Raw genomic sequence first — 55459 nt, 5'->3', positions numbered from 1 at the left:
TGATGTCCCTCAAAAACAAATCTGAGGATTAATACCGGCAGTTTCATCCTTGAAATTTAAACGATGGCTAATCTTAAAAACATCCAGACCGAAATTGATGCCTGCTATCTGTATAGCGTTCTTGCCCAGCATGAAGAAGATAAGAATGTAGCGGCTATTTTCCGCCAGATGAGCGAAATTGAGCACGGGCACGCAGTGGCATTGATGACAAAAAACCAGATGGACACCTCCCGTCTGCCGCCGCCTTCAGCCAGGGCCAGGATATTGAATACGATTGGCAAGTTATTTGGCTACGACTATGTGCTTGGCGTATTGCTGGACACAGAAAAAGGAATTTCAAGCTCAGTAGTCAACGCCAGAAAGAAAACCAGACTAGCCAGTTCGATTTCAGATACGGCTCACGTAGCCATCCTGAAAAACATCCTGGAGGGGCAGCCAAAGATCTCGGGAAGCACCCTGACCCGATTTGAAAAACGACACAGGTCGGTAGGGGGTAACGCCCTGAGGGCGGCGGTCTTAGGTGGCAATGACGGGCTGGTCTCCAATTTCAGCCTTGTGATGGGTATCGCAGGTGCTGTCAGCGGTCCTAAGGAAATCCTGCTGACCGGTCTGGCCGGGATGCTGGCGGGTGCGCTGTCGATGGCTTTGGGCGAATGGATTTCCGTTAAAAGCTCCCAGGAGCTGAATGAAAATCAGATGCAACTGGAGATGGACGAGCTGGAAGCCAATCCGGAAGGAGAAGAAAAGGAAATTGCCCTCATTTATCAATCCAAAGGTATCGCAGCGGGGCAGGCCCGTACCATGGCAGCAGAAATCATGCATCAAAAAGACCATGCGCTGGCCATTCTGGTAAAAGAAGAACTTGGGATCAATGTGGAAGACCTGAAAGGGTCCGCCATGGAGGCAGCGATCACTTCCTTCCTCCTGTTTGCTGTCGGCGCCATCATACCCGTCTCTCCGTTTTTCTTTCTGACCGGCACCCGGGCTATCGTGGGCAGTACCGTCGTCAGCGGCTTAGGCTTATTTCTGATCGGTGCGGCAATTACCCTGTTCACTGGTAAAAGCGTCTGGTATTCGGGGCTCCGGCAGGTTGTTTTCGGGCTGGCTGCAGCGGCAATCACATTTGGGATCGGGAGATTAATCGGCGTTTCCGTGGGCGCATAAACATGTTCTTTCGCTTTAACGCAAAGCAGTAGACCCGATTAAATTTCAGTTAAAAGTCAAAAATTTCATCTGCAAAAAAATATAATCTATCTGATACAATAAACCTCGGATATGATCTTTTTCAGTTTTGAAAACAAAGCAAGAGCAAATACAATAAATTGATATTGAGTGAATTAAATTTACACATTCGATATTGTCGGCCACTAACCCCCGTAGCTACACTTCTTTTCTTATTTGCACAAAAGCAGTATTTAGATTAATTAAAAACCTCGCCGGACCAGCAGGCTCCCAAGTCACTTTAAGACGACAAAACGCATGCAACATCGGGATATGCATATTCGTATAGCCTATCAGAGTATTTAACGTTCCACTAATGATGATGACACGTCTCGATTTTTTAAAATCCATTGGGTTCAAGGGTCCTGCCCTGATGGCGCTGCTGACTTCCTGCGTGCATGAGGAAGATACGTTTGTGGAAGCATTGAGTCTTCAGAACCAAACATCAGAAACCCCGGTAACAGACACTACTTCCCTGGGCGGAAGTACCGATGTATCAGTGAAGTTGAACTCCGCGGCAGCGATCTCCACGGAGGCGCTCAATGCCATTACAGGTGTTAAACTAAAAATAGACCTTACGCTTTCAGCCAGTGCGGCATTACTTAAAGTCGGCGGCTACCTGATCAAAAACGGTATTGTTGTAGCCCAATCTGCTTCGGGGGTGATCGTAGCGGCTACACAGACTTGCAGCCACGAACCGCGCAATAAGGTGATTTTTAACAAAACAGAATTTTACTGCACTCAGCATGGTGCCCGGTTCAGCCTCACCGGCGCAGGCCTGAACACATTTGGAAGCGCTGGTCTGACCATTTACAAAACGGCAACCGATGGAAATACGGTTGTTGTATACTAACCAATAATCAATATGAAAACGATCCTCGCATCCCTGCTTATTCTATTTGTGACATTGCCATTGAACTGGAAACTGAATTTCGCCGATGCCCGGGCAGAAGCCGAAGCCTCAAACAAAATGATTCTGCTCAGCTTTTCCGGTTCCGACTGGTGCGGACCTTGTATCAAGCTCACCAAAGACGTTTTCGGCTCGCCTGAATTCACAGACTACGCTGCTGAAAACCTGGTACTCGTACGGGCAGATTTTCCAAGACAAAAGAAAAACCAGCTTGACAAAAATCAGGTTGCCATGAATGAAAAACTCGCAGAACAATACAATCAAAAGGGCGTATTTCCTCTGACGGTTTTAATAAGCCCGAAAGGTAAGGTGATCAAAGAGTGGGAAGGCTACCAACCGTCGGTAGAGGCGTTCATTGCCGACATCCGCTCACATTCCGTCAGATAATATGGGAGAGATACTTGCAAAACGTTCCCTCAGACTGATGGGGAATCGTTTCGATATCAGCGCAGTAGCGGATAGCCATGAGGCAGCAGAACAGTTTATAGACCTGGGTGTGGCCGAAATTCAGCGCATCGAGAAACTGTTGACTACCTTCAGCGACGACAGCCAGACCAACCAGATCAATCAGCAGGCAGGGATCGCCCCTGTTGTCGTAGACCGCGAGGTTTTTGATCTGATCGCCCGTTCGGTACGGATTTCCGCTTTGACCCAGGGCGCTTTCGACATTACTTACGGCTCCATCGACAAATCGCTTTGGAATTTCGATCTGACAATGACATCGCTGCCGTCCGCGGCCGTGGCAAAGCGGATGGTCCGGCTGATCAATTACAAAAACATTGTTCTGAATCCGTCGGAGGGTTCTGTATACCTCAAAGAAAAAGGTATGCGGATTGGTTTTGGCGGCATCGGCAAGGGTTACGCGGCCGAAATGGCTAAAAAAACCATGCGTGCGGCTGGTGCTTTATCCGGCGTCGTCAATGCATCAGGTGACCTCACCACCTGGGGCAAGCAACCCGGCAATTTGGACTGGACCGTCGGAATTGCAGACCCGGACGCGAAAAATTTGCCGTTTTCTTACCTCAAAATCAGTGATATGGCGATCGCTACGTCGGGCAATTATGAAAAATTTGTCACCATTGGCGGCCGCCGTTACTCGCATACCATCAATCCTAAAACCGGCCTGCCGGTATCAGGAATAAAAAGCGTCACCATCTTTTCGCCCAACGCCGAACTATCCGACGCGCTTGCTACGCCTGTAACCGTACTGGGAATCAGGACCGGCTTGGATTTGATCAATCAGATGAAGGATATAGCATGCATTGTCATCGACGATCAGAACAAGCTGTACACTTCCAAAAACATAAAGATCCGCTAAACGTATGTACAAGATCGTAATCAAAAAATTTGCGCTGCTGAGTGCCGTCCTGGCATTGCTATCCGCCTGCGTGACAGTAAAGGAATATCAGAAAAACCGCATCAACGATTCCGAAATGGAACTCTCGGCCCGGAAATCCGAAAAGTTCGAACAGAGTTTTTACCTATACCGGGAAGGCGCTTCCGGAGCAAACGGAGGCAAAAGCGGCGGAGGCTGTGGCTGTAATTAATCTTGTTTTCAGAACCCAATGAAGAAAATTACCTATACCGTGGCAGCGCTGCTATGCCTTTTCGGCTCAGCGCAAGCACAATCCGCTGACAGTTCCGAAATCGGATATCAGCCTAAAAAGCTCAAAATAGAGGAAATTAATTTTGTTTCCGGGTATTACAATCAGAACGGGAACAACTCTGCGATCACGGGCGGCATCGGCACAGAGAAACTGTACGATTTTGCAAATTCGCTGGAAATCCGCCTCAGCAAAACGGATAAACGAAACCGTGTACACACGATCTCGGGAGAAGTGAACATTGATTACTATTCGTCAGCCTCACAGGACAATATCGATCCGCTCACCATTTCTTCGGCTTCAAGAACCGATACCCACATCTACCCAAGCCTATCCTGGAACATGAAGAACGATGCCAACCATACAACCAAAGGCGCCATGTTTTCCTATTCCACAGAATATGACTACAAATCCTACGGCTTTGGTATCAATTTTTCCAAATCCTCCAAAGACAACAACCGGGAGATCACCCTCAAGGCGGGGACGTTCCAGGATACTTATACAGCGATTCTGCCTTCGGAGCTGCGTCCAAACGGGTATAGTTCCGGCGCGGAGGGGGATAAGTCCAACCTTTATTACAAGCCCCGCAATACTTACAACGGCTCCGTGGCCCTTTCCCAGATCGTCAACAAAAGTCTGCAATTGATGGTTATCGTGGAACCGACCTATCAGGAAGGTTTACTAAGCACACCCTTTCACCGGACTTACTTTACAGACGGCAGCGAAAAAGTGGAAAAACTGCCCGGGACCCGCTTCAAGATCCCAGTCGGGCTCAGGGGAAGCTATTTCATTGGCGACCGGGTCGTCTTACGGGGATTTTACCGTTTCTATGCCGACAACTGGGGAATGACCGCCCATACCGTCTCTTTGGAAGCGCCTGTCAAGATCACTCCATTTTTGTCATTAAGCCCGTTTTACAGGTTCAACAGCCAGAGCGGCGTCAGGTACTTTGCTCCGTACATGGGGCACGATACAAACGCGGCTTATTACACCAGCGACTACGACCTGTCTTCATTCCAAAGTCATTTCGGCGGTATGGGTATCCGCCTTTCGCCGCCTGGCGGTATCATGGGTATCCGGCATTTTGCATCATTGGAAGTGCGATACGGCCACTTTTACAGGAATGCAGGCACGGGTATGCAATCGGATATGTTAACGCTGGCCGTGAAGCTTAAATAATGATGGCAGACCAACCGGGTCAGTCCTCAGGCAGTCGTCAAAAAAAATTACATCGCAATATTGCGATTATCAAAATTGATGTTATGTTTGCATCATGGGACTTACCAAAACTGAGATATTCACAGACAAGCAAAACCGGATCGCCGATTTAGCGAAGGCCTTTGCACACCCGGCACGGGTGGCTATTCTGCAGTTGCTCGTTGCCCGCAAAGCTTGTGTCTGCGGTGATATTGTGGATGAACTGGATCTGGCACAGGCGACCGTTTCCCAGCATTTAAAAGAACTGAAACGGATCGGTATCATTCACGGGGAAATCAACCCGCCGAGGGTCTGCTATTGTATCAATCCGCAAGTCTGGGATGAAGCCAGGCTGGTATTTGGCAATCTTTTGGAATCATTTGCTGTCGCCGGCTGCTGTAACTGAACAGCTATTTTTTTGAGTAACTTAATCGCAATATTACAATACAAAAAACCAAAGAACTTGGAAACTGCTGAACAAATCAAAGAGACAGTGCGCCGGAAATACGGCGCCATTGCAGAACAACCTGCCACCGGCATAGCTGAAACAGTCGGTTGCTGCGGGCCTACCTCCTGCTGCGGTCCTGAAACCGAATCAAATGTACCCATGATGATGGCACCGGACTACCAAGATGTAAAGGGCTATGTGGCCGATGCGGACCTGGGCCTGGGCTGCGGCCTGCCGACGCAATTTGCCCAAATCAAACCCGGTGATACCGTAATAGATCTCGGCTCAGGTGCTGGCAACGACTGCTTTGTTGCCCGTTCAGAAACGGGTGAAAACGGCCGGGTGATCGGCCTGGACATGACGCCGGCCATGATCGACCGGGCACGAAAAAACACAAAGGCGCGCGGTTATAAGAATGTGGAATTTGTGTACGGTGACATCGAGGAAATACCTTTGGCCGATGATCTGGCCGATGTTGTAGTGAGCAATTGCGTCATGAACCTGGTCCCTGACAAGCAGAAGGCTTTTCAAGAAACTTTCAGAGTACTGAAACCCGGGGGGCATTTCAGCATTTCCGACATCGTACTGGTCGGTGAACTGCCGGAAGGTTTGCAAAACGATGCTGAAATGTACGTGGGCTGCGTGTCAAGGGCTATTCAAAAGGACGACTATTTGCAAGTGATACGGAATTGCGGCTTCACCCGTATTCAGGTACAAAAAGAACGGGAAATCAATATCCCTGATTCCGTATTGCAAAACTATCTGACGCCCGATGAAATTGCGGATCACAGAGAAGGAAGCCGTGGCATTTACAGCATCACGGTTTTTGCTGAAAAACCAGCTGCGTGCTGCGGACCAAATTGCTGTAACTAATCCATTGCTTGCTATGAAACGAATTTTGGTTTTATGTACCGGCAATTCTGCCCGTTCACAAATGGCCCACGGCTATCTGCAGGCTTTTGCAGGAGACAAAGCGGAAGTTTACAGCGCAGGGGTTGCACCCCGCGGCGTCAATCCCCTATCGGTAAAGGTAATGGCAGAAGATGGTGTCGACATATCTCATCACACCTCCAATCATGTAGATGAGTACACAACCATTCCTCTTGATTACGTGATCACGGTATGCGACCACGCGCACGAACAATGCCCGGTTTTCCCGTCATCTGTCACACGGATCCACCAAAGTTTCCCTGATCCTGGGCATCAGCCAGGGATCGACGCAATCACCTCATTCCGCCAGGTACGCGACCAGATCAAAACATTTTCTCAGGCATTTGTAATGTCCCTGTGGCCAGATCAGCAACAAATTGCGCTCAGGCCAGCGCAGCCCGACGACCGGGAAGCCATCATGGATCTATTGACAGAAGCAGCCCTGGTAACAGAAGACTTGCCGGAAAACCTGGCCGATTTTGTGATTGCCGTGGCGGGAAGACAGATGATGGGTGTAGCGGGCCTTGAAAGATTTGGCCAGGTAGGACTATTACGTTCCCTGGCGGTTCGAAGCACCTGTCAATCCCGCGGCATTGCCAGGCAGATGGTACAGGAAATACTACGGTCCGCGAATGCGGCTGCCGTACGCGAGCTCTACCTGATTACGACAACCGCCGAAGGATACTTCGAGCGCTTTGGATTTAGCGCCATCAGTCGCGACAAGACCCCTGCTCCAATTCAAAATACCCGGCAATTAAGTACACTTTGCCCCTCTTCGGCACTTGTCATGCGGCTGGAATTATAAGCGCGGGTGCACGAATGCCCTGTCGGCAACCAATAAGATTGCTCTTCTTTCTGACAACCTGCATTATCCCTTTGGCCCCGTCCTTGCGAGTCAATCGGGCAATGCTCGTTTGCGTCATGATGTTTCATGGCCTGATTTCGGCAGACCCTCAATCAAACTTGTCTTACCCGATATGTCTTTAATTACATCATCCAGTTCGCTGGCTGCTATTTGAAGAAATTCCAGCAATTTCTCCCGTTCGTCAGCGAAAATTTCCCAGCTCTGAAGCATGCCTGTAATAGCCATAATCCGTGCCAACGGTGCGCGGACGATGTGTGACTGCATGAAGGCGATCTCCCTGAGTTTTACGTTTTGCTGCTCAATAGCCTTAACATAATTGTATCTCTCCGTCATATCATTCGCGATAATGACTTTTGCGAGCTTTCCTTTATATTGGATCAGGTTGGTTTGAATATCCACCTGGATCATTTCGCCATTCTTCCTGAGATGTCTGAAAATACCTTGTCTGACGTTTTCGTGTGCAATGTTGCCTTTAGCCAATGCTTCCTGCAAATGTGGCAGATCCTCCTTCGGTCTGATATCCCTGATCGTCATGAGCAGAAACTCCTCTTTGCTATATCCATAATTTTCAATGGCCGCCTGGTTAACATCCAGGAAACCCAGTGTTTCTAGATCAAAAACCCACATAGGCAGCGGGCTGTGCTGAAAAAGCGAACTGTAATTGCGTTCCGACTCCTCCAGGGCGGAACTGATGCTTTTGCGCTCGGTGATGTCTTTGAAATAGACAGACAAGCCATTGGATGAAGGATAGGCACTGATGTCATACCATTTACCCAACGGAGGATAAAAGTCTTCAAAGTGAACGGCCTGATTGGTTTCTACCGCCTCATGGTATTTTTTGTGGGACTCCGAGCCTACCGCGTCTGAAAAAACGTCCCAAAGGTTGCTCCCGTGCATTTGTTGCTTACTCTTTCCGAGCACGGTTTCCGCAACATTGTTCCAGTAACTCACCGTCCAGTTCCTGTCGACTGCAAAAAATGCGTCCCCGATACTTTCCAGTATGGTATTTTTTTCCTCCAAAGCGTGCGAAGCGGCCAGTTCCGCTTTTTTGCGCACGTCAATATCCTGAAAACTGCCACGTATCCGCACACATCGATTGTTTTCGAATTCCGGCTCGCCAATCACTCTTACCCACCTTACATTCTGCCTGGCCGTCACAATTTGCGCTTCGAAATCGAACGACGCCCCTTCGTCAATCGCCAGACCGATTTTTCGGGCAATCAGAATCCTGTCCTTTTCCTCTTTATAGAAGTCGATACCCGTGCGCATATCCGGATGGAAATCCGCTTCCACTTCATGGATTTTACAAGTAATAGGGGACCAGAAAATAGTGTCTTTTACCAGGTCCACCACCCAGCCGCCAATCCCAGCGAGCGTAGTCACCTTGTCCAGTAAGTTCTCCAGTTCACGGCGCTCTGTAATATCCCTCTCGACAGATATCCAGTGAGTATACCAACCCGTTTCATCCGCAACCGGCGTCACGGTCAGGTTCGCCCAGAATTCCTCCCCATTTTTTTTATAGTTAATCACCGTGATCTCACAGTGCTCCCAGTTGAGCAGGCATTCTTTCAGCCTATCAAGCTCCTTCCGGTCCGTTTTTTGCCCTTGCAGAATTCTTGGCGTTTTACCTATTACTTCTGTGGAAGCATAACCTGTCATTTCGGTAAAGGCCTCATTCACATATATGATACGTGGTCCTGGCTCGTCCAGGGGCCCGGCTTCGGTGATGATGATCGCGTCCCTGCTGTTGGTAATAACCGATTCCAGAAGTCTCAGATGACGCTCTTCCTGTTTGAGCTTCTCCTCGCCTAATTTACGTTGGGTAATATCGAACCTGATAGAAACATACTGATAGGGTTTTCCTTTGTCATTGAGAAAAGGAACAATGGTGGTGTCGACCCAATAATAGCTTCCGTCTTTGGCCTTGTTCCTAAACTCTCCTTTCCAGACCGTTCCGCTCGCAATGGTAGTCCAGAGCGAACGGATATATGCTTTATCGTGAAAAGATGAATTGATGATCCGATGGTCCTGGCCTACAAGTTCGCTTGCCTGGTACCCGGATATAAGACAAAAATTCTCATTCACGTATTTGATAATGCCTTTCTGGTCGGTCACTGCAACCAGGGCGGATTCGTCCAGCGCATATTTGTAGGCATAAAGCTCATTATTTGTCTGATCCAGCAGGTAGTTAGATCTCCTCATCTCGGAAATGTCCTGGTAATGACATACGATTGCCTCCACGTCAGGATCTTCAAGCATGTTTGTAAATGAGGCTTCAATCCAGATATAGTTCCCGCCTGGCCTGATTGTCCGGAAAACGCAGGATTTTGATAAACCTTCCAGCTTCGATATATCCTGGAGAGACTGGATAACCCCTTCCAGATCGTCTGCATGTACGTGGTCTCTCAATCGGCTGCCTAGACGCTCCTGATCAGTCCAGCCTGTAATACGCCGGGCATTGGGACTGCGGTATATAATTTCAAAAGAAGCATTGAGAAGCGAAATGACTTCAAAGCTGCTCTCGAGGATTTTAGTGATGCGACTGTCATCGAGTAAAAGTTTTAAATGCATTTGAAAAGCAGATCATCATAAAACTAACTTTAAGAATGTATGGGGTTATCCTACTCGAATCTCAATAATAATTTGGCTAATAATACCTAAAATATTCAACAATCAAAAAAATAATTAAAGCCTTGAAAATCAGGAATAAAACGCCGATAACGCCTGTTAATCACTAAAAGTGACATAACCGGTTCCATAAAACATGATCAAAGTCATAAAATTCTCTGGTTCTTAAAGTTACCTTACTTGGTTTTAGGTTACCCTTCCAGGCAACCTGGAAAATAAAGTTGACAAGGCACACAACCCTCTTATCCGATCTGAAAAGTACTGCCCCGAACTGAATGCCAAATGCATTCAAATATCATCGTCCAAGGCCCCATCATGCCGAGAAGCAGGTAAGGATTTATCAGGCATGTTTTAAACTTTTACTTAATCCCGCCCAAAGTCAGGTTTTGCCAGATCTGGCAAAACCTGACGCAGATCATGTCCTGACCCGTACCGTGTCAGGTTTTTTTAAGCCGGGACTGACTTATTTTGACCCACGATAAGATCATCATCATGCGGAAAAAACTTCTGATACATAGCGTATTAATGTTTGCGGTGTTGTTTAATGAATGTGTAAAAGCACAGGATTTGGACGAATGGAAAACATTCTTGTTCAGGAAGGGGCTGGGCGAAACCACCGGATTAAAAGACAGCACAGAAATCAGCAGTCTTGCATACCGGATTGCTTACGGCGAATTGGAACGTAAACAATCCTGGCTACTTACCGAAAAGATCGATTCCGTGAGGATTAACGCGGCAGCACAACGGATCATGGAGAAACCAGGTTCCTGGCGGCCCGAGTTCGAATCGCTCGAACCTGTGCTGGAACCTTATCAAACGTTAAGAAAGTTGGTTGATTCGCTGACCGCAGCAGGGGCCGATTCGCTGATTGAATGGGAAAAAGTCAATTACTCTTTCAACCAATACCGATTGGTTAACCGTTTGCCAGATCAGATGATCGTGCTGGTGAATGTCCCCTCTGCTACGCTCAGGGTGATTGACCATGCCGGCAAAGACCTTTTAGCATGCGCGGTCATTGTCGGAAGCCCCGGCACTCCGACACCTGTTTTTGCGGCCTATCTGACCAGGATCATCACTTATCCCTATTGGAACGTGCCCAGGTCCATTGCGGTGAAAGAGTTCTTACCAAAAATAAAAAAGAACCCTGCAGGTTACCTCGACGCCATGAAAATGCAGGTCATTTCCCGGGAAGGCAAATTAGTCTCGCCGGAAAACGTAGACTGGAAGAGCTTATCGTCCCGGAATTTTCCATACCGGCTCAGACAATCTACAGGATGCGACAATGCGCTGGGTGTTGTCAAATTTGATCTGGACAGCCCTTACGATGTGTACCTCCACGACACAAACCACCGTGAGCTATTCGAAAAAAAATACCGTTTCCTGAGCCACGGCTGTATCCGGGTTGCAGAACCCGTGAAGCTGGCCAACCTGCTGATGCAACAACAGTTGCTTCCTGAAACGTTTACCAATGAGCGTTACCATAATATCCCTTCGCAGTTTTTTTCATTACCGGCTAAAATTCCTGTGGTAATTACCTATGCCTTAGCCGGGGTCGAAAACGGGCTCGCCCTTTACCCCGACATTTATAAGAAAATGCGCCTTTCATATCCGTAACCTTTAGTCTGTTCAAAATGGAAACAATCAGCACGAGTTCGTTCATCTTCTGGGCAGCCTACACGGCTAGCAACCTGGTGGCATTGTCGCTTATCTGGGGCAGCACTAAATACCCAGGGACTACCAGGGCCTCCTTTTTTATCATATTCATCGGAGCAGCGGCGGCCAATACATACATCGCCCTCGATTCGCCCTGGGCTTACCAGGACTACGCCGACACGGCCATTCCGTTATACGAACGATTCATCCTGGGTGCTTTCGAGGCGATTGTCCAGCCCATGGTACTGACCATCGCTGTCGCACAGGTGCTTATTGCACTCTCCATGCTGTTTAAAGGCAAACTGCTGATCGCCGGGTGCTGGGCCGGTATCATTTTCTGTATCAGTATAGCGCCCCTGGGATTGTATGCTGCCTTTCCTTCTACGCTTTTGATGGCGATAGCGCTATTCCGCCTTCAAAGGAGTGAAGTTGCTTCTCTTTCAATTAAAAAGGAGCGGAAAACAGGCAGGATAGCCACTTCAGATTTAACATAAAACACAATGCAAGACCTATCAAGGATCAAAAATACAGCGTTGGCCCAAAGGGCTATATCTGCCACTGAAGCCGCCAAATACATCCGGAACGGCATGGTGGTTGCTTCAAGCGGTTTTACAAAATCCGGGGACAGCAAGGCGGTGCTTCTGGCGTTGTCCGAAAGGGCCGAATTCGATCCCTTAAAAATAACCCTGATTACCGGCGCATCGCTCGGCCAGGAAACCGACGCACGGCTGGCCACGGCAGGTGCCATTGCATTGCGGCTGCCCTTCCAGTCCGACCCGGTAATGCGCACCTTTATCAATGAAGGCCAGCTCATGTATATCGATGAAAACCTGGGCGAAACAGCCATGCACCTCAAGAACGGCGTTTTTCCGGCGATCGACATCGCCATCATCGAAGCGGCATCAATTCGGCAGGACGGCAGCATTGTGCCTACCACCTCTGTTGGCAATTCTGCTGTCATCGCAACGCTGGCTAAGAAGGTTATCATCGAGATCAACACTTCCATTCCTGTCGGTATCGAAGGTATACATGACATTTTCCAGGTTGGAAATTATCCGGCAAAGACCATCATACCGATTACCTCAGCGGGCCAGCGCATTGGCACAACATCCATTCCCTGCGATCCTGACAAAATCATCGGCATCGTTTTCACAGATCTCAAAGACAGTCCGGCTGATGTTGTCCCCATCGACAAAACCACAGAAAAGATCGCGGGTCACATACTCGATTTCCTAAAAAATGAAGTCAAAAAGGGCAGGTTGACCAATTCCTTGCTGCCCTTGCAGGCTGGAATAGGCAAAGTTGCCAATGCCGTCTTGCATGGGTTTGCAGAAAGTACTTTCGGACATCTCACCATGTACTCCGAGGTTTTGCAGGACAGCACTTTTGACTTAATAGACGCCGGTAAGCTGGATTTTGCTTCGGGCTCATCGATCACTGTCTCCGAAGCGTGCTACCACAGGTTATTCAGCAATTGGGACAAGTATAAAGACAAAATCGTCCTCAGGCCGCAGGATATCACCAATGCCGCAGAAGTCATCAGCAGGCTGGGCGTGATCGCCATCAACACGGCGCTGGAATGTGACATCTATGGAAATATCAATTCCTCCCACATTGCCGGGACCCATATCATGAACGGCATCGGCGGGTCGGCGGATTTTGCCCAAAACAGCTACATGAGCATTTTCGTGACCGAATCTGTTTGCAAGGGCAATACGATCTCCCGCATTGTGCCAATGGTTTCGCACGTGGACCATTCAGAACATGACGTCGATATTATCGTCACCGAGCAGGGACTGGCCGACCTGCGCGGCCTTGCGCCGCGCCAGAAAGCAGCCGCGGTCATCGCAAACTGCGCTCACCCCGAGTACCGGGAAATGCTCGCCGGATATTATCAAGAAGCGTGCAAGAGGGGCGGCCAGACACCTCACGTCATCGAAAAAGCTTTCGACTGGTACAAAAACCTCCGGGAAACCGGGTCTATGAAAAGCACACGTCATTTTCAGGAATCTTAACAACGCCGCAAGTCCGATCACACTAAAAGAAAGACTTATGAAAACGCTGTTTACCGCCTTCATCCCTTTGGCATTTCTGGTCTTTTCATGCACTGACCACGAAACGCCTCACCCTGAGCTGTCGTTCAGGACCTTGCCGTTTGAGCATATCTACGAAGGTACAATTTTCAAAATACAGGTTGACGACAAGGGTGAGATACCGGTAAAAGAATATGGGATTGTCTACACGGCCTACTTTCGAGGCGTTGGAAATCATAATCTTGAACCGACCATTAACGACAACAAAATAACTTTTGACAACCCTTTGGAGTTGGGCATCAATCAGTTCCTTTACACAAAGGATTTTATAAGCGGAAGAACATTCTTCTATTACCGTGCCTACGCAATCCTGAGTGACGACTCCGTGATTTATGGCAACCGCATCAGTTTTACTGTCTAAATAAACAACGATCTCAATAAAACCAAGATGAAAAACATACTATTGGCCCTCAATCCTTACAAGCCCTGTATGCCCTGCATGCAATTTGGCTGCTACCTGGCGCAGCTCACCCAATCCAGGCTTACGATTGTATTCGTGGAAAAACACAGTGCGGATGCCCAGCCGTCGCTCAAATTAAAATACGGCATGCCCTACGTGGAGACGATTGTCGCCAGCGACCTGCCTGGGTATGCAGCGTATGAAGAAACACGCTCGGTATACATAGAAACATTCAGGAAAACCTGCGAGGACAAAGGGGTGCGGTACAGCATACACCCGGACTTAGATTCTCCTCTCGAGGGACTCGTTACAGAGAGCAGGTTCGCTGATTTGCTGATACTTGACAGAAACATCAGTTTAGAAGACCAATCAGCCGATGTACCTTCCAAGTTTGTCAAAAACGTGCTTGCCGGAGCAGAATGCCCTGTGGTGGTAGCCCCCATGTCCTTCGACGGCGTCGACGAGTTATTGTTTGCTTATGAGGACAGCCGCTCTTCGGCCTTCGCCATCAAGCAGTTCAGCTACCTTTTCCCGGAACTGGATGACGTGAAGGTGACGATGCTGCATGTGCAAAAACATCCGGACGAAAACGAGTTCCAACGGGAAAAACTATCACAATGGGTCAGTGCTCATTACAGTTACCCTGTCTTTAAAATCATGACCGGCGACCCAGGTAAAGAACTATATAAATATTTGAACGAGAAAAAAAGGACGTTGGTGATCATGGGCGCATTTGGCCGTGATGCGTTATCCAGATTACTGTTTCCCAGCACGGCCGACCCGCTACTGGAAAGCCTGTACCTGCCCTTCTTCTTCGCCCACCCTTAAATAAAACATACATGAAAAAGATCATTGCCGCCATCGACGGCCTCAAATATGCGGAAAGCACCGTCCAATATGCCATTCAGATTGCCCGCGAAACCCAGTCGCACCTGGTCGGCATATTTCTTGAAGATTTCAGCTACCATAGTTATTCCATTTACGAATTAGCGCCCCGCCTCGAACCTTGGGAACAGCAGCTCCGGAAGCTCAATGAGCAAGATCTCGTTTCGAGGGTAGAATCGGTGGAAAAATTTACCGCGCTTTGCGAAAAGGCCGAAATTGAATTCACCATTCACCACGACCGGAATTTTGCCTTGCCCGAATTATTGCATGAAACGGTATATGCCGACCTGCTGGTCATTGGCAAAAATGAAACGCTCTCCCCTTTACCGCAAATACCGCCTACCGGGTTCCTCCGCGACCTGCTTGGCGACATCCAGTGCCCGGTACTGGTGGTGCCCGAAGATTTTGAGGTTGTCGGGAAAACCGTGCTCTTGTACGACGGCCAGCCTTCCTCCATGTTCGCCATCAAGATGTTCAGTTACCTGCTACCGTTCCTGAAAATGCTTCCGGTTGAAATTCTTTCTGTCAAACCACAGGATGAAAACCTGCACCTGCCGGACAACCGCCTGATGAAGGAATTTTCTAAACGGCACTTTCAAAATGCCAGTTACCAGATCCTGCATGGCACTCCCGAACAAGAAATCGTGAAGTACTTAAAAGAAAGTGAACAGGCGCCGCTGGTGGTACTGGGTGCTTATCAGCGGAACCTGGTGTCGCGGTGGTTCAGACGCAGTATGGCGGACCTGCTGATGGAGAAATTGGACAGTCCACTGTTTATAGCCCACACATAGGGCACGGGCCGGGATCGAAAGCCCGGCCCTTTTTCAGGCCGGCTGGCCCACAGGTTGCTGCAAACATGTCCACGTAGGCAAATGTGCATGGTTCACCACATCAGCCGCGATGCTGGACATATACAAATGATTGAGATCGATGGCTCCGTGCGTCGTCATGGCAATCATATCGGCGCCTGTTTCCCGGGCAAAATGCAGGATGCCCTCTTTCTCATCCGGACCCGCAACAATGTTGACCGTGTATTTTGAAAGACCATGGAAAACGGCATACTCCCTCACCCGGTGGGCGAGTATTTCCCGGTCAGTGACACCGGAAGTGTCTATGCGTAGCAGGTGAAGCCAGGCACCGAGTTCGGCTTGAAGCTTTTTAAGCCGGGAAATCCCGTCATAATCTGAAAGAACAAGGTCACAAGGGAAAACGATATTCTTGATATCATGGATGTGCGTTTCCCGTTTGACCGCAAAAACCGGTACCGGTGAGGTCCTTACTAGTTTTTCGACATTTGAACCCATAAACACACCTTCCCAGCCTCTGGAGCCGCGTGTGCCGATCACTACCAGATCGGTACTTTCCTCCGCGATAGCCTCCATCACTGACAACACAAATTTCCCAGGCCGAATTTTCTGACAAATCTGAACAGGCTGGGTAATCCTGATGAGCATATTTTCGAAGTTTTCCCGAAACCCTTCCGACACAAAGGGTTCGTCTTTCTGCTGCTGCGGGCCGACCACCGAAAGCACAGTAATGGCGGCTGAAGTGGCGGCGGCAAGTTCAACCGCGAATTGAAGCCCTTCAATGGCCGGTGCAGAAAAATCACAGGGTACGAGGATTCTTTGCATATTATTCTGTCGGGAATGGCTTCGGGAAACGCAGTCTCGAAAAGGTAAGGTTATTGGTTACCCCGAAAACGCCCAGGATATTTTCCACGCAAGACTGAACCAGACGCCTGTCTGCCTCCTGCCCTACTTTACCTTCAAGTGAAACCCATCCCTCATCCACGGATATGAGGATATCCCTATCGTTCAGTTGGCTGTTCTGGTGCAGGGCGCTCCGGATGTGACCGGCGAGCGACCAATCGCTGATGCATGTTTTCATGTCGGGCTGGTGAAACTTCGAGAGGGAACCGTTAAACTCCTGGCGAGGCATATGTCCACACCGGCTCACCGATGTGATTGACCACATCTTCGGCCACGCTGCCTTTCAAAATATGGTTAAAACCCTGATAGCCATGTGTGGACATTGCGATAATGGAATGGGGTACTTTACCGGCAAACTGGATGATGGCCTCTTCTACACTGGATCCATTTCGGACATTGAGGGTATACCTTTCCAAACCGTAAAATTTGGCAAAATCTTTGAGGCTGACTTCTACCTCTTCGTCCCGTATCAGGCTTGCGGGATAGTTATTCACATACAAAACATGGATCACGGCGTCAAAGAATTGCTGCAAGGCCTGTACCTTTTTCATCAGCTCTCCCTGGGTTAGGTCCAGACAACTTGGTAAGATAATGTTACGGACATTCTTTACATGCGCCATTTTGGGGAGAACAAAAACCGGTACAGGCGACGAGCGAACTATCTTTTCTGTATTGGAGCCAATGAAAAATTCTTTAAGCCCATGAGCACCCAAGGTTGCCATCACAACCAGGTCGATTTGTTCCTGTGCTATCATTTTCAGGATCGTCTCGATCAGAGACCCTGTTTCCACTGAAAATTTTACCGGGGCAGAAATAGATCCCGTCGTTTTCCGCATTTTTTCAAATTCCTCTTCGGCGTCCCGGGTAATCTCACTGATCGTACGAACCGGGTCGATCACCGCATAAGGCTGTCCCGCCATGCCATTACCGTACAGATATTGCACTTCAATTACATGTACCACGCTTACCTGCCCGTTATTGGCATCAGCGATTTCACAGGCAAACTGGTAGGCATGGCGTGCAGCAGTGGAAAAGTCGCAGGGAACCAGGATATTTTTCATAATCGTAGCTATTTAGGACGTCAAATATGATAATCAGAAACCAAGTTATCCTGAAAAGTGCTCGTGACAAATGACATGATGGCCATAAAAAAATGATTATAGTCATCTCTGGCGAAGATAGGTCCTGGGCGGTTGAGCTAGTTTTTGTGGAACCTGAAAAACATAATTTTCAGCCAGTCGGCCGTGAGCATATAAAGGGCCAGGATACCCAGCAGGATGAGCATTTGCCTGGCCGGAACTGCCATCAGGCCCAGGGCCCGGGCGAAAGGCGACCATGGCAAAAAGAGCGCAAGTGTCAGCGAAAATAACGTGATCATCAGAAGCGCTTTGCCTGGCCTGCTTTTGATGAAAGGCACCCGGGTGCGTATGACCAGCAGGATGAGCAATTCGGTAATGACAGATTCCAGAAACCAGCCGGTTCGAAACGATGCCCCGGTCAGCTTGAAATGAAAATAAAGGACGTAAAAAGTCAGAAAGTCAAAAATGGAGCTATGCAGGCCGAAAACCATCATGAAGTTCCTGATCAGCTTCATATCCCACTTCCCTGGCGAAGCCAGCTGGGACTGATCCACATTGTCCGAAGCGATCGCCAGCGCCGGCAGGTCTGTGATAAAGTTGGTCAGCAGGATCTGTTTGGGCAGCATGGGCAAAAACGGGAGCAGCAGGGAAGCTGCCGCCACGCTGAACATATTACCGAACGTAGCACCAGTAGTGATGAAAATGTATTTCATCGAGTTCACAAACGATTTTCTTCCTTCTTCGATACCGTCGGCCAGAACGGAGAGGTCTTTTTCCAGCAGTACAAAATCTGCCGCCTGCTTGGCTGCGTCTACCGCATTGCTGGTCGAGATACCCGCATCCGCAGCGTTGATTGCAGCCACATCGTTGATCCCATCGCCGATATAGGCAACAACCTGTTTTGCCTGCTGCAGCGCTTTCACGATCCGTACTTTCTGGTGGGGCTCGATTTCTGAAAACACGTCCGTTTTGAGGACCCTGATTTGCAGCGCCTCCGGCGACATCTTGTTCAACTCATCCCCCGTCAGCACCTGAGGTGAGTCGATCCCTATTTTTTGGGCGATATGGGCGGCGGCGTACCGGTTGTCCCCGGTAATGATCTTGAACTGTACATTCATCCGGCCGAGCCTATCAATGGACGCAATGCTGGATTCTTTCAGGGGATCTTCCAGCAGCAGATAACCTACGAATGTCATCGCGCTTTCATCCTCCCTGCCCATCTTATCGCCCTCAAATGCCTTTGACGCGATACCTAGTACCCGGTAGCCTTCTTTCGAAAATGCTTCGAAACGATCATGAATGGTAGTCCGCAACTTCCCGTCTAGTTCTTTCGTCTCCCCCACTTCGTCCTTCACAAAACTGCATACGTCCAGTATGTTGGTCAGTGCGCCTTTGCTGACGATGCTTTTTTTGTCCTGGTAACTAACCAGGATGGTCAGCCTTTTCCTGATAAAATCGTAAGGAATTTCATCGATTTTTGCATAGCCCTCCGTGTCCACCGCCAATGCACAAATCGCCTCGTCGACCGGATTGGTAAAGCCCTGCTGCATGGATGCATTGAGGTAGGCAAGCAGCCGGACCTGGTCGTCCGGTCTTCCATATACGTTCAGAAAATCCTTTACACAAACTGTGCCTTCCGTAATCGTCCCCGTCTTGTCGGAACACAGCACACGCACTTCACCGAAATTGAATATAGAGGAGAGCTTTTTAACAATTACTTTCTTCTTCATCATCCGGCTGGCCCCGGACGACATAGAAACCGTCATAATTGCCGGCAACAGTTCGGGTGCCATTCCCACGGCAAGTGCAAGGGAAAAAAGCAGTGAATCCAGCAGTGGTTTGTGAAAATAGATATTGATAGCAAAAATAACCAATGTCAGCAAAGCGGTGATCTGGAGCAGGAAATAACCAAAGTGCTTAATCCCTTTCTCGAACGCAGTCTCCGGCGTTTCGGATAAACTGGTGGCGATTTGTCCGAATATGGTATCCTTTCCGGTATGGACAGCGACGGCCGTGGTAGTACCGCTGACCACATTGGTACCTTCCCAAAGACAGTTGAAAGTTTTGGCAAGGGCAGTCTGCTCGTCGGTCTCGCCAGGCATTTTCTCCGCCGGGTAGCTCTCGCCCGTCAGGCTGCTTTCGTTAACGTGCAGCTCATTGCTTTCCATGATCCGGCAATCGGCGGGGATGATGTCGCCTGCCTTGAGGCGGACAATGTCGCCAGGGACAATTTCCTTCATGTTGACCGATACCTCGGCCCCGCCACGAACTACGACACTTTTAAGCTCGATCATTTGCCGAAGTTTTTCAACGGCTTTCCCGGCATGCAGTTCCTGCCAGAAGCTCAGGAGTCCGGTGACCACAAGTATGGAAAATATAATCAGCGTATCGGAAACTTCCCCCAGCACGGCCGATAGTAAAACCGCAATCACCAGCAACAAAACCAGCGGACTGGTAAATTGCCTGATGAAAATTTTCAAACCTTTTTTGAACTCCGACTCGCCAATCGTCTGCTGAGCATTTTGTTTCTGGCGTTCTTTGACAACGCTATCGCTCAAACCCTGATCGCCACTTTCCAGCAAATCAAGAACACTGCTTAAAGGCAAACCCCGGATATTCTTTACATACATGATGAATAGGCCATTAAATGTTTGACATACCAGTTCTGGCTGCAAAGTTGATCAACTGAAAAGACCGCATTTATGACGATGGTCAGTTATTCTGCTGAGCTAGGTTTGCTTTAAGAACTCTTATCAGACAGACCATGAGAAGAGGAGAAACCGCCCCGGCTGCAATGAACAAGGTCAGTTCAACGGTAAGTGGCCTTAAGGCAAGTATGCCGCGAAAAAAGGGCAAATTGTTTATAGTTACCAGGATCAGCGAGCAAATAACGACAGCAAACCAGACATACGGGTTGCAGGTTACTTCATTTTTAAAAAAGCCGCTTTTATTCGAATATAAATTAAAAACATGGAGGAGCTGCGTCACGGATAACGCATAAAATGTAAGAGTATTTCCTGCCTGTACGCTGAGCCCGATCTGCTCGACCGCATACCAGTATACACTCAAAACAGAAGCCGACAAGAAGCGGCAGCGGCCAGAACCCATACAATCAGATTGTTCAATTGCCTTAGCAGAAGGCCCCATACACTTTCAATCTTTTCGGGACGAAACTGGTTGAGCCCATATTCCTTGTTTCTGCGTAGTGCCTCAGGCCCGGATAGGCCCTTGCCCGGATCTACATTCAGAATAACGGCCAGCTCGGCCCCCTTAGATTCATGAAAAGCTTTCAAATGCACCTTGCTGGTAAATGATGTCACGACCGTAACCCGGCGTAAGGATGGCATTTTCGCCGGGAGCATGGATGGTCCATGGCACACCCCGGATACATATTTCAGGTTTCCGTTCCTTATGCTTTCATCCTGTGTGCATTCGTTTTTATTCTGCCAAGAAATGCTTCAAAATCGTTGGTCTTCTCTTGGAAAACCCGCTTTGGCCCTTTGGAAGGCCTCACAAAAATTTCTGTAACCACTTTGATAATGCTGGTTTGAAATGTGCCCATCATATGATCGTTTTAGAATGATTAGAAGACTTTTTGACGTTTACGGATATAAAGAAAAATCCAAACTTCACAATAAAGGTAGACTGACGGAGCTGCGCAGGTTATGAGCATGGCCAACCTATTTTATGAGATTAATCAGCCTTATAGTGCGAGCATGACATAATCTTGGCGTCAGCCTCCATGCATTCATGCCCAACCATGTCCCACAATAATAAGCCTGTCCGATTTGGCTGACCACCGTCCTGAAATGAGATGACCTTCGTCATTTCTAAACACTTTTACTACCGCCAATTTTGTACACATGGAATAAGAGCAAGCCTCATTCAACAAAGGCATCATACGCATGAAAAGAATACTAAAAAGATAGAGTCCGCCTTCCGGCGCCATGCCTCCATCGATTCGGGAGGGAAAAAGTGTCCGTCACCGGGAATGAAGTCATACTGACAGGCACTTGTATGCTCTGGAACGAAAAACAAGATGAAGAGGAAGCTGCCTGGGCGGCCACCGGCGTGAACCTGGTCATCAACAACCTGATAGTAGAGGAAGAAGAATTCGCTTTTTAGGAACGAGCGAGGTGAGTGAGTAGTTCGAAATAAGCCTGCTGTGCGCAGGCTTATTTTTTTCCTCTTTCAATCATATTCCCGTGCAAATATGGACGCCATGACAGACCAGGGATTAGGCGAAGCGCAAGTTTGGGTAGCGAGGGAGAAGTTTGGCAGGAATGTCCTGGAAGGGAAATCGAGGAACGGGTTTCTGGATGCGCTGGGGTCGCTGATCAAAGAACCTGTGCTGGTGCTCTTGCTGATCGCGGCCAGCATCTATTTTCTCACCGGCTCTGATCGGGAAGGCACAATGATGTTGGGGGCGATCGTGCTGATCTCGGTCATTTCTCTTTACCAGGACACCAGAAGTAAAAGTGCCCTAAAAGAGCTTAAGGCATTTACCGAGCCCAAATGTCTGGTGATCCGAAATGCAGTTACGTCCCAGGTTCCCGTTGACCAACCTGTTCGATTATCTATGAAATCGAACAGGCCGACAAAGATATCCTCTCGCAGCCGCCACGTCCGTTTACCAGCAGCTTGTTGACCCCGCAGGAATTGCTGCTCAGCATTGTGCGGGGGCTGGTCATGATGGCTGGATTGTTTGGCGTTTACTGGCATGCGTTATTGTCCGGCACCTCAGAGATAGTAACGAGGTCCTGGTTTTCATTTGTCTGATTTCCGCCAATTTCTCTCTGACCTGGCCATCGCTCATTTCAAGAGTCGTTTTTTGAAACAATCAAATACAAAAACAACCTGGCTAGCTGGATCCTGGCCTTATCAGTTTTGTTTTCCGTATGATACTGCTCTTACACCCATTGAGGACTTTATTTAGCCTTGGCACACCTGGTATAATACCTATTACAACCAGCGCACTGACTGGCTTTATCTTCGTTTTTTGGTTTAAGATTTACAAGTTCTGGCAGCGCAGTGCCTCAGTTCCCCGGCAACCTATTGATCAGGATCATTTACCGGGCTAACCTCCGTCAGGGTAAACCTTTTGCGTTTGCACTTATTTTGAAGTTGAAAAGCGTTTCAGCATTCCCAACCAAAAAATTTGACTCTTATGAAAAGCATACTGGTCCCCTGCGATTTTTCGACGGCCTCCGAGCAGGCACTCCGCTTTGCCCTGGAAATTGCAACTTTAAGCGGGGGCGAGGTAACGGTCTTACACGTAATCAACCTCACGCCCAATTATATCGAAACCCTTGAAATAAATCCATACTATGCCGATTCGATGTCGATCCTGACAGAACTGAAGCAGCAGGCCATTGCGGATTATGATCAACTTCAGAAAAAAATAACCAAGGGTAACACCCCGGTAAAGTTCGTTGTTGAACAGGGATTGCTCAACCAGGTCGTGTTGAAATCCGTCCACCAGTATAATGCTGATCTTGTGGTTATGGCAACCAGAGGCGCAAGCGGGCTTGGCGAGCTTTTAGTAGGCTCAAATACAGAGAAAATCGTCAGAAGCTCACCCGTTCCTGTCCTTGCCATTCACAAAAACCAGAAAGTAGATCAGGTAAAAAACATCATTTTCCCCACTACAATCGAACTGAATAAAGACACTTTAATTGAAAAGGTTAAAACTTTGCAAACCTTTTTCAATGCAAAGCTTCATCTTTTGTATGTAAAGACGCCCGACTCCAAGCAGAAAGACCTGGAACTCAAAACCGCGCTGGATAATTTTGCCAGGTTCTACAATTTGAAAAATTACACGATTGTCGTTAAACACGGTAAGACAGAAGAGGAAGGGATTATACAGTTTGCGCGGCAGCTCGAGTTCCCGATGATCGCGATGTCCACGCATGGCCATACCGGCCTGACACACCTGATGCTGGGCAGCATTGCGGAAGATGTTGTCAACCACTGTCCTGAAGCAGTCTGGACCTATGCAGGCCCCTGATTGCTCCGGCTCCTACAAAAACCCTCCAACTACTCCTGCCCATGACTGTTCCCGCGCAAAAAAGGATAACCCTGCACCATTTCGGACTGCGTGCCAGCCCTCAAATCCTGGGCTGGCCAACCGCCGCATATGCCAAACAGACGACAATCGAATCGGATCCGGCCGAAGATCGCGTGAACCAGGGACGCATCCCCCGCCAGCAAGCCTCGGGGTTAGCCCCAAAATGCATGTATGTCACCAGACCGCCATTTGCCATAGCTGAATTGAGAAGCGAAAGCTTGCAATTGCCGGGAATTCCCCTGGGTAGCGTTTCAAGGTGGCTAATTGTTAACAATCGTCGGATCTGGGCCATTAATTAATATTGCTATGTTTCGTGATATATTAGCTCAGACCGAGTTGATCAGAAGGCATATCGAAATGCTGGAAGCCCTATTCAAATATGCCGCAGAAGGAATAGTGGTCGTAAAAAAACCGGGTGTAATCGTCATGCTCAACCCAAAGGCAAAAGCACTGTTTGGCTACAATGAGGAGGACCTGGTCGGAAGGGAAATAGAGACGCTGATCCCTCAACGTTTCTTGACACATCACGTACAATACAGAGACGAATACATGCAGGCGCCCAGGGCAAGGGGAATGGGCCACTCGCTGGACCTTTTCGCGAAAAGATCTGACGGTAGTGAATTTCCTGTGGAGGTAAGCCTGAGCCCATTCAAAACCAGTGACGGCGAATTTGTTGTTAACTTCATCATTGATATCACAGAACGGAAAAACCAGGAAAACCGGATCAGGGAAGCTCATCTTGAGATACAAAAGCTTAATACGGAATTGGAAGAACGGGTTCAGCAACGGACCAGAGAACTGGCCTCGGCCGTTAGAAAAATAGAGGGCTCACAGGAAGAAGTCGTACGGGCGCTTAAAAAGGAGAGAGAATTGAATATCATGAAGAGCCAGTTCATCAACATTGCTTCCCATGAATTCCGAACCCCGCTTGCAACAATACTATCATCGGCTTCCCTGATAGGGCGTTACAACACCACAGAAGAAGACGAAAGAAGGCAGAAACATGTCGAAAGGATCAAATCGGCCGTCACCAACCTTACCGAAATCCTGGACGATTTCCTGTCGGTAGGAAAGCTGGAAGAGGGCCACATCCACAGCATGCCCGTACTTATTGAATTGGAGGATTTTTGCGCCAGCCTGATCGGGCAAGTTCAGGGATTTTGCAAAGCCGGGCAACAGATCCAGCTTGGTTACCAAGGAATTGGCGATGTATGGCTGGATAAAGAGCTGCTCAGGAACATCTTGTTCAACCTGCTCTCCAATGGAATCAAATATTCGGGGCCGGGCAAGACCATCTTTCTCAATGTCCTAGCTCAAACGGACATGGTCCAAATAGAAGTTTGCGACCAGGGAATCGGGATCCCTGTCAAAGATCAGCCCAATGTGTTCGACCGCTTTTTCAGGGCTGCCAATGCTGGCACGGTACAAGGTACAGGCCTGGGGCTCCATATTGTCAGCAGTTATGTTGCGCTGATGGGCGGGTCCGTTTCTTTTGTGAGTGAACTGGACAAAGGCACAACATTCTTTGTAAACCTGCCCAACGCGATCAAGGAACCCGAGATTTTTGAAGAATAAATCGGGTCTTAAAACCCGGAGTCCACTTTCGTTTCACCAGACCTGGCTGGAAGGGAGATCCCGGTTTTGCAGCGACAAGTTGATTGAGATTAGCTGAGCACCCGATGCTGCCCGACCGCGCTATCTGCATATTTCAATATGATAGCCAACTGCCCGCCGTGATGTGCGGTATGGGAGATGATTCGCCCGAGCGATTCTGATTTGGTTTTAACGCCGAATTCTTTGGTCACAATATCAGTTTCCCAATCCTGGTCATGCTGCTGGCTGATTGCAGTTTCCAGAGCTTCCGCCGACTGTGCGACGTAATGCAGCAGGCCCGGCAGATCCGTCCACTCGCCGGTATCCCGCTGGGCGATCAATGTTTTTGCGCTTACCGACAACTTACTCCCAAAAACGTTTTTTGCAAAAAGGAGCTCTACGTCACCAATGTGCCTGATCAAAAAGCCGACCGAGTTTTGTGTCTGGGGTAGTTTCCTTGCTAAATCCTCCGTTGTGAGTGTTTTCAACTGGTTGGAGAAACGGGTCCGGGCCTCTTTCCAGAGCGCCAGCAGCGTTTCGGTCTTCGATTTCGTTTCCATTTTAAAATTTCGTTTTAAACCGCCATCGCCTCATTCTTTGAAAACGCCTGGCTTAACTGTCCAATCCTGGGACACAAATCAAGCACCGGGATGAGGTAAAAAAAATGAGCCTGGTCATATAGCCACCTGATCCGGACGGAATCGCCGACGGCTGTTGGTTTACCCTTGCCAATATCATAAGCATTATCATTTCAGCTTGTGATACAAGTCATCATTTGTCCGATTTTCAGGATCTATTTTTATTCATCTTTATGAACCATTACCATCGGACTTAACAAAAGCCATCACGACTCATGAAAACGATCCTTGTTCCCATTGATTTCTCAGGCCCTTCCGAAAAAGCCCTTGAGGTCGCAAAATCAATTGCGGGCAAAACAGGCGCCAATCTGGAATTACTGTATGTTTATCAGCCCTATATATCTGACATCGCCATTTCAGAAACAATTTATTCCCTGCCAGTTTATCAGGAATTGGAGGAAGAGCGACGGAAACAATTACACGGGCATGTAGCCCAGGCGAGGGAGGAAGGGTTCACGGCAGACGCTATCTGGAGGGGTGACGGCATCCATGACGCCATTATCGGGCAGGCCAGGGAGTCTGGGGCAAGCCTTATTGTAATGGGCAGAACTGGAAAAGGAGGCTTTCTGGACAAGCTGATCGGGAGCTCAGCTACGGCCGTTGCGAAGGTTGCGCCCTGCCCGGTCCTGATTGTGCCAGCCCAGACAACAAAATATTCATTTGAAAAGGTTGTGTATGCTACCCAGCTTGAACTGGACGAAAAAGATATCATCAAGGAGGTGACGAGCCTGGTGGAACAGCTTGGGGGCAAACTGACTTTTTTAAAAGTAGATTCCCAGCCATCTATTCAATCCGACGGCCAATTTCTGGAGCAGGTCAACGAACGGTTTGACACGACTATTGACGAGGTTGTGGTAAAGAAAAGCGCAGGGGTACTCAAAGGAATAGAAGCTTATTGCGATCAGCAGCAAGCCGACCTGATCGTCGTAGCATCGAGGGAGCGTGGTTTTTTAGAAGAATATTTCATTAACCCCAGCCTGACCAAAAAGCTGATACTCGATACACATCTGCCGCTACTCGTGTATCACCTGAAGCGCGACTGAGTTCTTCCCCTTGTACAAAAATCATCGTATGCCACTGCAGTTCATCAGTCGTTTTATTTCAGCAGGCCTCTCCGTAGTATGGAAAATTCATTCATAGCACCGGTTATTTTCTGGGCTGTCTATTTCAGCATTAACCTCACCGCAGCAGTGTTACTTTGGTTGTCAGCCAGGCATCCCGCCGCCGGGCGTGGCGGGTTCTCGCTGTTATTTGCAGCCGCATGCTGGTTTAATATCTCCCTTGCCCTGGAAATGTCATGGCTATATTCCAAAAATGCTGAAATCCTTACCATTCCTTACCATTTTTTGCTGGGAAAGGCACTCATCAACATCACGAAGCCCGTATTATGGATCACGGCCATGTGCCAGGCCGCGGCAGCAGTCGCTTTGACCCTAAGCGGCAAATGGTTTGTCCTGGGCTGTTGGTGCGCCATGATTTTATGCATTGCCCTGCTGCCACTGGGGCTGCATGCGGCCTTTCCGGCACCGCTCCTGGCTGTTCTGGCTTTGTACTATTTACAGAAAAACCCACGGCATACCTATCTGTGGAAATAAAAATGAATGAGCTGACAGGCGCCTATCCTCTGTAAATTTGAATGGAAATTTACGTATCATCATATCCGTTACTAGATTCCCATTCAAAACAGCCTTTGATCAACCTGGGCTGCGCGTTTGCTTGGTATTTTTCTGCCTGCCTGCCAGAGTGGATTGGAAATGGGTTGAATGTCGGGACGGGTTAGAAATGGTCAAGAAAACAGCAGATGGTCTGCTCAATTACGTCATGTCCGTCGGGGCAGCTTTGGCATAAAAGTGACGGAAATGGACGCAGAGAAAATGGTTGCTCAGGCTGGTCAGGAACGGCAGGCAACGCCAAACCAGCATTACGCTGCAGGTGGATTCTGTCTGGGAACCATGAACGGCGGCGGTGTGAATTCCGCTTCGTTTGGACAGACTTTGGGGTTTTCAATCCCTGAAAATAATATTGGCCTCCTTCGTTAAGCTTGTAATGACCAGGCCAGTAACAATAATCAGATTCGCCAGCGTACCATACTTTGCATCCTGCCAGGTCATGACGATCAATACTTGAGAAACTAGAGACCCAAGCATTGCTGTCCAAACCCAGTTATCATTTTTAAACAGCAACAGCACCGAAGACGATAACAGTAAAAGCGAGGCACCCAACCAACAGACGCCACTCATTCGTGTGATCTCACTGGTGATCTGGCTTATTTTGACGTAGCCAAAGGCCTTTGCAAATCCCATTGCATGTATCAAACCATGAACCAGCATGACGAAAAGAAATAAATACCTGCTCATCGTTTCTTGTGATAAATTCGTAAACTTTCTATCTATTGAAAGACAAAAAAAGCAAAGTCAGGACGACTGGGCGCTGATAAAACTCAATCCAACAGATGACTTTTGGAGTCACAATGATACAGAACTGACTATTGTCATTTTCTAAGATGACCCTGGTCATGCCTGAGCAAACACCATCCGCCTACTTTTAGCAGATGGGCAAATTCTTGTCAGAAAATGGATATAATTAGTTCCCTTTTTCCTGGTTTTGTTGTAAGATTGTTAATGATGAATAACCCCTAAGGCACTGAAAAAAATCAAACAGAGCCACTGCACTTAAAAAAGGAAGCGTTTATGGTGAACAGAACCAGACCGGACAGAGAGTATGAAAGGCTAAAATTAGTTCAGTTTCTTTTGGAAACTGATTTCGACAAGAAAAGGGAATTTCAAGATATTGTGGAGTTAGCTGCCAACCTGTGTGACAAACCTGTAGCGCTCATCACGCTTTTGGATGAACATGAGAATTGGCTAAAAGTCAGACTTGGGGTAAACTATGAGGTAATGCCACGCAGCACCTCATTTTGCCAATATGCTGTCCAGGCAGACGACCTAATGGTTGTTCCCGACGCTACGAAGGATCCCCGGTTTTACGATAATGAACTTGTCAAATCTGACCCTGAGGTACGGTTTTATGCCGGCGCGCCCCTGGCCCTCAGCAATGGATTAAAACTTGGCACACTTTGTCTGTTTGATTCGAAACCAAACGACCTTAATAACACGCAGAGAAGTGCACTGAAAGTGCTTGCCAGGCAAGTTGTATTCATGTTGGAATTGGAGTTACGTGACAAATTGCTGCAAAACCAGATGGACGAAATCAAGTCGAAGAACGATTCTTTAATCAAAATTGCCTATATCCAGTCCCACGATATCAGACAGCCCCTGACCACCATTATGGGGCTTGTGGGGCTTGTCAAAGATGGATACCAGGATGTTGATGGACAGTGGCTCGACATGATGTCCCAGACAACCAGCTTATTAGACCAGAGGATCCGTGCTATTGTGAAGGAATCATTGGCGGAAAAGGATATCAAATCACTTCGTTTTAGCAAAATGGTCGAAGAAATTGAAGACTATGCCATCTTACTGCTTGATAGAGACGGGAATGTCGAAAACTGGAACAAGGGGGCCGAAATTTTGAAAGGATACAAGGCTCACGAAATAGTCGGCAGAAATTTCAGCATATTTTATAATGCAAAAGACCTGGCACTCGGAGTGCCGCAGCTTCTGATCCAACAAGCGACTGCTTATGGCTCCGCAAAAACGGAGGGTTGGCGGGTAAGAAAAGACGGATCCTGGTTCTGGGGAAGGATCCTGATCACCGCTATCCATGACGATCTTGGTGAAGTGATCGGATTTACAAAGGTTACAAGGTTATTGCCCCAGCCTGTTTATATGTGATGGTTGATCAACCCCGTCGCAATTACAGCTTTCGGTTTCCACAAAAAGCCACGCTCCTGTGTTGTGACTGCATTCGCTCTTGATCTCGTTTTCTGCAACCTGCCATGAATGGAGAGCAATATGCAACAAAGTAATTGCCGACTGCAAGGCCGGCATTTACCAATCCCCGGTGGTGCACCAAGCAGCGTATTCATTTCAAATCTGACGATGATCAGCTATCGCAATGCTGATCATCATTCCCAACCAACTGTTGCTCAGGTACTTTTACAATGTTGATAAACAATTGTTCAAACTAAATAAACAAAACTATGTCACTTGTAAAAAGAAACGGGGCCTTGTTCCCAAGGCTGCTTTTAAACGACTTTTTCGACACCAGTGCCCTGGGCATACCATCCTTGTTTGACTTTGATGACAACCTTTCCAGGTTCGGTCTTTCGGCAAAAACCCCATCGGTTAACATCGCCGAAAATGATCAGGCATATACCATTGAGCTGGCGGCCCCCGGCCTGGAGAAAAAGGATTTTAAAATCGAGGTAGAAAACGATACGTTAACCATCAGCTCCCGGAAAGAGCAGGAAACCAATGAAGAAAAGGACAACTATAGAAGAAGGGAATTCTCCTATCAAAGCTTCTCCCGCTCGTTCCTGCTTCCCGATAATTCACAAACTGATCACATTGATGCGCAGTATCAGGACGGTATCCTCAAGCTGACGCTTCCCAAAAAAGAGGTCAGTTTGCCGGCCCCTAAAAAGGAAATTGCAATTGCCTGACCCGGCCAATGCATCCACCACAGGGCCAAGCAGTTGAGCGCTTCCCCGTCAGCTATATGTGTAGGCCCTGTGGTCATGGTATCTGTTGTTGACTTTAACCATTCCGCTATCTATGGAAGCCAATTCTACCTACTTACTTCAAAAACGGCCCTCTTATTTTCGAGGTTCCGGTTGGTGCCGCGCTCCCAGGCCCGCTGCCTGCTGCTAGGAGTTTGCTTCTCCCTTTATTCGATAGCAAGTTTCCCGCAAAGATAAATACCGGGGCCATGCGATATAACAGTGGTATTTACATACCGACCATCCTAAGCGGAACGAAGTCGGAAACGCGCGGCATACTGGTGACCCGCTAGCGATTTCAAAATTTCACTTTTTGTGACAAGCAAGCGAGCATGAAAAAAGGAGCAATTGTTTTTAAGGGAAAATATGGCGCCACGCGGCAGTATGCGCATTGGCTAGGCAAGGAACTAGACCTGCCATGTCTGTCGGCCGACGAAGTCACGGATGATAAGCTACATCTTTTCGACTTCCTTATTTTGGGCAGTTCGGTCTATTATGAAAATCTTTTGCTACGACCATTCCTGGTTAAACACGCCGAAGTTCTGGAGTCTAAAAAGATTTTCATATTCATTGACTGTGCTACGCCCGACTCGGACGAAAAAGAACAAAGAAGGATTCTCAGAGAAAACATCCCTAAATCACTTCTCAAAAAAGACAACACCTTTTTTTTGCCTGGAAAATTGGTCATCAAAAACTTACACTTCATGGACCGGACCATGCTTCGGCTGGCCACTTTGTTTGAACGGGATCCGGAACGTAAAACCATCATGACCAATGGGTTCAACGCGATCTCAAAAGACAATTTGATCGATCTGCTCGTTGCAGTCGAGTCCTACATGATTGCCGCGGATTAGAGCATTCCGATCATTGTAATAGCTGACCCGGGTCATTCTTTTGCGGCTGGCTCAAGCCTACCTTAAACCGCATCTCATCACATTAACAACTATTCCTAATGAAAATCAAACCATTACTTAAACTCCTGCCATTCTCTGCGATCATGGCAATGGCACTGGCAATATCGTGCACGGACCACGATATCACCGACCCGCAAGGTAATTGCCACCGTGCAGACGGGACCCCACGGTTTTTCCCTTGCGAATTCGAAATAATTAAGGCAGAGTTCGCCAAAAATCTGACAATCAACGACATTTTCGCCACTGTCACGCCACAAAATCCGGACGTGATCCTACCCATGCAATTTGCCTGGTCCAACTTCGGCATATATCCGAATACGATCGACGTGGTTTATAAACTAAAACTGTACGTAAAACGCATTGCCAACCCCTCCGTCCACCCCAGTTCAGCCTATATCCTCGACAAACCCACCGGCTGGCCTTCGACCATTGCGTCAACTTACTCTACGGCATTTTTTCCACCACAGCACCCAGAGGTACCTATACAGCTTCTTTCCCTGCCATTGGGAGATACTACGGTGGTTATTTCCGATGCCGCTTACCATATTATGCTGGAGTATTTGCCACCCCTGAACACACCGGTATATACCAATTTTACCGGTAATGTATTGTATGCATTTCACAATGTAGAAACCACAAAAGTCCTGGCAGCCCCTCCGCACAATTACCAATTGGGGGTCGATGCCGCCGAAGCGCACATTGTAATCAATCCGACGTTCACCGAGTAAATCATGCAAGTGATCCATCAAGTCCGTCATGAGATCGAAAATTACCGTTTTTGTTTTAGGCGTGGCTTTCATGCCGGCGTTCCACTGCTGCACCGATCATGAGATCCCTGAGGAAAACCATTGGCGGGTAAAAAGTCTGACCAGAATAGCGCCCGACAAACCCGGGATCAAATCCATAAGTCAGTTCTCATATGATCATATCAGCGACATGCCGGCCAGCTGGCAAACTTTTGCCGCACCAACATTTGGCCAGCCACAGGAATTGCAGGAAACGCTTTATGATGAGTACGAGACCTATTAATCCGGACCGTAAAAAACAATGAACTTACCCGATCAGATGCATGCAATGGTACTGGAGAACCAGGGAAGCCCGCTTTCATACAAAGGTATCCCCGTGCCCCTGCCAGGCGAAAACCAGGTGTTGATCAAAGTGCATGCCTGCGGTGTCTGCCGTACTGATCTGCACATTATCGACGGCGAATTGAAAAACCCTAAGTTGCCTTTGATACCGGGCCATGAAATTGTGGGTACTGTAGTGAAGGTAGGCGGTGAGGATAATTTACTCCAGCAGGGAATGCTTGTAGGAGTACCCTGGCTCGGGTACAGCTGCGGCGAATGCAAATATTGTAAAAGCAGCCGGGAAAATCTTTGCGACAAGCCCCTTTTTACAGGGTATACCATGGACGGAGGTTATGCCGAATACACGGTTGCCTACAGTTCGTTCTGTATTCAGCTTCCCAAAGCATTTGCAGATCCCGCCTATGCACCGTTGCTGTGCGCAGGCCTGATAGGTTACAGATCTTTGAGACTTGCCGGCGACAATGTCGGAAAAATTGGCATTTACGGCTTCGGTGCTGCGGCACACATCATAGCGCAAATCGCGATCAGCCAAGGGAAAGAAATATTCGCATTCACCCGCAACGGAGATTTCGAAAGTCAGAGTTTTGCCAGGAGGCTCGGGGCAACATGGGCTGGCAGCGCGGATGAACTGGCCCCGCAAAAGCTGGACGCCGCATTGATTTTCGCGCCTGCCGGTGAACTGGTACCAAAAGCCCTGAAGGCCGTGGACAAAGGCGGCATCGTCGTTTGCGGCGGGATACACATGAGCGATATCCCGTCTTTTCCTTATTCTATTTTATGGGAAGAAAGGGCACTGCTGTCTGTTGCCAATCTGACCCGACAGGATGCGAAGGACTTTATGGCATTACTGGATCAGACGCCTGTTAAAACCGACGTACAGTTTTTTCCTTTGGAAGACGCAAACAGGGCATTAAATGCGCTTCGCAGCGGATCGATCAGAGGTGCCGCCGTACTGGTTGTCGACTAAAGCCGAACCCGCAAATCGCTTTGATAAGCATTGCATATCATTTGGCAGTCACGGTGGGTGCGATGCCGACCCTCCGCTCAGGCAAATTTTGAAAAATCTTCGCAATTGCAGACCTGATCAGGGGATCCATGTCCTTCCTGTCGTAAAGCACTACTTCCATGGCAGCTACAGCCCACCCGCGCCAGACGAGGTTTTTGGTTTTTGTATTCATCAGGTCGATGATCAAAGTGCCTTCCCGGTAATCGAACACGTCGGGCCTGGGACTCATGAAATAGTCGCCGTACATATAACCATAAGGGTCAGGCGTCAGTATGGAGCGTTCCTCCATCACTATATGGTAGTGCAGCGTGAGCTCCGGGTCATGGTCAGTAAGAACATATCCTTTCATTTGCAGCAGATCATTGGCGGCTGATCTGATCCGCTTGTCGTTCAATTCATTATAATACAGGGGATTGCTTTTGATCTCTTTGACATCCAAACCCTCCCAGGCAAAAGTGGTGTACTTTCCGACATTATCATCCTTATCAAAGTCGTAATATGCCCGTATGGCCGGACTGCATCCATACAGCGCAACAACCATAAATAATACTATTTTTTTCATGACACGTTGATTTACTGACAGTTATACACCGACCGTTTACTCAAAATTGGCAGAACCCGGAACATTAAAATATGACCGGCCTAATATATCTTACTGACATTGATCATGGATCGGCCGAAGCATTCTGATCCGGGCGCTGACGACCGTTCAGTCTGCTTTTTTGACAAGAGATTTTATTTTGAGTGACAAATGTCACTGACGCGGTCTTCGTACCAACCGAAATTTGTATCGGTCATTTAGATATAAAAATTAAAACCGATAAGAGACATGAAAGTCGAACAGATCTATACAGGATGCCTTGCCCAGGGCGCTTATTACATCGAAAGCAATGGCGAAGCAGCAGTGATAGACCCGCTGCGGGAGGTGGGCCCTTACATCGAACGTGCTGCAAAAGACGGCGCCAGGATTAAATACGTGCTGGAAACTCATTTTCATGCAGATTTTGTCTCCGGCCACATTGACCTGGCCAAAAAATCCGGCGCTACCATTGTATATGGCCCCACCGCCAGGCCGGATTTCAAAGCGTACGTCGCCACGGATGGAGATGTATTAAAAGTGGGGGACATTTCTTTTACGGTACTGCACACGCCGGGCCATACGATGGAAAGCACCTGTTACCTGCTCAGCGATGAAAAGGGGAAAAATGCAGCCCTTTTTACCGGAGATACGCTGTTTATCGGCGATGTCGGCCGTCCTGATCTGGCGCAGAAGATCTCCGCCGAACTCACCCAGGACAAACTTGCCGCCCATTTATATGATTCGCTAAGAGAAAAGATCCTGCCCATCGCGGACGATATCATCGTCTATCCTGCGCATGGTGCGGGAAGTGCCTGCGGCAAAAATATGAGCACAGAAACAACCGATACACTGGGAAACCAGAAACGGTTTAATTATGCCTTACGGGCGGATATGACCAAAGATGAGTTTATCAGGGAGGTGACCACAGGGTTGACGCCGCCCCCCGCCTATTTCCCCGAGAACGTCATGATGAATATCCACGGCTATGAAAGTATCGATAGGGTCATGGAGCGCGGGAATCGTCCCTTAAGTCCTGCTGCGTTTGAAGCAGCTGCCAATGAGACTGGCGCACTGCTTCTCGATACCCGGGAAGCCGCGGTTTTCACCAAAGGTTTTATTCCTAATTCGATCAACATCGGGATCGACGGGAGTTTCGCGCCCTGGGTTGGAGCGATGATCCCCTCCGTGAAGCAGCCGATCCTGGTAATCGCCGACCGGGGGCGGGAGGAAGAAGTAGTAACCCGTCTGGCGCGGGTTGGCTATGACCAATGCATCGGCTATCTTCAGGGAGGGTTTGAAGCCTGGAAAACGGAAGGACGGGAAACTGACCATATCGAATCGATCACTGCGTATGAAATGTCGGACCTTCTTAAAAAAGACCCTTCGGTAAAGATACTGGACGTCCGAAAAGCCTCCGAATTTGATTCAGAGCATGTGATCGGTGCCGAAAATATTCCGCTGGATGTAGTCAATGCGCATTTTGCAGCAATTGACAAGAATCAAAAATACCTGGTGCATTGCGCAGGCGGCTACCGTTCCATGCTCTTCAACTCAGTCCTCAGAGCAAGGGGTTACCATCATCTGACCGACGTGCAGGGTGGTTTCAAAGCAATCAAGGAAGCCGGCCTTTTGCCGGTCAGTGAATACGTATGTCCAACTACAATGTTGTAAAAACAACTATCATGGGATTCATTTCATCACTATTTGCAGGTAGGCAACGCACGGATTTCAAAGCGCTGGTAGACAATGGGGCACAGCTTATCGATGTGCGCAGCCCGGAGGAGTTTGCCTCCGGGCATATTCGGGGCAGCCGGAACATACCGCTGGCCGCCATTTCGTCCAAAGCCGCCGACTTGCTCAGGGAAGGTAAGGCAATCATCACCTGCTGCAGGAGCGGCGCCAGGAGCGAAATGGCACAATCTATATTGAAATCCAAAGGCATAGAAGCCTACAACGGGGGTTCCTGGAACTCACTGGACAAAAAGTTAAATCAATAAATCGCGGACCTGGATAAGTGAACATGATCAGTTCAACTTGTGACCTGTATCATTCTTTAGTCAGCCACTGCAGCCTATTTTTGTAAAACTATGATAAATCCATCGCCCGAAATACCCGCCAGTCCCGAACAACCTGAATTGATTCCGGAAGCTCCCGTTTACCCGACTTTCCCCGATCTGCCGGAAATCGTCCCTGACCATGACCCTGATCCGGTTCGGTTGCCGGTTGAGATGCCGCCTTTCCCAGATACGGGCGGCTTTCCTGGAATATGATGGCCACAAGCAGCGTCAGATGCAAACGACAGATATTTCCACCTATATTGAGCACTTTTCTTATCTGGGGATCTTCTTATGGTTTCTTGTAATAGAGCAACTTACCCCTATCCCAGAAGAAGTCTCCCTCATTTCATTGGGTTACATCTGCGTCCACAGTCATCTCAGCGTGTTTATTGCCGGTGGTATTTCACTTGCCGGATTACTGCTTACAGACAATGCGTTGTTTTATCTCTCCGTGAAAAGTCGGCGTTATACCGATAAGCTGACCAAAAACTACAATGGAAAACTACTTGCCAGGCTCAGAAGCGAGTTTCACACACATACCACACGCACGTTGATGCTGTGCGCACTGATTCCGAAAGTCCGCTTTCTCAGCCCTATCCTGGCCGCATCTTCCGGTGTGGGCTGGAAGCAATTCTTTGTGGTCGATAGTCTGACAACACTCACTTATGTAGTCGTATACATCGGTAGCGGGGTATTGTTCCATCAGGGCCTTACCCGCCTGCTTTCCCAAATGCAGGTCGTCCAACATCTCGTGTTTATCGTCATCGTCGCCGTCATCTTCGTCTCCGTGATGATAAAGTTCAGGAAATACCGGGTTAAGCCAGGGAATTCCACTCACTGAATAAATCCTGGACAATTTTGACTTTCGGCCCGCTCATGATTCTCCCATCCTCTACTCAATTGCCCGCTGCATACGTGCAGCTCATGCATTGCTGTGTAGCTGTGGGCAGCATTGAACCAAAAACCGCAGGTTACCGCCAAGGGTGTACTTTGGCTTAATCCCGCTGATAAACAGTCCTCAGCCTTGGCCGTAATATCCGGAAAAGCATGCTTCGCCAATGACATTTCTCATTTTCAGATTTGATCCAGGTACTAAACCGTTGCAGCTCCTTCGCCTAGCTTTGTGGCCATGAACCGGAGAAATCCTGGTCAATCAAAATTCTGTTTAGCGGTTCTATGAAAACGATCATCAAACCCTTACACGAGTCTAAAGCCAGATCTTCAAAGGTTCAGCAACTATCACCTATATGGGTGGTCGTTCTTTTGTCCTTCTTCATTCTTGCCGTGGTGGTTCCCGGGGCAGGCGATTTCCTTTTATCCGCGCAGTTTGAAAATGCCGTGAAGCAACTTTATAAGCAACCGGAAAAAGAACAGTTAAAACCGTTCTCCTACCAACAGCTCCGGGGATTGCCGCAACCAGTTCAGGCCTACTTCCGGCACGTTTTAAAAGTTGGCCAATCGCCGGTCAGGTCTGTACGGATGCTTCAGAAAGGACAGTTCAAGACCGACCTCAAAAAAGGATGGATCAATATCCGCGCCGAGCAATATATAACCAGTCAAAACCCTGGGTTCGTCTGGCGGGGCAAGGCGTATATGTTTTCTGCCGTGGACGAATATCTGGCCGATCAGGGGAAATCTGTAATTTATCTTTTTAGTCTCTACCGGCTTGAGAAATCGCAGGGACCCGTGGCCGATGAAGGTGAACTTTTGCGATGGCTGGGCGAAAGTGCCGTTCATCCGACCAATTTACTTTCCAGGACTGACCTGCAGTGGTTCCCCAGGGACAGCATATCGGCAAAGCTGGCTTTCAATTACAATGGCACAGCGGTTGCTTTAAACGTCTTTTTTAACCGCAAACATGAGATTTCCAGGATGGAAACCTATCGCTCACGAAACCACGGCGAAAAGGAAAAGTGGGTGATTAATTTTAGCAATTACCAGCAACGGGACGGAATGTGGGTACCCGGTGATCTCGAGGCAGGATGGCAGCTGGCCGAAGGTTATTTTCCGGATATAAGGCTCACAGCAGATAAAATTGAATACAACAGGCCCGAGCGTTTCTGATTCGTAAGACGTGTTTTGTACCACATATTCTTCGCTGCAGTCAGCCAGAAGCGATTCTACGGTTATCAGTTATGTTAATACGTCTGCCCATAAAGGGCTCTGACCTAATAAGGACGAGAAGGGCTGACCAACATCGGTATACGTGCTTTCAGCAGAATATTATTCTGATCGCCCCCTCAGCATTATCGTTATATTTCATTAAATCATAAAAAGTGACGAAAATCATTCTCTTTCTACACTAGCTGCAGTGTCGCTTTTTTTAATTTTACTATCTTTAATGTAGTATTTATTCGTTCCTCGATACCTTGTAAACGTTGGTTTATTTATAAATCTTCTGGAAGTTTGATTATTGTTACAAGGCATTTTCCGATTCATCACTTAGATCAATTACCTCTCCACACAATTCTCTAACTCATGATGTCATGGATGACAAAAAAATCGAAAAATCATTCAGCACGACTACTGCTGAACAACATAGAACTCCAATCGAAGAGAAGCTGAGCCTGCCTTTCTCTGAGATTACCCGGTTAATAGAATCGAACAAGATCGGCCTTAAAATTCATGAAGATGACCTCGTGGCGTGCCAATCAAAAATTGAGCGGGCTTTTAAAGAATACGAAAAATTGTTTGAACTCTCGCCCATCGGCTATTTAATTCTCAATAGAAACGGTCGGATAGAAAAAGCCAACTCATGCGCGGAAATCTATCTGGGATTACACCAGCAGTCGCTGGTTGGCAGAGATTTTTCAGATTTCCTCACCAGCCAGTCCAACGAGGATATCTACCTGATGCACCCGGAATCGGTGGTTACGGAAGAAAAAAAAATAAGACAACTTGAATGTGAAATCAAACATAGCAACGGAACAACCTTCCCTGTGCTTATCAGCAGCAAGATTGTCGATAACGAGCACGACGAAAGTGAGTATATACTTACGATGCTCACGGATATATCGAAACCCAGGGACCACCAAAATCACATTGAGGCGTCGTTAAACAAAGCCGAGCGATTAAATGAAATGCTATCCAGCTTTATGTCCATCGCGTCCCATGAGTTTCGCACGCCGCTTTCGGCGGTGCTTTCCAGCAATTCACTTGTCGAAAAATATGCTCAGTTAGGTAAAACCGATATGATGCAGAAACACTTAAACAGAATTAAATCTTCTGTGAGAGTGATGGTTGGGATTATTGAAGATTTCCTTTCGCTGGAAAAGCTGGACAGTGGAAATGTTCAAATTACGAACGAAAACTTCAACCTCGTTTCTTTCTGCACGGATGTGATCGCCGAAATCGAGCCCCGGACCAAGCCCGGACAAGTTATCATCTATTCGAATAGCGGGAATTCACAGATAAACTCCGATAAAAAAGTCCTGCAGCACATCCTGTCAAACCTGCTATCAAATGCCTGCAAGTACTCCCTGGAAGAAAGCAAAATACAGCTTACCACCGATGTGAGCAATGACAGGTTACTGATCCAGGTCGCAGATCATGGCATAGGTATCCCGGAACCGCAGCAAGGGAAAATTTTCACAAGGTTCTTCAGGGCCCATAATGCTACCGCCATTCAGGGGACGGGCTTGGGGCTCTACATCTGCAAAAGTTATGTAGAACTTCTGGGAGGGACGATCAACTTCACCAGCCAGGCAAATAAAGGCACCACCTTTACTGTAGAAATACCCCAAAGCAAAGCTTGAAATTCCTTTCCGGCGATCCGACAATCCACCGACCTGGAACTCGCGCTGATCAGGGCGACCCTTATACCGATCTTCTCCGCCCCCTATCTCCAACCCCCTATCCGCCTGAAAAACATCAATTGACAGATTGACTTATATCATTCAATACCGCTGATATCAACCCTAGATTTACTGTCAAAGACGGTACTCACAAAATTTCCGCGGGAATGAGAAAAATTATAGCCGCTGTCGACGGGTTAAAATACTCGGACAGCACAGTCAAATATGCGGTTCAAATGGCCAAAGAAGCCAACGGACACCTGGTCGGTATTTTTAATGAAGACATGGATTACCATAGTTATGGAATTTATGATCTTGCTTACGAAGCACGCACTGCTCCCGAAGATAATCTGGAAAAGCTCGATGAGCTGGATCATATCACCAGAACAGAATCAACCGAACACTTCCAGCGGGCCTGCGGAAAAGCCCATGTGGATTTCAGTATTCATCACGGCAAACATGCCGCTATGCCGCAATTGCTGCATGAAAGTATCTATGCCGATTTGCTGGTGATCGAAAAGCATGAAACATTCTCGAGGTTTGATCAGGATGTACCAACCAGCTTTGTCCAGAACTTGCTCGAAAACACCGAATGCGCCGTTTTGGTAGTTCCCCGCGAATACAGAGACATCGAAAAGATCACTCTCCTTTACGATGGAGGACCATCTTCGGTCCATGCCATCAAAACATTCAGCTACCTGTTCGGCTCCCTTAAAAGAATGCCCGTCGAGGTGATTGCTGTAAAAGGTGACCGGGATGACCTGCACCTGCCCGACAACCGGCTGATGAAGGAATTTATGAAACGCCATTTTCCCGATGCAAACTACAAGGTGTTGAGCGGTGAGCCGGGTGCCGAGATCGTCAAATATCTAAAAAATAAACAGCAGGATGAGCTGGTGGTGCTGGGCGCTTACCAACGGGGCGCAATTTCCCGATGGTTCAAAGTCAGTATGGCCGACACGCTGATGACGCAACTGAAAACACCGCTATTTATCGCCCACAAATAGGCCGGCTTCAAAAAAGAACGAAGACATGTGTGGGCCGCAAACCCATTGATACATCATCCTGCCGACGGATAGCCCCGGTAGATCTGCTTCTGCACGAAGCCGGCCCTACCATCCGGGGCTTCATTTCCCAGCCGGGGCTGGTCAGCTCATATGAGAGGGAAAAACGATCAGGGGAAGTGCCTGTTTGGTAAGAAGCCCGTTGGCAACACTTTGACGGATCATTCTGACCAGCAGGGAATCCTGTTTATGGAGAAGCCCCAGAATGTTGACATGGCTGTCTTTGCATAATGTGATCAGTCTGGCAACAACTTCCTTTCCGCGCACTTCTGTATGCTGCAGAGACGGATAAATCAGATCTTCCAGCAAGCTCAAAAATTCCGTTTTCCGTTGCCTTTCCAAATCTTCCATGTCGCCCAGTACAACCACATGGACAATTTCCAGCTCGAACTGCAGCAATTCTCCCAGACGCGCCAGATAACCGACAGCTTTAATGTCTTCACTGTGATAGTCGGTAGCAAAATACACCTTCTTAATGTCCTTCAATTCGACTCCCGATGGAATTATCAGGATCGGGCGGGTAACATGGGCAATAACAGACTTGGTGTTGTTCCCGAACAGAATATGCTCGAAGCGGCTGTCCTTGCTGCCGCCCATCATGACAAGCTCAATGTCATGCTGCCCGATGATCTGCTTCACATTGTCGACAAGGCTGCCTTCCATACATTCAGTAGAGACTTGTGGTCGCCATTGTTCCCCTGGCAGCATCTGGAGGATAGATTGATCTAACAGTGCCGCCACTTTATTAAGTCCGGTCTCGCTTACCTGCTCCCACCCGGTATCATCCTCGCCGACCCATGGGCCGGCTCCATAAAAAGTGGTTACGGTAATAGTCTTGTAATTATTAAACAGCAAAATGTCAGTATGGAGCTTCTTAGCGAACATCACTGCTGCGTCGGTAAGGTTGGAATCACGCTTGGAGAGATCTGTTAAAACAAGAATTTTTTTCATGATTTTGGCTTTTGAGATGAAAGACGAGGCCAGAAAACACAAAGCCGAAGTGCTCAGGGGGGTATCTAAAAAACACAATGATAACCGGGAAAAAAGTGCCCGGGTGAAAACATCCCCCTTCGGGATACAAGGTTTTGCACTGTAAAAGGAAGCTTTCGCAAACCGTGCTGCGAAAGCTTCAAGATGACAGAACGCAACGGGTTTAAATGAATTCGCCCTTTTCGTTCAGTTTCACTTTCATTCGTTTGTCGCCATTTTCCAGCAGGACCTTAAAGAACTTGTCGGCTTTCTCCTTGTCATCATAGTAACGGACCTGGTAAATATCCTGGGCGATACTCCAGTTTGGGAAGCGATGGATGACCGCGTCCCTTACCGTGGAAGGCAGTTTGGTATTTTTAAATTTCTCGGCGGTACGGATCAGCTTACCGTCTTTGTCGTAAGCCGCAAGGATTTTGCCATCCGGAATGTAAAACGACACATAGTAACCGTCATATTCGTCATTATAAAATTCCGACTTTTTTACATCATAGCTGGCTGCCTTCGACTCCAGCATTTTGACAGGCTGGGCCATTTCCTTGTTATCTGCGGCATTCAGGTATTTATATTTGGACGCAACAATCTTAACTTCCGGTAAGATGATCTGCGCCGATGACCGGAGGCCGGCACCGGCTAACAGCGTTGCCAGTATAAGAACTAATTTCAACCGTTTCATGATCAATATTGAAAAGTGAATTAAAAATGTTAACGACGAATTAAAATGCAAATTCCGGTTCTTCGATGACCAGCTTGTTCTCGACCTGGTACACACCAGGCGCTGCCCAGGCTACATCCTCCGCATCTTCGCTTTCTGCAAGGGAACGTACCTTACCGGTCAAAATCACCTTGTTGCCGATTGTGCTCACGTTCACCTTACCGGCATCCACGGCGGCGTTCCTTTGAAAGGCGGTCTTGATCTTCAGCTCCAGTTCCTGGGGCTGCAATTTCGGTTTGATGGTGATCTGATTATTCACCGAACGCACGCCGGTCAGGTTCTGGACCGCTTTCCGGGCATTGACTTTTTGGTATTCCCATTCCAGCTCGCCTTCCAGGGTGACAATACCATCATCTACTTTAATCTTAACTTTTTCTTCAGGGACTACCGAATGCCATTTGAGCGCATTAAATACCGCCTCGGCAATCTCCGTATCCGTTTTCCGGTAGAAAGGCGATACGCCGATCTGGATATCCTCGGCGATCGCTTTCACGCCGATGACCCTTTTTGCTGCCCGTTCGGCGTCCAGTTTTTTCGAATAGGAATCTACGATCCCGGAAAGGGTAACTATCCCGTTTTTAACGGCTACACCAATCTCGGATGAATTTAGAAATGGCTGCCATTTCAGTTCGTCCATCACGTCTTTTTGAAGTTGACTATCTGTCTTCATCATTTTATTGATTAGTTGAACATTAAAATTACTGTCCCAAATTTCATATAATTAATTGATAATGAACATGATAACAGTCATCAACTAGCATGATCCTGATCGCCGCGGGATTATCGATAAGAAACAGATTGCCGACGTCCGGGCCTGCCTGGCATGACCAAAGTCACTTTTCACATGAGGACGTGATTGGTAAAAGTGATTTGCCCGGCTTGCGACCAGGCTGGCCTCGGAGCCTTTAACCCTGATTGATTTGCTTGCATTTGCGCAAGTGCAGAGCAAGCCCATACATAGAGAGCAAAAGAAGCTGATCAGTCAGTATTGGCGAGTTGAAAACCAGTTCGTGGCTGCTTCATTTAAGATTCACGATGCCGGCGCGGTATAACGTTCCCGGATAGCTTCAAAAATGGCCCGCCTGGACCTTTGTGCGCCGAGGCCCTGCTGTTCGATGTGCTCCGCCGCCAGGGCCAGTTTGTCATCCTTTACCGCATATCGGAACCATTTGGAATAATCGTGACGCTGGAGATGAAAGAGCCAGGTTTCATCGTCAACACCGCTGGCGATTTGGATGAACAACATCAGGTTATTCGCTTTCAGGTTCAAACGGTGAGAAGGGCCGGTGAAAAAGAAACTGCTGTCGTGCATATCACCTGCTGCGTATTTTCGCTTGTGTCGCATCAAGATTTGGACAGGCACATTACCGCGGGCCAGCCTTGCAATGGGGTCGCCGCGTTTCCAGACCAGCAGGTTGCCCTTCTCGAAAGTCATCTCCGCTGGCAGCCCTATTTGCACTTCAGTCAATACAGCAAAGGCCCGCATCGCTTCGTCCGATTTATCGCCCATGAGCAAAGCGGTATTGAAGCGCCCTAAAAGATCGGGGCACAGCAGCTGGGGCTGGGTAGTAACGGCAAAAAAATTGTTGAAATCATCTGGTAAATGATAGTAACTGGCCGCATACGTCGCCGGTAACAGGTGGTGCGCCTCATCCAGGATCACAAAGTGGGGATGCCCTGTCCTATCCCGCAGGGAAATGATCGCCGCCAGCAATTTCCGAAAAAAATCCGGCCGCTCGTCCAGCAGCACAGCCAGGGTACATACCGCTACATTCTCCTCGGGCTTCGATAGTAGGTCAATGACCTGATCGATGACAGGCGGCAGGCTGCTGGTACCGACGTTGACCACCCCCGGAAAGTCCTGATAATCGCCTTCAGGGTCTACCAGGCAAAACTGATATTGTTTAGCGATGAGTTTTTCCATAAAAGAGGCCGTCAGGGTTGTCTTGCCAAAACCAGAAGGCCCGGAAAGCAGCACCTTGCTGCCGTAGGGGCTGATCGTCAGCGGCGTGCCGTTCATTTCCTGCCCGATCTCCAGGTAGTGTCTGGACAACTGCGGGTCAAGGCCGGCCAGGTCATCGGAGATCAGCCTGTCGATCAGTTCAGTTACGCCTTCTCCAGCAGGAAGGGCGGTCGTCCAGTCAGCAACGGCCTTTACTGCAGGCAGGGCGCTGCTTACCGCAACCGCGCATTCGACCGCCTGCAGCATCGCATTGTCGTTCTCAGCATCGCCTATGGCGACCGTGTTGTGAAGGCAGCTTCCCAGCTCCACGAGAGCCTGGCGCAGACCGGTGGACTTGTTAACCCCAGGCGGCAATACCATCACCGCGCCCTTGTTAAAAATGACCTGGTGCTCTACGCCCGTCTCTTTAATCGCTTCAAGCACCGGAATATGGTAGGGTTCCCAGGTTGCAACGATCACGTGCCCTAACGAAAAGGGGATATTTTTGAGGCGAAGGCATTCCAGAAACCCCTGGGGTGGCCTTTCTGCCCGCAGCTTCAGCTCCGACGACGCAGGACGATAAATAAGCGCACCGTTTTCAGCTACAATCCGATCAAAAACATGGTATTCGGGGAAAACCGCCTGGAGCTCTTCCAATCGCCGACCTGTCACCAGCACCAGTTTCCGGCCGGTCGCCTTCAGTCGGCACAGTGCGTGGATACTCAGTGGCGTCACATGATCATCACTGGCCAGCGTGCCGTCATAATCGGTCGTAAAAATGTGATAGCGCATGAGCCTCTGCTTAAAGGGCGTTCATAATCCGCGGTTTGGCAGCAAGAAGAAAATCAAGAGCAGTAAAAGCGCCAGAACGATGGTGGTCAGGGTTGCCAGCGAGCTATGCTTGTTTGTCCATTTGAATTTCTGCTTTCCCCGCCGGTTGGGATGTGTCTGTTTCATGGTAGCATCAAGTTAGTGTGAAGCTAATTTCCCGGATGCGATTGTGTGGTCAATCCTCTTCTGCCCGCTCGTCCACATAGACCACATTATCCTTAGTGCGTGCATGCGCCTTAGGCTGTTCGTCGCCGTAGCCAAAGACCGCCGCGAGCAATACCTTTTCGGGATAAGGGATCCTGAGCTTATAGTAAATGGGCGTATGTTCCACCGCTTTACCGACCCCTAAAGGACAGCTATCCAGGCCGAGTGCTTTGGCGGCCAGCATCATGTTTTGAGCGCACATACTCACATCATAGCAGGCCCAGGGTTCATCCTCCGGTGCCGTGATGAAGACAAGCACGGGTGCTCCGTAAAAGATGTCAGGCCCGTTGAACAGATTGCCATGATACATGCTGTACAAGGCCCCCAAAGCCAGTTTTGCAACACCCGACGGTCCTTCATGCACCATTTCTTTGGTCAGCGTCCTAACAATTGCCTTAGAAAACTCGTCAATCGATGCGTGCTCGGTGAGCACATAGAACTTCCAGGGTTGTTTCATCATAGCGGTTGGGGCCATCCGCCCCGCATCAAGGATCTGCTCGATCAGTTCCCGGCCTACGGGCCGGTTTTGGTAACGCCGCACCGACCTGCGTGCGTAAATATTTTGGATCGCCAATGGCATATCCTCGGCCACTAATTCTGGTGCTGTTTTCATCTGCCACATGTATTTGGGTTTACCAATCATTTGTACGGCTCCGTTTTTTGAAAAACAGGGCCAGCAACAACATCGACCCCGGCGCCGTAAGTAGCCAGGGTGCGCCGATCATTAACAACCTGACCGAGAAATGCGGATAGAAGTAGGCGATCGAGATCAGCGGCACTACCAATCCGTTGGCCAGCAGGAAACGTCGGAGCCAAACCGCTCCCGTTTCCCCTTTCAGGGCAAAAGTGGCCATATAAGTGGCTATTCCCATACAGATGTAACCCAGGGCATCCACAGTCCAAAAAAACGAATGCGGCCTGACCGTCAACAATGTATCCTGCGGATCGTGCAGCGAGGCAGGTATTACCGTCGCTATCTGGACACCGTACATCAGCACGACGTAACCAACGTAGAGCCCGGTAAACAGCAGCGCTGCGTGGCTCCAGAACCGCCGTTCGGCCGGGACTGTATAATGCAAGGCCAGTATCGCAAGCAAAAATGCAGGGGCGATGGCAAGTGAAAAGCCGTAGATCAGGCGCGCGTCCAGAGGATATGACAATGCGCCCACTACCTGCAGGATCTGGACAACCCCGTAGCCCACCGTCGCCACGAAGGCCGCCAGCGCACTATACTTTCCCCATAAAAATATTTGCTGTTTCATTCTGTAAAATTACCATATCACGAAGCCTGGGCTATGATCGCGGTCACCATGGCGGATGATCTCCCGCAGGCTAACCGGAACTACAAAAAAACATCCAGATCCAGCAGATCTCCGGTCAGTTTGGGGTGCTATTGCTTGTCGATCTATCGCCGGAATCACTTCATAAGCCTCATCCGGGGACACTCTCAAACCTGCCATGAGAGCTCATGGTAGGCTGTCAGCTAACCAATGGATCATGAGACCCATTTGAATCCCCCGACTCCAAAAGCCGACCTGATTAATGTCATCGTCAGATATGCTGACAATCATTCAGCTGCCTCAGGGCATATTTTAGCTTTGGCTGATTCAAACAACAAATTATATGGAAGTTTTCATGTCAGATACTAAAACACCCATCAGGTATTGGTGGACTTTTCTTTTGCTGGGGCTAGGTTTAATGATACTTGGCACTTTCACGTATGCGAAGCCCTTCCTCAGCTATGCAGTGCTAAGCATTTATTTTGCAGTTGCGATGGCATTTAACGGTTTTATTGAAATTGCATTCGCTTTGAGCAACCGCAACGCGCTCATTAATTGGGTCTGGTATTTACTGAGCGGGACCGTGGACCTGATCATTGGCGGTATCCTAATTGCCAACCCTGCCCTTGCTGCTGTATCGCTTCCGCTGTTCGTCGGATTCTGGCTGCTATTCCGGAATATTATCCTCCTAGGCCGCTCTTTTGAGCTGAAACAATTAGGAATAACGGAATGGACATGGTCGCTGATATCTGCTATTGCCGGTATCGTCCTTTCAACTATCATCATATACAATCCGTTTTTTGGGGCAGGGGCCATCGTCATTGGGACTGCCCTGAGCATGGAAGTAATTGGGATCATCTACATTATCCTCGGCTTTATGCTGAAGCGTGCGGCCTCCTGGCAAAATAGGCATTCGGCAGAGAAAACCCATATGCGCTCACACATCTGAGAGGGAAAGGCAACCGATGTGTTTTGACTGCCTTGCACCTGCGCTGCTGTAAATCCAAACCATAACACATAAACCACATGAAATCATGAAAGTCGGAAAAACCATTTTCACAATCATTATCGCGGCCACCGCAGGCTTGTTTGCAGGCTTTTTGCTGGCACCTGAGAAGGGCAGCAGAGCAAGGAGAAGAATTCTTGAAAAGGGAGAGGACTCCTTTGAAGATGCGAAAGAGAGCCTCATTCAGTCCCTGCGTGAACTGAAAAAAAGGCCCGGATCCACCTCATGCACGGAGTAACAAACCGGGAATAACCAGCGCCGACTTCCTGTAAATATCAGTTGAAAGGTTGACGGTAGTCAGTTTTTCCGGCTCCGGCGGGAACTAGCTTTGATTCATAAATAAAACAAAAATCAAAGAACTGAATCATGAAAAAGCTCCAATTACTGGTAATCGCCTTGTTTTTTGTAATGGCCCATGTTACTACATCTTTCGGGCAGAATTACAAACAGCCAGTCCCTTCAATCGATGCGAAAGGAAAAATCACCGATAAGGATGGAAAACACATCGGCTGGGTCACACAAGACGGCCTGATCAAAAATGCGGCCGGGACTAAGATCGCGCACATGGACGCAAATGGGGATGTAATTGATGCCAAAACGGGGAAAAGCATTGGCAAAGCAGAAAAGAATGGCAACTATGTCTACCATTTTCCAGCCAGCTCCACCGACAAACTGACCGTATCTGCCCCTATGAACGGAACCTGCGAAGTGAAGGACCAACATGGGAAGACAGTCCTTCTGGTACATGAAAACTACAAGCAGTATGGTGCATGCGCGTTGCACTGCCTTGAGATGGATAAGGAGCACAAGGGTATGAAAATGAAAAAGTAAAAGGGCGACAATGGTCAGAAATTAGAAAACATTTTCTAATTTCTGACCTTCCGCAATGCTCGTCTGGATTAAACAAATAGCTTTGACTTCCTAAAAAGCGGCGTCTTCATGCACGAAATTTCATTGGTGAGAAACATTTTCCGGACTTTGGAAGAAGCGTTCCCAGATGATTTTGAACAGATCACGGATATCTACCTTACAGTAGGGCTTTTATCCAATGTACAACCTATTGCCATGGAAAATGCATTTCAGGCAGTTTTGGAAGACGAGCCGCGTTACAGGAAAACCAAGCTGAAAGTAGAGGTATTGCCCATATTGATCCACTGCCGTGTTTGTGACAAAAATACGGCAGTGGATCAATACCGGTTCGTTTGTAAGCATTGCGGACAGCCGAGCAAGGAGGTGATTCAGGGAGAGGAATTACTGATCAAAAAAGTGGAGTTTGAAGACTAAGGATATATGGAAGCAATAAAACCCAAGTCGAACCGTGCCGCCGTGGGTTCGGTGCAATGCGACAATACCACTTTCAATTTGCTGAAAGTAAATGATTTTGTCGCAAAGGCTATCCGCGACCGGCTGCCGGAAATATTAGTAGTGAACCTGTGCTCCTCTCCCGGCAGCGGCAAGACGACGCTTTTGCAGGAAACCGGCAAACGCCTGAAAGGAAAAATCAATATGGCAGTGCTGGTTGGCGATCCTGAAACCGAGCGCGACGCCGTACGGATGCGCGATGTAGGCATTCAGGCTTTGCAAATCGTAACAGGCGGGATGTGCCATATTGAGGCACAAATGATTTACCAGGCTTTGGACCATTTCGACCTGAATGGCGTGGACTTGCTCATGATTGAAAATGTCGGCAATCTGGTTTGTCCTGCCGCTTTTGATTTGGGCGAAGACTTCAGAGTAACCGTCATTTCCACAACCGAGGGTGACGATAAGCCTAAAAAATATCCCCGCATGTTTCTGAGCAGTGAGCTGATGCTGGTATCTAAGTCCGACCTGCTTCCCTATGTCCCATTTTCGGTGGATGCGGTAACGCTCGATGCGCGCGACATCAATGCCGACATTGAAGTGATCACGGTTTCGAGCCTCAACGGGGAAGGACTTGACCAATGGTGCAACTGGCTGATCGAACGTGTTTACGCCAAGAAAAATAAACTCGAGCAAGTATGAAAGAGTCGGCTTTCGCAGAATCGGAACAAACATTCGCCCATTCGGACGAATCCGAAATATGCTGGCCTGTATCTCTAAAAGGCACAAAAGGTGATAGCGGACCGACATTTGAAATGAAGCTGAAAGGCTTGGTGCAGGGGATCGGCTTCCGCCCTTATGTATTTCAGTTGGCCCAAAAATGGCACTTGAACGGCACAGTAAGCAACGGTCCTTCCGGTGTCACTATTCAGTTTTCAGCTGATGAGCAGATTGCCAATGATTTTCTGAAGGAAATAATTTCCAATCCGCCCTCACTATCAAGGATAACCGGTTATGAATTCAGGAAGATTGCTTCCAGGGATTTCAGTGGCTTCGCAATTATCGAAAGCGAAACTGCAGCATTGGGCGCTTCCGCGCTTTTAACGCCCGATCTGGCATTGTGCTCCAACTGCCGCCGTGAGCTTCACGATCCGGCCAACCGTCGCTTCCGATACGCGTTTATTACCTGCACGCATTGCGGCCCGAGGTATTCCATCGTCAGGAAACTGCCCTACGACCGGGTGAATTCTTCGATGCTGGACTTTACCATGTGCCAGGAATGTAGCAGAGAATTTAAAGATCCGGAGAACATCAGGTTCCATTCGCAAACCAATTCCTGCCCATCCTGCGGGCCGCAATTGCTCTGGTATGAATCAAAACAATCCAAATTTGAAAAGACGCGCGCTGAAAATCAGCAGGAAATATTATCGGCTGTCGGATACGCCCTGACAAACGAAAAAATAGTGGCAGTTAAAGGAATTGGGGGGTATCTGCTGCTTTGCGATGCCACCAGTGAGGTAGCTGTAAAAACGCTAAGGGAACGAAAAGACCGCCCCTCCAAGCCATTTGCGGTTTTGTACCAGAACATCGAAACAGTGCGTCTTGATGCCTTTGTTACGGACCGCGAATCCGAACAATTGCAAAGCCCGGCATCGCCCGTGGTCCTGGTGCAAAGAAAAAAGAAAGCCCGTTTTCCTATCGCCAGATATGTTGCCCCAGGGCTGGACCATCTGGGTGTCATGCTCCCATACGCACCCCTTCTGGAGATCATTGCGAGCGATTTTCAAAAACCAATTGTCGCAACCAGCGGCAACATCACGGGCAGCCCCATTATTTACGAGGATCAAAACGCAATGCGCGGCCTGGCCGGCGTAGCAGATTTTCTCCTCACCAACAACCGCGAAATCACGACCCCTCAGGACGATTCGGTTATCCGTTTTTCGGCTTTACATCAAAAAAAGATGATCCTCAGAAGAAGCAGGGGAATGGACCTTGATCTATCCAAAAACAACGGTTTCGCGGCCAATCAAAAAATAGCATTCGGAGCATCCGCCAAAAGCACCTTTTGTATTCAGGATACCAATGCAATACATGTCAGCCAATATCACGGCGACCTGGAAAGTTATGATGCCCAGAAAAATTTCAGGCATTCGCTGGACCACCTGAACAGTATTTTCGGGATATCGCTCTCAGCGCATCGAAATGTGCCGGCCCTCCTCTCCGACCTGCATCCGGGCTATTTTTCCACACAGCTGGCAGAGAAATACGCCGCCAGGTTTCAAGTCAATTTAAAAAAGATCCAGCATCATCAGGCCCATTTTGCGGCTGTTCTGAAAGAAAACAACCTCGATCGTGATTCAGAAAATATTTTGGGTGTCATCTGGGATGGCACCGGGTATGGAACGGATGGCATGATATGGGGTGGCGAGTTTTTTTATAAGGACCGGCGTCTTCACTTTCCTTATTTCCACGCTTTGCTAGGGGATAAAATGGCAAAAGAACCCCGATTATCAGCGATGGCAGTCGTTTCGGCTTTTTCAAAAAAGCCGTTGCCGGGGTTTCTGGAGGATAAATTCACCAAAACCGAGTATACCTACCTGCAAAAAGCCATCGTAAGCAACAGGCTCAAAACGAGCAGCATCGGCAGGCTCTTTGACGCCGTGGCATGCCTGGCGGGATTGATCGATCAGACAAGCTACGAAGGTGAAGCGGCATTATTGCTTGAACAGCACGCAAAGCGCTATTTTGATACTTATGGATACGGCTTTTTAGAAAGCTATTTTGACGAATCGGAGTTTTTGATCGATGAGCTGGTCGCTGATATTCAGTCGCAGAAGCAGGCCGCCTGGATAGCAGCCAAATTTCATTATTCACTCGTAAAATTTGCCGAACATATCGCGGAGCAATCGGGTGCAACGAAACTGGCATTCAGCGGCGGCGTTTTTCAAAATGCCGTGCTGGCAGACCTTTTCATTGAGCACCTGTCGGGCAAATTTGAGCTTTACTTCCATCATCAGCTGTCTCCCAATGATGAATGTATCTCATTCGGGCAAATGGCCATGTGAAACAGGATGAATTTATAAAATAATAAGGGTGTACGTTTTCGGAAAAATTTCCATCACAATCAAATCAGCCAGCGATGTGTCTAGCGGTTCCCGGTAAAATAAAATCCATTGAATACCAGCACGAGGGGCTGATTAAAATGGCAAAAGTAGTGTTTGGCGGAATTACCAAAGAGGCTAGCCTCGATATGGTGCCTCTCGCCAAAGTGGGTGATTACGTACTGGTGCATGTCGGCGTGGCTATCAGTATCGTGGATGAGCTGGAAGCCGAAAAAACGTTCTCATACCTCAAAGAAATCGGCGAACTGGACGAACTGATCGAAACCAGCCAGCTTGACCGCCCTAACCCGTTATAGCGATGAAATTCCTTACCGAATACCGGAACCCGGAAATGGTGGACCTGTACCTGGACGAGCTGCGAAAAACGGTGACCAGGCCCTGGACAATCATGGAAGTGTGCGGCGGGCAAACGCACAGCCTGGTAAAAAACGGGATACTGAACCTGCTGCCTGAGGAAATCCGGATGGTACACGGGCCCGGATGCCCGGTTTGTGTTACGCCACTTCAGCTAATTGACAAAGCCGTTTTTCTGGCTGAAAAAAAAGGCGTCATCCTTTGCTCTTTTGGCGATATGATCCGTGTTCCCGGTTCGGCACGCAGTCTGCTCGAAGCCAAAGCCGCCGGTGCGGACGTCAGGATCATGTATTCGCCTCTGGAGGCCGTTAAGCTGGCACACGACAACCCCGACCGGGAGGTCGTATTTTTTGCTGTCGGTTTCGAAACTACGGCGCCCGCTAATGCGCTGTCAGTGATTCATGCGAAATTGCTGGGGTTACAAAACTATTCCATCCTGGCTTCCCATGTGCTGGTACCGCCCGCTATGGAAGCGATCATGGGCGACGAAGTCACCCATATTCAGGCGTTTTTGGCGGCAGGGCATGTCTGTACGATCATGGGCCTGGGACAATACTACGACCTGGTCGATCAATTCGACGTGCCGATTGTCGTAACCGGGTTTGAACCTGTGGACCTTTTGCAGGGAATTTTGATGACGGTGCGGCAGCTGGAAGCCGGTAAAGCCAACCTCGAAAATCAATATGCAAGGGTGGTGAAAGCGGAAGGCAATCCGGAGGCCCTGAAAATCATAGAACAGGTTTTTGAAGTAGCCGACCGCGAATGGCGCGGACTGGGTATCATTCCACTAAGCGGCTGGGAAGTCAAAGAAGAGCTATCACTTTTTGATGCCTCCAAAAGGTTTACGATCGACATTGCCAGAGCCCCAGAATGCCCCGACTGCATTGCCGGACAGATCCTGAAAGGGATAAAAAAGCCTGGTCAATGTAATCAGTTCGGTACAAGATGCACGCCCGAACATCCCTTAGGTGCCCCGATGGTCTCCTCTGAGGGCGCCTGCGCCGCCTACTACCATTTTGCAAACGTGAGTTAACCGGCAATCGAACAAGGTGCCAAGTTTCATCATAAATCTAATCTATCATGTCCACACGCTCTTTTGCGCAGCTTACTTGTCCAATGCCGAAACTGGACTTTGATATGATCACGCTTGGGCATGGTTCGGGTGGGATTTTGACCAATAAATTATTGGAATCGGGTGTATTCAACCTGTTTAAAAATCCCTTTCTGGACGAAAAACATGACGGGGCCGTCTTTAACGCGACAGGAAAACTGGCGTTTTCCACGGACAGTTATGTGGTTACGCCTGTTTTTTTTCCGGGTGGCAACATCGGCGATCTGGCAGTCAACGGTACAGTCAACGACCTGGCCATGTGCGGCGCCAGACCTAAATACCTGTCCCTCAGTTTTATTATCGAGGAAGGGTTAACGATGGCCGAATTCTGGAACATTCTCGTTTCTATCAAAAATGCCTCCGAAAAAGCTGCTGTACAGATCGTGACCGGTGACACCAAAGTGGTTGAAAAGGGCAAAGGCGACAAAATATTTATCAATACATCTGGCATCGGACAAGTTCATCCCGCGGCTGCTATTTCTCCAAAAAACATCAGGCCGGGCGACAAGGTGATCATCTCGGGCAATATCGCAACACACGGTATCGCGATTATGTCGGTGCGCGCTGGACTGGATTTTGAAACAGATGTCGTCAGTGATACAGCCAATGTGGCCCATGATGTGATGAGCCTGCTGGACGAATTCGGAGAGCAGGTCCACCTGCTCCGTGATCCTACCCGTGGCGGTGTGGCAACCGTGCTCAATGAAATTGCAAGAGACATCTCGCTCGGCATCGACCTGGTTCAACAACAGGTCCCGGTACTCGAACAGGTTCTGGCCGCATGCGAGCTGCTGGGGCTCGATCCGCTCTATGTTGCCAATGAGGGCGTATTCATTGCCATTGTAGCAGCAGAAATTGCCGAATCGTTTCTGGCAAAACTGCAAACACTGGAAACCGGTTTCCATGCAGCCTTAATAGGAGAAGTAACAGAATCCCATCCAGGCCAGGTAGTCATCAGCAGCCCTATCGGGGGCAGAAGGGTCGTCAATATGCTGGTGGGGGAACAATTGCCAAGAATTTGCTAAAAATGACTACCTACGACCAAACAGCCGAAGGCTTGCCAGCGCTCATTGATCAAGCCCGGATTTTCAAAGGGGCACCGGGAAATCCGTTTCTGGCCCCCCGGGGCGTGTGGATTACCGGCAGTAAACTGATTGTTTCGGATACCGGGCAGAACCGGGTCTTTGTCTGGCACCATTTCCCCGAAGACCTTTGCAGCGAGCCGGACCTGGTCCTTGGCCAGGTACAAACTGCTGACGCAGGCAGGAATGCCGGGGGCGGAGTAAATGCTTCAACGCTGCAATACCCATCCGGGATCTGGTCGGACGGGGTTATGCTTGTGGTTGCAGATGCCTGGAATCACCGGGTATTGATATGGAACACGTTTCCGGTCGCTTCCGGCCAACCGGCAGATGTGGTCATCGGTCAACCGGATTTTGAACATAACCTGCCAAACATCAAAGGCATCGGACATCATCCTTCAGAACAATCTCTCAACTGGCCATATGGCGTTTTCTCCGATGGCGTAAAACTTTGGATCGCGGATACGGGCAACCGACGC

66 protein-coding genes (2 of these 66 cut by a window edge) are annotated in these 55459 nt (G+C 48.6%); 48 read left to right on the top strand and 18 right to left on the bottom strand.

Going from position 1 to position 55459, the window contains the following annotated elements; all coding sequences use genetic code 11:
• The 10 genes from AC1XUF_RS22200 to arsN2 form a co-directional block, all read left to right on the top strand.
• On the top strand, positions 1–32 hold the final stretch of the coding sequence (locus tag AC1XUF_RS22200) for an efflux RND transporter periplasmic adaptor subunit (protein WP_483344026.1). The gene continues 1111 nt to the left of window position 1, outside the view; only the last 32 of its 1143 coding nucleotides appear in the window; its start codon lies off the left edge, out of view; the stop codon is at positions 30–32.
• 31 nt (positions 33–63) lie between these two features.
• Positions 64–1164 carry a VIT1/CCC1 transporter family protein gene (locus AC1XUF_RS22195; protein WP_483344025.1) on the top strand — a complete coding sequence of 367 codons (1101 nt, stop codon included), beginning with the start codon at positions 64–66 and terminating at the stop codon, positions 1162–1164.
• 373 nt (positions 1165–1537) lie between these two features.
• Positions 1538–2074: a Rieske (2Fe-2S) protein gene (locus AC1XUF_RS22190; protein WP_483344024.1), complete on the top strand. Its 537-nt coding sequence runs from the start codon at positions 1538–1540 to the stop codon at positions 2072–2074.
• A gap of 12 nt (positions 2075–2086) precedes the next feature.
• Positions 2087–2518: a thioredoxin family protein gene (locus AC1XUF_RS22185; RefSeq protein WP_483344023.1), complete on the top strand. Its 432-nt coding sequence runs from the start codon at positions 2087–2089 to the stop codon at positions 2516–2518.
• Between the two features lies 1 nt (position 2519).
• Positions 2520–3449, top strand: coding sequence for an FAD:protein FMN transferase (locus AC1XUF_RS22180; protein ID WP_483344022.1), 930 nt, complete (start codon positions 2520–2522; stop codon positions 3447–3449).
• 4 nt (positions 3450–3453) lie between these two features.
• A complete protein-coding gene (locus AC1XUF_RS22175) occupies positions 3454–3678 on the top strand; it encodes a DUF4266 domain-containing protein (RefSeq protein WP_483344021.1) in 225 nt (74 codons plus the stop codon).
• Positions 3679–3696: 18 nt separating this feature from the next.
• Positions 3697–4914, top strand: a complete 1218-nt coding sequence (locus AC1XUF_RS22170; protein ID WP_483344020.1) for a DUF3570 domain-containing protein — start codon at positions 3697–3699, stop codon at positions 4912–4914.
• A 94-nt stretch (positions 4915–5008) separates the two neighbouring features.
• Complete coding sequence (locus tag AC1XUF_RS22165) at positions 5009–5338, top strand: ArsR/SmtB family transcription factor (protein ID WP_483344019.1); 330 nt, start codon at positions 5009–5011, stop codon at positions 5336–5338.
• 57 nt (positions 5339–5395) lie between these two features.
• Positions 5396–6253 (top strand): arsenite methyltransferase, encoded by an 858-nt coding sequence (locus tag AC1XUF_RS22160; RefSeq protein ID WP_483344018.1) that lies wholly within the window; start codon positions 5396–5398, stop codon positions 6251–6253.
• A gap of 13 nt (positions 6254–6266) precedes the next feature.
• A complete protein-coding gene (gene arsN2, locus AC1XUF_RS22155) occupies positions 6267–7115 on the top strand; it encodes an arsenic resistance N-acetyltransferase ArsN2 (RefSeq protein ID WP_483344017.1) in 849 nt (282 codons plus the stop codon).
• 114 nt (positions 7116–7229) lie between these two features.
• Here the strand turns inward: arsN2 and AC1XUF_RS22150 are convergent, their stop codons facing one another.
• Positions 7230–9746 carry a PAS domain S-box protein gene (locus AC1XUF_RS22150; protein ID WP_483344016.1) on the bottom strand — a complete coding sequence of 839 codons (2517 nt, stop codon included), beginning with the start codon at positions 9744–9746 and terminating at the stop codon, positions 7230–7232.
• A 549-nt stretch (positions 9747–10295) separates the two neighbouring features.
• On the opposite strand from AC1XUF_RS22150, the gene AC1XUF_RS22145 reads away from it, so the two are divergent.
• The 6 genes from AC1XUF_RS22145 to AC1XUF_RS22120 are packed head-to-tail and all read left to right on the top strand — an operon-like array spanning position 10296 to position 15625.
• Positions 10296–11417, top strand: a complete 1122-nt coding sequence (locus AC1XUF_RS22145) for a L,D-transpeptidase family protein (protein ID WP_483344015.1) — start codon at positions 10296–10298, stop codon at positions 11415–11417.
• 17 nt (positions 11418–11434) lie between these two features.
• A complete protein-coding gene (locus tag AC1XUF_RS22140; RefSeq protein WP_483344014.1) occupies positions 11435–11950 on the top strand; it encodes a hypothetical protein in 516 nt (171 codons plus the stop codon).
• 6 nt (positions 11951–11956) lie between these two features.
• On the top strand, positions 11957–13471 hold the full coding sequence (locus tag AC1XUF_RS22135; protein WP_483344013.1) for a succinate CoA transferase: 1515 nt from the start codon (positions 11957–11959) through the stop codon (positions 13469–13471).
• 37 nt (positions 13472–13508) lie between these two features.
• Positions 13509–13910, top strand: coding sequence for a hypothetical protein (locus tag AC1XUF_RS22130; protein WP_483344012.1), 402 nt, complete (start codon positions 13509–13511; stop codon positions 13908–13910).
• A gap of 27 nt (positions 13911–13937) precedes the next feature.
• A complete protein-coding gene (locus AC1XUF_RS22125; protein ID WP_483344011.1) occupies positions 13938–14777 on the top strand; it encodes a universal stress protein in 840 nt (279 codons plus the stop codon).
• 11 nt (positions 14778–14788) lie between these two features.
• Positions 14789–15625: a universal stress protein gene (locus AC1XUF_RS22120; RefSeq protein WP_483344010.1), complete on the top strand. Its 837-nt coding sequence runs from the start codon at positions 14789–14791 to the stop codon at positions 15623–15625.
• 33 nt (positions 15626–15658) lie between these two features.
• On the opposite strand, the gene AC1XUF_RS22115 is transcribed toward AC1XUF_RS22120, so the two are convergent.
• The 7 genes from AC1XUF_RS22115 to AC1XUF_RS22085 form a co-directional block, all read right to left on the bottom strand.
• The gene (locus tag AC1XUF_RS22115) at positions 15659–16465 is read right to left on the bottom strand and encodes a universal stress protein (RefSeq protein ID WP_483344009.1); all 807 of its coding nucleotides are present in this window, start codon (positions 16463–16465) and stop codon (positions 15659–15661) included.
• Position 16466: 1 nt separating this feature from the next.
• The gene (locus AC1XUF_RS22110) at positions 16467–16721 is read right to left on the bottom strand and encodes a BON domain-containing protein (protein ID WP_483344008.1); all 255 of its coding nucleotides are present in this window, start codon (positions 16719–16721) and stop codon (positions 16467–16469) included.
• A 31-nt stretch (positions 16722–16752) separates the two neighbouring features.
• Entirely contained in the window at positions 16753–17604 is an 852-nt protein-coding gene (locus AC1XUF_RS22105) for a universal stress protein (protein WP_483344007.1), read from the bottom strand.
• Between the two features lie 137 nt (positions 17605–17741).
• Entirely contained in the window at positions 17742–20252 is a 2511-nt protein-coding gene (mgtA, locus tag AC1XUF_RS22100) for a magnesium-translocating P-type ATPase (RefSeq protein ID WP_483344006.1), read from the bottom strand.
• A gap of 82 nt (positions 20253–20334) precedes the next feature.
• Positions 20335–20730, bottom strand: a complete 396-nt coding sequence (locus tag AC1XUF_RS22095; protein ID WP_483344005.1) for a cation transporting ATPase C-terminal domain-containing protein — start codon at positions 20728–20730, stop codon at positions 20335–20337.
• Positions 20688–20984 carry a cation-transporting P-type ATPase gene (locus AC1XUF_RS22090; protein ID WP_483344004.1) on the bottom strand — a complete coding sequence of 99 codons (297 nt, stop codon included), beginning with the start codon at positions 20982–20984 and terminating at the stop codon, positions 20688–20690. The genes AC1XUF_RS22095 and AC1XUF_RS22090 overlap by 43 nt, the downstream gene beginning before the upstream one ends.
• A 47-nt stretch (positions 20985–21031) precedes the next feature.
• Positions 21032–21187 carry a hypothetical protein gene (locus tag AC1XUF_RS22085; RefSeq protein ID WP_483344003.1) on the bottom strand — a complete coding sequence of 52 codons (156 nt, stop codon included), beginning with the start codon at positions 21185–21187 and terminating at the stop codon, positions 21032–21034.
• A 648-nt stretch (positions 21188–21835) separates the two neighbouring features.
• Here AC1XUF_RS22085 and AC1XUF_RS22080 point away from each other — a divergent pair.
• The 5 genes from AC1XUF_RS22080 (at position 21836) to AC1XUF_RS22060 (ending at position 25264) form a co-directional block, all read left to right on the top strand.
• Positions 21836–22270, top strand: coding sequence for a cation-transporting P-type ATPase (locus AC1XUF_RS22080; RefSeq protein WP_483344002.1), 435 nt, complete (start codon positions 21836–21838; stop codon positions 22268–22270).
• On the top strand, positions 22195–22401 hold the full coding sequence (locus AC1XUF_RS22075; RefSeq protein ID WP_483344046.1) for a cation transporting ATPase C-terminal domain-containing protein: 207 nt from the start codon (positions 22195–22197) through the stop codon (positions 22399–22401). Before AC1XUF_RS22080 ends, AC1XUF_RS22075 begins: the two co-directional genes overlap by 76 nt.
• 388 nt (positions 22402–22789) lie before the next feature.
• Complete coding sequence (locus AC1XUF_RS22070) at positions 22790–23629, top strand: universal stress protein (RefSeq protein WP_483344001.1); 840 nt, start codon at positions 22790–22792, stop codon at positions 23627–23629.
• A gap of 41 nt (positions 23630–23670) precedes the next feature.
• Positions 23671–23988, top strand: a complete 318-nt coding sequence (locus AC1XUF_RS22065; protein WP_483344000.1) for a hypothetical protein — start codon at positions 23671–23673, stop codon at positions 23986–23988.
• Between the two features lie 7 nt (positions 23989–23995).
• On the top strand, positions 23996–25264 hold the full coding sequence (locus AC1XUF_RS22060; RefSeq protein WP_483343999.1) for a PAS domain-containing sensor histidine kinase: 1269 nt from the start codon (positions 23996–23998) through the stop codon (positions 25262–25264).
• A gap of 89 nt (positions 25265–25353) precedes the next feature.
• Here the strand turns inward: AC1XUF_RS22060 and AC1XUF_RS22055 are convergent, their stop codons facing one another.
• The gene (locus tag AC1XUF_RS22055; RefSeq protein WP_483343998.1) at positions 25354–25842 is read right to left on the bottom strand and encodes a DinB family protein; all 489 of its coding nucleotides are present in this window, start codon (positions 25840–25842) and stop codon (positions 25354–25356) included.
• 293 nt (positions 25843–26135) lie between these two features.
• Here AC1XUF_RS22055 and AC1XUF_RS22050 point away from each other — a divergent pair, with 293 nt between their 5' ends.
• The 3 genes from AC1XUF_RS22050 (at position 26136) to AC1XUF_RS22040 (ending at position 27959) form a co-directional block, all read left to right on the top strand.
• Complete coding sequence (locus AC1XUF_RS22050; protein ID WP_483343997.1) at positions 26136–26963, top strand: universal stress protein; 828 nt, start codon at positions 26136–26138, stop codon at positions 26961–26963.
• A gap of 78 nt (positions 26964–27041) precedes the next feature.
• Positions 27042–27515, top strand: coding sequence for a hypothetical protein (locus AC1XUF_RS22045; protein WP_483343996.1), 474 nt, complete (start codon positions 27042–27044; stop codon positions 27513–27515).
• Positions 27516–27779: 264 nt separating this feature from the next.
• Entirely contained in the window at positions 27780–27959 is a 180-nt protein-coding gene (locus AC1XUF_RS22040) for a hypothetical protein (RefSeq protein WP_483343995.1), read from the top strand.
• Here the strand turns inward: AC1XUF_RS22040 and AC1XUF_RS22035 are convergent.
• Positions 27924–28277 carry a hypothetical protein gene (locus AC1XUF_RS22035; RefSeq protein WP_483343994.1) on the bottom strand — a complete coding sequence of 118 codons (354 nt, stop codon included), beginning with the start codon at positions 28275–28277 and terminating at the stop codon, positions 27924–27926. The genes AC1XUF_RS22040 and AC1XUF_RS22035 overlap by 36 nt on opposite strands.
• Before the next feature lie 333 nt (positions 28278–28610).
• On the opposite strand from AC1XUF_RS22035, the gene AC1XUF_RS22030 reads away from it, so the two are divergent.
• From AC1XUF_RS22030 to AC1XUF_RS22005, 6 genes are all read left to right on the top strand, one after another.
• Positions 28611–29714, top strand: coding sequence for a PAS domain S-box protein (locus AC1XUF_RS22030; RefSeq protein ID WP_483343993.1), 1104 nt, complete (start codon positions 28611–28613; stop codon positions 29712–29714).
• Positions 29715–30022: 308 nt separating this feature from the next.
• The gene (locus AC1XUF_RS22025) at positions 30023–30484 is read left to right on the top strand and encodes an Hsp20/alpha crystallin family protein (RefSeq protein ID WP_483342703.1); all 462 of its coding nucleotides are present in this window, start codon (positions 30023–30025) and stop codon (positions 30482–30484) included.
• Between the two features lie 389 nt (positions 30485–30873).
• The gene (locus tag AC1XUF_RS22020) at positions 30874–31395 is read left to right on the top strand and encodes a flavodoxin domain-containing protein (RefSeq protein ID WP_483343992.1); all 522 of its coding nucleotides are present in this window, start codon (positions 30874–30876) and stop codon (positions 31393–31395) included.
• A gap of 98 nt (positions 31396–31493) precedes the next feature.
• Entirely contained in the window at positions 31494–32183 is a 690-nt protein-coding gene (locus AC1XUF_RS22015; RefSeq protein ID WP_483343991.1) for a hypothetical protein, read from the top strand.
• Positions 32184–32211: 28 nt separating this feature from the next.
• On the top strand, positions 32212–32484 hold the full coding sequence (locus AC1XUF_RS22010; RefSeq protein ID WP_483343990.1) for a hypothetical protein: 273 nt from the start codon (positions 32212–32214) through the stop codon (positions 32482–32484).
• A gap of 18 nt (positions 32485–32502) precedes the next feature.
• Positions 32503–33510 carry a zinc-dependent alcohol dehydrogenase family protein gene (locus AC1XUF_RS22005; RefSeq protein ID WP_483343989.1) on the top strand — a complete coding sequence of 336 codons (1008 nt, stop codon included), beginning with the start codon at positions 32503–32505 and terminating at the stop codon, positions 33508–33510.
• Positions 33511–33547: 37 nt separating this feature from the next.
• Here the strand turns inward: AC1XUF_RS22005 and AC1XUF_RS22000 are convergent, their stop codons facing one another.
• Positions 33548–34111: a DUF4136 domain-containing protein gene (locus AC1XUF_RS22000; protein ID WP_483343988.1), complete on the bottom strand. Its 564-nt coding sequence runs from the start codon at positions 34109–34111 to the stop codon at positions 33548–33550.
• Between the two features lie 267 nt (positions 34112–34378).
• Here AC1XUF_RS22000 and AC1XUF_RS21995 point away from each other — a divergent pair, with 267 nt between their 5' ends.
• The 7 genes from AC1XUF_RS21995 (at position 34379) to AC1XUF_RS21965 (ending at position 40987) form a co-directional block, all read left to right on the top strand.
• The gene (locus AC1XUF_RS21995) at positions 34379–35800 is read left to right on the top strand and encodes an MBL fold metallo-hydrolase (protein WP_483343987.1); all 1422 of its coding nucleotides are present in this window, start codon (positions 34379–34381) and stop codon (positions 35798–35800) included.
• An 11-nt stretch (positions 35801–35811) separates the two neighbouring features.
• Positions 35812–36126, top strand: a complete 315-nt coding sequence (locus tag AC1XUF_RS21990) for a rhodanese-like domain-containing protein (protein ID WP_483343986.1) — start codon at positions 35812–35814, stop codon at positions 36124–36126.
• A gap of 90 nt (positions 36127–36216) precedes the next feature.
• Entirely contained in the window at positions 36217–36399 is a 183-nt protein-coding gene (locus AC1XUF_RS21985; protein WP_483343985.1) for a hypothetical protein, read from the top strand.
• A 19-nt stretch (positions 36400–36418) separates the two neighbouring features.
• Positions 36419–37027 (top strand): DedA family protein, encoded by a 609-nt coding sequence (locus AC1XUF_RS21980; protein WP_483343984.1) that lies wholly within the window; start codon positions 36419–36421, stop codon positions 37025–37027.
• Between the two features lie 335 nt (positions 37028–37362).
• Positions 37363–38250 (top strand): DUF6544 family protein, encoded by an 888-nt coding sequence (locus AC1XUF_RS21975; protein WP_483343983.1) that lies wholly within the window; start codon positions 37363–37365, stop codon positions 38248–38250.
• A gap of 422 nt (positions 38251–38672) precedes the next feature.
• Positions 38673–39941, top strand: a complete 1269-nt coding sequence (locus tag AC1XUF_RS21970) for a PAS domain-containing sensor histidine kinase (protein WP_483343982.1) — start codon at positions 38673–38675, stop codon at positions 39939–39941.
• Positions 39942–40147: 206 nt separating this feature from the next.
• Positions 40148–40987, top strand: a complete 840-nt coding sequence (locus tag AC1XUF_RS21965) for a universal stress protein (protein WP_483343981.1) — start codon at positions 40148–40150, stop codon at positions 40985–40987.
• Between the two features lie 141 nt (positions 40988–41128).
• Here the strand turns inward: AC1XUF_RS21965 and AC1XUF_RS21960 are convergent, their stop codons facing one another.
• Positions 41129–41995, bottom strand: coding sequence for a universal stress protein (locus AC1XUF_RS21960; RefSeq protein WP_483343980.1), 867 nt, complete (start codon positions 41993–41995; stop codon positions 41129–41131).
• Between AC1XUF_RS21960 and AC1XUF_RS21955 the strand changes: the two genes are divergently transcribed.
• On the top strand, positions 41994–42140 hold the full coding sequence (locus AC1XUF_RS21955; protein WP_483343979.1) for a hypothetical protein: 147 nt from the start codon (positions 41994–41996) through the stop codon (positions 42138–42140). The genes AC1XUF_RS21960 and AC1XUF_RS21955 overlap by 2 nt on opposite strands.
• A gap of 57 nt (positions 42141–42197) precedes the next feature.
• On the opposite strand, the gene AC1XUF_RS21950 is transcribed toward AC1XUF_RS21955, so the two are convergent.
• The 6 genes from AC1XUF_RS21950 to AC1XUF_RS21925 all read right to left on the bottom strand — a co-directional run bounded on the left by AC1XUF_RS21950 (position 42198) and on the right by AC1XUF_RS21925 (position 46985).
• Entirely contained in the window at positions 42198–42707 is a 510-nt protein-coding gene (locus AC1XUF_RS21950) for a nicotinate-nucleotide adenylyltransferase (protein ID WP_483343978.1), read from the bottom strand.
• A 40-nt stretch (positions 42708–42747) separates the two neighbouring features.
• Entirely contained in the window at positions 42748–43419 is a 672-nt protein-coding gene (locus tag AC1XUF_RS21945) for a BON domain-containing protein (protein ID WP_483343977.1), read from the bottom strand.
• Between the two features lie 357 nt (positions 43420–43776).
• Positions 43777–45480, bottom strand: a complete 1704-nt coding sequence (locus AC1XUF_RS21940; RefSeq protein ID WP_483343976.1) for an HAD-IIB family hydrolase — start codon at positions 45478–45480, stop codon at positions 43777–43779.
• A gap of 21 nt (positions 45481–45501) precedes the next feature.
• Positions 45502–45645: a hypothetical protein gene (locus AC1XUF_RS21935; protein ID WP_483343975.1), complete on the bottom strand. Its 144-nt coding sequence runs from the start codon at positions 45643–45645 to the stop codon at positions 45502–45504.
• Between the two features lie 49 nt (positions 45646–45694).
• Positions 45695–46336: a nitroreductase gene (locus AC1XUF_RS21930; protein WP_483343974.1), complete on the bottom strand. Its 642-nt coding sequence runs from the start codon at positions 46334–46336 to the stop codon at positions 45695–45697.
• A 19-nt stretch (positions 46337–46355) separates the two neighbouring features.
• Positions 46356–46985 carry a hypothetical protein gene (locus tag AC1XUF_RS21925; RefSeq protein ID WP_483343973.1) on the bottom strand — a complete coding sequence of 210 codons (630 nt, stop codon included), beginning with the start codon at positions 46983–46985 and terminating at the stop codon, positions 46356–46358.
• A 361-nt stretch (positions 46986–47346) separates the two neighbouring features.
• Here AC1XUF_RS21925 and AC1XUF_RS21920 point away from each other — a divergent pair, with 361 nt between their 5' ends.
• The 10 genes from AC1XUF_RS21920 to AC1XUF_RS21875 all read left to right on the top strand — a co-directional run.
• A complete protein-coding gene (locus AC1XUF_RS21920) occupies positions 47347–47952 on the top strand; it encodes an HdeD family acid-resistance protein (protein WP_483343972.1) in 606 nt (201 codons plus the stop codon).
• An 85-nt stretch (positions 47953–48037) separates the two neighbouring features.
• Positions 48038–48247 (top strand): YtxH domain-containing protein, encoded by a 210-nt coding sequence (locus tag AC1XUF_RS21915; RefSeq protein ID WP_483343971.1) that lies wholly within the window; start codon positions 48038–48040, stop codon positions 48245–48247.
• A 128-nt stretch (positions 48248–48375) separates the two neighbouring features.
• Positions 48376–48840 (top strand): DUF3659 domain-containing protein, encoded by a 465-nt coding sequence (locus AC1XUF_RS21910; RefSeq protein WP_483343970.1) that lies wholly within the window; start codon positions 48376–48378, stop codon positions 48838–48840.
• Between the two features lie 108 nt (positions 48841–48948).
• Positions 48949–49293, top strand: coding sequence for a hydrogenase maturation nickel metallochaperone HypA/HybF (locus AC1XUF_RS21905; protein ID WP_483343969.1), 345 nt, complete (start codon positions 48949–48951; stop codon positions 49291–49293).
• Positions 49294–49299: 6 nt separating this feature from the next.
• Complete coding sequence (hypB, locus tag AC1XUF_RS21900) at positions 49300–50013, top strand: hydrogenase nickel incorporation protein HypB (RefSeq protein WP_483343968.1); 714 nt, start codon at positions 49300–49302, stop codon at positions 50011–50013.
• Complete coding sequence (hypF, locus tag AC1XUF_RS21895) at positions 50010–52376, top strand: carbamoyltransferase HypF (RefSeq protein WP_483343967.1); 2367 nt, start codon at positions 50010–50012, stop codon at positions 52374–52376. Before hypB ends, hypF begins: the two co-directional genes overlap by 4 nt.
• A gap of 74 nt (positions 52377–52450) precedes the next feature.
• Positions 52451–52729: a HypC/HybG/HupF family hydrogenase formation chaperone gene (locus AC1XUF_RS21890; RefSeq protein WP_483343966.1), complete on the top strand. Its 279-nt coding sequence runs from the start codon at positions 52451–52453 to the stop codon at positions 52727–52729.
• A 2-nt stretch (positions 52730–52731) separates the two neighbouring features.
• Positions 52732–53820, top strand: coding sequence for a hydrogenase formation protein HypD (hypD, locus tag AC1XUF_RS21885; RefSeq protein ID WP_483343965.1), 1089 nt, complete (start codon positions 52732–52734; stop codon positions 53818–53820).
• A 47-nt stretch (positions 53821–53867) separates the two neighbouring features.
• Entirely contained in the window at positions 53868–54923 is a 1056-nt protein-coding gene (hypE, locus tag AC1XUF_RS21880; protein ID WP_483343964.1) for a hydrogenase expression/formation protein HypE, read from the top strand.
• Between the two features lie 2 nt (positions 54924–54925).
• Positions 54926–55459: the start of an NHL repeat-containing protein gene (locus tag AC1XUF_RS21875; RefSeq protein WP_483343963.1), read on the top strand. The gene runs 573 nt beyond the window's last position; only the first 534 of its 1107 coding nucleotides appear in the window; the start codon lies at positions 54926–54928; the stop codon falls past the right edge of the window.

The organism is Dyadobacter sp. HNCC25DJ185, assembly GCF_056895195.1.
Note: the sequence above shows the minus strand (reverse complement) of the source record. Positions and strands in the feature narration are given on the sequence as shown.

Coding starts and splice junctions, on each gene's coding strand:
- hypE (WP_483343964.1), top strand. CDS start 53,868: ATGTCCACACGCTCTTTTGCGCAGCTTACTTGTCCAATGCCGAAACTG.
- AC1XUF_RS21950 (WP_483343978.1), bottom strand. CDS start 42,707: ATGAAACGGTTGAAATTAGTTCTTATACTGGCAACGCTGTTAGCCGGT.
- AC1XUF_RS21965 (WP_483343981.1), top strand. CDS start 40,148: ATGAGAAAAATTATAGCCGCTGTCGACGGGTTAAAATACTCGGACAGC.
- AC1XUF_RS22070 (WP_483344001.1), top strand. CDS start 22,790: ATGAAAAGCATACTGGTCCCCTGCGATTTTTCGACGGCCTCCGAGCAG.
- AC1XUF_RS22125 (WP_483344011.1), top strand. CDS start 13,938: ATGAAAAACATACTATTGGCCCTCAATCCTTACAAGCCCTGTATGCCC.
- AC1XUF_RS22185 (WP_483344023.1), top strand. CDS start 2,087: ATGAAAACGATCCTCGCATCCCTGCTTATTCTATTTGTGACATTGCCA.
- AC1XUF_RS22060 (WP_483343999.1), top strand. CDS start 23,996: ATGTTTCGTGATATATTAGCTCAGACCGAGTTGATCAGAAGGCATATC.
- AC1XUF_RS22120 (WP_483344010.1), top strand. CDS start 14,789: ATGAAAAAGATCATTGCCGCCATCGACGGCCTCAAATATGCGGAAAGC.
- AC1XUF_RS22055 (WP_483343998.1), bottom strand. CDS start 25,842: ATGGAAACGAAATCGAAGACCGAAACGCTGCTGGCGCTCTGGAAAGAG.
- AC1XUF_RS21995 (WP_483343987.1), top strand. CDS start 34,379: ATGAAAGTCGAACAGATCTATACAGGATGCCTTGCCCAGGGCGCTTAT.
- AC1XUF_RS21960 (WP_483343980.1), bottom strand. CDS start 41,995: ATGAAAAAAATTCTTGTTTTAACAGATCTCTCCAAGCGTGATTCCAAC.
- hypF (WP_483343967.1), top strand. CDS start 50,010: ATGAAAGAGTCGGCTTTCGCAGAATCGGAACAAACATTCGCCCATTCG.
- AC1XUF_RS21920 (WP_483343972.1), top strand. CDS start 47,347: ATGGAAGTTTTCATGTCAGATACTAAAACACCCATCAGGTATTGGTGG.
- AC1XUF_RS22065 (WP_483344000.1), top strand. CDS start 23,671: ATGACTGTTCCCGCGCAAAAAAGGATAACCCTGCACCATTTCGGACTG.
- AC1XUF_RS22135 (WP_483344013.1), top strand. CDS start 11,957: ATGCAAGACCTATCAAGGATCAAAAATACAGCGTTGGCCCAAAGGGCT.
- AC1XUF_RS22190 (WP_483344024.1), top strand. CDS start 1,538: ATGATGATGACACGTCTCGATTTTTTAAAATCCATTGGGTTCAAGGGT.
- AC1XUF_RS22105 (WP_483344007.1), bottom strand. CDS start 17,604: ATGAAAAATATCCTGGTTCCCTGCGACTTTTCCACTGCTGCACGCCAT.
- AC1XUF_RS21890 (WP_483343966.1), top strand. CDS start 52,451: ATGTGTCTAGCGGTTCCCGGTAAAATAAAATCCATTGAATACCAGCAC.
- AC1XUF_RS22010 (WP_483343990.1), top strand. CDS start 32,212: ATGAGATCGAAAATTACCGTTTTTGTTTTAGGCGTGGCTTTCATGCCG.
- hypD (WP_483343965.1), top strand. CDS start 52,732: ATGAAATTCCTTACCGAATACCGGAACCCGGAAATGGTGGACCTGTAC.
- hypB (WP_483343968.1), top strand. CDS start 49,300: ATGGAAGCAATAAAACCCAAGTCGAACCGTGCCGCCGTGGGTTCGGTG.
- AC1XUF_RS22025 (WP_483342703.1), top strand. CDS start 30,023: ATGTCACTTGTAAAAAGAAACGGGGCCTTGTTCCCAAGGCTGCTTTTA.
- AC1XUF_RS22035 (WP_483343994.1), bottom strand. CDS start 28,277: ATGAGCAGGTATTTATTTCTTTTCGTCATGCTGGTTCATGGTTTGATA.
- AC1XUF_RS22045 (WP_483343996.1), top strand. CDS start 27,042: ATGGAAAATTCATTCATAGCACCGGTTATTTTCTGGGCTGTCTATTTC.
- AC1XUF_RS21930 (WP_483343974.1), bottom strand. CDS start 46,336: ATGAAAACAGCACCAGAATTAGTGGCCGAGGATATGCCATTGGCGATC.
- AC1XUF_RS22015 (WP_483343991.1), top strand. CDS start 31,494: ATGAAAATCAAACCATTACTTAAACTCCTGCCATTCTCTGCGATCATG.
- AC1XUF_RS22095 (WP_483344005.1), bottom strand. CDS start 20,730: ATGGGTTCTGGCCGCTGCCGCTTCTTGTCGGCTTCTGTTTTGAGTGTA.
- AC1XUF_RS21935 (WP_483343975.1), bottom strand. CDS start 45,645: ATGAAACAGACACATCCCAACCGGCGGGGAAAGCAGAAATTCAAATGG.
- AC1XUF_RS21990 (WP_483343986.1), top strand. CDS start 35,812: ATGGGATTCATTTCATCACTATTTGCAGGTAGGCAACGCACGGATTTC.
- AC1XUF_RS22150 (WP_483344016.1), bottom strand. CDS start 9,746: ATGCATTTAAAACTTTTACTCGATGACAGTCGCATCACTAAAATCCTC.
- AC1XUF_RS22090 (WP_483344004.1), bottom strand. CDS start 20,984: ATGCTCCCGGCGAAAATGCCATCCTTACGCCGGGTTACGGTCGTGACA.
- AC1XUF_RS22040 (WP_483343995.1), top strand. CDS start 27,780: ATGGACGCAGAGAAAATGGTTGCTCAGGCTGGTCAGGAACGGCAGGCA.
- AC1XUF_RS21980 (WP_483343984.1), top strand. CDS start 36,419: ATGCAAACGACAGATATTTCCACCTATATTGAGCACTTTTCTTATCTG.
- AC1XUF_RS22080 (WP_483344002.1), top strand. CDS start 21,836: ATGGACGCCATGACAGACCAGGGATTAGGCGAAGCGCAAGTTTGGGTA.
- AC1XUF_RS22005 (WP_483343989.1), top strand. CDS start 32,503: ATGAACTTACCCGATCAGATGCATGCAATGGTACTGGAGAACCAGGGA.
- AC1XUF_RS21975 (WP_483343983.1), top strand. CDS start 37,363: ATGAAAACGATCATCAAACCCTTACACGAGTCTAAAGCCAGATCTTCA.
- AC1XUF_RS21970 (WP_483343982.1), top strand. CDS start 38,673: ATGGATGACAAAAAAATCGAAAAATCATTCAGCACGACTACTGCTGAA.
- AC1XUF_RS22085 (WP_483344003.1), bottom strand. CDS start 21,187: ATGATGGGCACATTTCAAACCAGCATTATCAAAGTGGTTACAGAAATT.
- AC1XUF_RS22195 (WP_483344025.1), top strand. CDS start 64: ATGGCTAATCTTAAAAACATCCAGACCGAAATTGATGCCTGCTATCTG.
- AC1XUF_RS22170 (WP_483344020.1), top strand. CDS start 3,697: ATGAAGAAAATTACCTATACCGTGGCAGCGCTGCTATGCCTTTTCGGC.
- AC1XUF_RS22145 (WP_483344015.1), top strand. CDS start 10,296: ATGCGGAAAAAACTTCTGATACATAGCGTATTAATGTTTGCGGTGTTG.
- AC1XUF_RS21955 (WP_483343979.1), top strand. CDS start 41,994: ATGATTTTGGCTTTTGAGATGAAAGACGAGGCCAGAAAACACAAAGCC.
- AC1XUF_RS22165 (WP_483344019.1), top strand. CDS start 5,009: ATGGGACTTACCAAAACTGAGATATTCACAGACAAGCAAAACCGGATC.
- AC1XUF_RS21940 (WP_483343976.1), bottom strand. CDS start 45,480: ATGCGCTATCACATTTTTACGACCGATTATGACGGCACGCTGGCCAGT.
- AC1XUF_RS22140 (WP_483344014.1), top strand. CDS start 11,435: ATGGAAACAATCAGCACGAGTTCGTTCATCTTCTGGGCAGCCTACACG.
- AC1XUF_RS22030 (WP_483343993.1), top strand. CDS start 28,611: ATGGTGAACAGAACCAGACCGGACAGAGAGTATGAAAGGCTAAAATTA.
- AC1XUF_RS22180 (WP_483344022.1), top strand. CDS start 2,520: ATGGGAGAGATACTTGCAAAACGTTCCCTCAGACTGATGGGGAATCGT.
- AC1XUF_RS22115 (WP_483344009.1), bottom strand. CDS start 16,465: ATGCAAAGAATCCTCGTACCCTGTGATTTTTCTGCACCGGCCATTGAA.
- AC1XUF_RS21945 (WP_483343977.1), bottom strand. CDS start 43,419: ATGATGAAGACAGATAGTCAACTTCAAAAAGACGTGATGGACGAACTG.
- arsN2 (WP_483344017.1), top strand. CDS start 6,267: ATGAAACGAATTTTGGTTTTATGTACCGGCAATTCTGCCCGTTCACAA.
- AC1XUF_RS21915 (WP_483343971.1), top strand. CDS start 48,038: ATGAAAGTCGGAAAAACCATTTTCACAATCATTATCGCGGCCACCGCA.
- mgtA (WP_483344006.1), bottom strand. CDS start 20,252: ATGTATGTAAAGAATATCCGGGGTTTGCCTTTAAGCAGTGTTCTTGAT.
- AC1XUF_RS21985 (WP_483343985.1), top strand. CDS start 36,217: ATGATAAATCCATCGCCCGAAATACCCGCCAGTCCCGAACAACCTGAA.
- AC1XUF_RS21910 (WP_483343970.1), top strand. CDS start 48,376: ATGAAAAAGCTCCAATTACTGGTAATCGCCTTGTTTTTTGTAATGGCC.
- AC1XUF_RS22050 (WP_483343997.1), top strand. CDS start 26,136: ATGAAAACGATCCTTGTTCCCATTGATTTCTCAGGCCCTTCCGAAAAA.
- AC1XUF_RS22130 (WP_483344012.1), top strand. CDS start 13,509: ATGAAAACGCTGTTTACCGCCTTCATCCCTTTGGCATTTCTGGTCTTT.
- AC1XUF_RS22175 (WP_483344021.1), top strand. CDS start 3,454: ATGTACAAGATCGTAATCAAAAAATTTGCGCTGCTGAGTGCCGTCCTG.
- AC1XUF_RS22000 (WP_483343988.1), bottom strand. CDS start 34,111: ATGAAAAAAATAGTATTATTTATGGTTGTTGCGCTGTATGGATGCAGT.
- AC1XUF_RS22020 (WP_483343992.1), top strand. CDS start 30,874: ATGAAAAAAGGAGCAATTGTTTTTAAGGGAAAATATGGCGCCACGCGG.
- AC1XUF_RS21925 (WP_483343973.1), bottom strand. CDS start 46,985: ATGAAACAGCAAATATTTTTATGGGGAAAGTATAGTGCGCTGGCGGCC.
- AC1XUF_RS22110 (WP_483344008.1), bottom strand. CDS start 16,721: ATGAAAACATGCATCAGCGATTGGTCGCTCGCCGGTCACATCCGGAGC.
- AC1XUF_RS21905 (WP_483343969.1), top strand. CDS start 48,949: ATGCACGAAATTTCATTGGTGAGAAACATTTTCCGGACTTTGGAAGAA.